Here is a 55,918-nt window from a genome sequence, read left to right on the forward strand (position 1 = left end):
GGTCAGCGGCCCCCAGGACGTCTCAGCAACCGCCACCCGCCGGTACGCGACCACCCCGTCCGGGCCACCGGTGTCGATGCGCAGCTCACCGCTGGCCGACCGCAGGGGCGCCTCGACCACGGCCTCGGGGTTGGGCGGGAAGTAGCGCACCCCGGCGAAGTCGGACCGCTCCGCCACGGGGATCGGGCTCTGCGGGTGGGTGGCGAAGAGTTCGTCGCGGCCGGCGCGGAAGCCGGCCAGGTCGACGTCGGACAGGTACAGCCGGGCCACCCGCTCCCGCCAGTCGGCCAACTCCAGATCATCCACACCACCGAGCCTATGCCGTGGCTCTGCGGCAGCTCAGCGCGACGGCCAGTTGGTGAGGACGGCGTCGAGGGCGTCCAGGGCGCGCGACCAGGAGTCGTCGGTGGGGCGCGGGGTGTGCCGGAAGCCGCCGGTCTTCTCCAGGCTCACGAACCCGTGGAACGTGCTGTGCATCATCCGCACCGCGTCGGTCTGGTCAGGCTCGGAGAGCCGGTAGCCGCGCAGGATCGCCCGGGTCATCTCGGCGTGCCGGACGCCCGCGCTCGCGGCGGCGGTTTCCGGGTCGAGGTCGATCTGCATGGCCGCGTAGCGGCCGGGGTGCTCTCGCGCGTAGTCGCGGTACGCGTTGGCGAACGCCACCAGCGCGTCCTTGCCGGCCCGGCCGGCGAGCGCGGCGGCGACCCGGTCGGCCAGCTCCGCCAGTGCCAGCAGGGCGATCCGGACCCGCAGTTCGTGCGCGTTCTTGAGGTGGAAGTACAGGCTGGCGTCCTTCACCCCGAACTGGCGCGCGAGCGCGGCGACTGTGACGTTCTCGACCCCCACCTCGTCGGCCAGCTCGGCCGCGGCCAGCGTCAGGCGCTCGACGGTCACCCCGGCACGTGCCATGCAGCACACTCCCAACCTAGCCGTAATAATCGCTTGCCTAAGAGGGCTAGGCTACTACCTATGTTGGTCCTGACCGAATCCGTCATCCGCGCGTCCTTCGTCAACTGCAGCAAGGGCGAGGCGAAGCGGCTGGCCGTACCGAATGATCTTGAAATGCGCCAGTGGGACGACCTCGACTTTCTCGGCTGGCGGGATCCCTCCGCCCCGCAGCGGGCCTACCTGGTCGCCGAGACCGACGGCAAGCTGGCCGGGGTGGTGCTGCGGGCCGCGAAGCACCAGATGGGGCGCGTGCGGCACAGCATGTGCTCGTTCTGCCTGACCACCCACCTCGGCGGTGGCGTCTCGTTGATGACCGCACCCAAGGCCGGCCCGAGCGGACGGCAGGGCGACTCCGTGGGCACGTACCTGTGCTCCGACCTGGCCTGCTCGCTGTACCTGCGCGGGAAGAAGCACGCCGGGCCCCCCGCGCCCGAGCCACTGCCCCTACCGGAGCGGATCGAGCGCGTCAGGACCGCCCTCGCGACATTCCTCCGCAAGGTCACCGAGTGACGGTTCGAGACGACCTGCGCGGCCGGGGCCGGAGCCCGTTCGGGCCCCGGTCCGCCTCCGGCTAACGGTCGGTGGCCAGGCGAGCGTGCAGGTGCTCGTCGTAGCGGCGGCCGTCGCCGTACCGGTACGACTCCCGCAGGGTCCCCTCGGCCAGGTAGCCGGCGCGGTCGGCGACCCGACAGGACGCCGGGTTGGCCACCGCGTGACACAACTCCACCCGGTGCAGCCCGAGATCCGCGAACGCCCAGTCGGTGAGCCGGACGACGGCGCGCACCGCCACCTGACGCCCCCTCGCCGCGGGCACCGTCCAGTAGCCGATGGACGCGTCGCCGTCGTGGATGCGGTGCAGCGACACCGAGCCGAGCAGTTCGCCGTCGGCCGCCGCGGTGACCGCCAGCGAGGCGTGGCCGCCGGTGGACCAGTCGGCCCGGCGACGCACCCAGAGCAGCGCCACCTCGTCGTCGATCGGGTCGCCGCCCTGCGGGTTCCACTGGGCGATCGCCGGGTCCCGGAGGGCGTCGCGCACCGCCGGAGCGTCCGCGTCTCGCCAGGGGCGCAGCAACAGGTCGGCGGCGGAGAGTTCCACGTGTTCCACGAGGCCGGAGTCTGGCACAACCTGCGGCCTGCGCGCCGCCGGATTAACGCGGGTTTCCTTCAAAGCTGCACGATCCAACCGCCAGCGGGTGAGGAAGTGACGCAGGCGACGCTTAACGACATTACTTAAATTTTGAAAGAGTGCTATCGTCGTGGACATGACCGAGAGCCTGGACAGCACCCGAGAGGCCGCCTGGCGCGCCTACATCGAGGCCAGCCAGCGTCTCTACACGCAGTTGGAAGAGGATCTGCGGGTCGACAGCGACCTCAGCTTCGCCGACTACCACGTGCTGGTCCTGCTCTCCGAGGCGCCGGGGCAGCGGCTACGGATGGGCGAGTTGGCCAGCCGGTTGATCTTCTCGCCCAGCCGCCTCACCTACCAGGTCTCCTCCATGCAGCGTCGTGGCCTGGTCAGCAAGGAGCCCTGCCCGGACGACCGGCGTGGCAGCGAGGCGGTGCTCACCGCCGCCGGGCTGCTCGCCCTGCGGGAAGCCGCACCCCACCATCTGGCGTCGGTGCGCACGCATCTCATGGACGACCTCGACGATGCCGAGGTCGCCTGCCTCACCCGGGTCTTCGACCGGCTCGGCGAGCGCCTGCGGGCATCGCGGGTCAGCTCGACCACCCCCGCCTCACGCTAGGAGCCTCGACATGCCCGCGATCACCGTCGACAACGTTCTCGTCCTGCCCCGCCTGCCCCGCCTCGACGAGGCCGCCACGATCCGCCCGGTCCGCACGGTGACCACGGCGCCCAGCGGCTTCGAGGGTGAGGGCTTCCCGGTCCGTCGCGCCTTCGCCGGGGTGTCGACCACCGACCTGGACCCGTTCATTCACCTCGACCAGATGGGCGAGGTCGACTACGCGCCGGGCGAGCCCAAGGGCACCCCGTGGCACCCGCACCGCGGCTTCGAGACCGTCACCTACATCATCGACGGCGTCTTCGACCACCAGGACTCCAACGGTGGTGGCGGCACCATCACCGACGGCGACACCCAGTGGATGACGGCGGGCAGCGGCCTGCTGCACATCGAGGCGCCGCCGGAGCACCTGGTGATGAGCGGCGGGCTCTTCCACGGCACGCAACTGTGGGTCAACCTGCCCCGCTCAGCCAAGATGAACCCGCCCCGCTACCAGGACATCCGGGGTCGGGAGTCGGCGCTGCTCACCACGCCCGACGGCGGCGCGCTGATCCGGGTCATCGCCGGCGAGGTCGCCGGGCACCGCGGCCCGGGTTCGACCTTCACCCCGATCACCATCACGCACGTCACAGTGCAGCCGGGCGCGCAGGTCGACCTGCCCTGGCGGCCCGACTTCAACGCCCTGGTGTACGTGCTGGGCGGTCGCGGCACGGTCGGCACCGACCGGCGGCCGGTGCGTACCGGCCAGCTCGCGGTGCACGGCCCGGGTGACGCGCTGCGGTTCAGCGCCGACACCGCGCAGGACAGCAACACCCCGGCACTGGACCTCTACATCATGGGTGGTCAGCCGATCCGGGAGCCGGTGGCACAGTACGGCCCGTTCGTGATGAACACCCGGGATGAGCTGCTCAAGGCATTCGAGGACTTCCAGGCCGGCCGCCTCGGCGTGATCCCCACCGAGCGGCTCCCGCACACCGGCGGCCAGGGCACCCGGCCCTGACCACTGTCGACCGCTGAGTTCGGCGCCGACGCCTCCGGTTCACCCCGGGGGCGTCGGCGCCGCCTCAGGAGACCGCAAAAATCCCGGCGACGCCCAGAATCACCATCACCAACACCGCTACCAGCGCACCCCGTTCGCTCTCCACCGCTGGCTCGCGGTTCTCGGTCACGGGATTCGTCGTGTCGCGGGGCATGGTGTGGCCTCCTCGGCTGTTGTCGCGTCGCTTTTGATGGCGTTGGCCAGGTCACCGGTCGGGGGCCTGGCGTGCGGACCCGCGTCGGGGGTCCTACCGTGAGGACGTTGCCGACCTCCAGGGGGGCTGGACGGTGCCGTTGCAGGACTGGTTCCTCACCGCTGAGGAACGCGCCAACCCGGTCTCTGGCATACCCGTATGGACCACGGGAAACCTCGCCGAGCCGTTGATTCACGGTGCCGCTTACTTCGACCGGCTGGTCGGCGAGGTCGAGGCCCTGGGCCCCGGCGACCACTTGTTCTTCACCGACTGGCGGGGTGACCCGGATCAGCGGTTGCGCCCGGACGGCCCGACAGTGGCCCAGCTCTTCGCGCAGGCCGCGCAGCGCGGTGTGGTGGTCAAGGGGTTGATCTGGCGCTCGCACCTCGACGTCCTGGCGTACAGCGAGGCCGAGAACCGCGACCTCAGCGAGACGATCTCGGCCGCCGGTGGCGAGGTGCTGCTGGACCAACGGGTCCGGCGCGGCGGCTCGCACCATCAGAAGCTCGTGGTGCTGCGGCACCAGGGCGCGCCCGAGCGGGACGTCGCCTTCGCCGGCGGGATCGACCTGTGCCACAGCCGCCGCGACGACGCCGCGCACCACGGCGACCCGCAACCGGTGCAGATGTCCCCCCGGTACGGACCCAATCCGCCCTGGCACGACGTGCAGCTCGCGGTGCGCGGTCCGGTGGTCGGCGCGTTGGACACCCTGTTCCGGGAACGCTGGACCGACCCGATGCCGCTGGACTCGGAGAACCCGGTGGCCTACCTGCGGGACCGGCTGCGCGGCTCGGACCTGCGCCCCGACCCGCTGCCCGAACAGCCGGCCGATCCGCCGCCCTGCGGTCCGCACCAGATCCAGGTGCTGCGCACCTACCCCGCCGTCCGCCCGCGCTACTCGTTCGCACCGCACGGGGAGCGGACCGTGGCCCGGGGTTACACCAAGGCGGTACGCCGGGCCCGCCGGCTGATCTACCTGGAGGATCAGTACCTCTGGTCGGCCGAGGTCGCGGACCTGTTCGCGCACGCGCTGCGGGACAACCCGGACCTGCACCTGATCGCCGTCGTCCCCCGCCACCCGGACGTGGACGGCAGGCTGGCGTTGCCGCCGAACATGGTCGGGCGCGAGCAGGCGCTGTCACTGTGTGAGCAGGCCGCACCGGACCGGGTGCACGTGTTCGACGTGGAGAACCACGCCGGCGGCCCGGTCTACGTACACGCGAAGGTCTGCGTGATCGACGACGTCTGGGCCAGCGTGGGCAGCGACAACTTCAACCGGCGGTCCTGGACGCACGACAGCGAGTTGTCCTGCGCGGTGCTCGACGACACCCCCGACCAGCGGGAGCCCACCGACCCCGCTGGGCGGGGCGACGGCGCGCGGAGCTTCGCCCGGGACCTGCGACTTCGGCTGTGGCGCGAGCACCTGGACCGCGACCCGGACGGCGCGGACGACGCCGACCTGCTGGACCCGGCGGACGCCGTCGCGGCCGTAACGGCCGCCGCCGACGCGCTACAGCAGTGGTACGACGACGGCCAGGTGGGAGAACGGCCGCCCGGGCGGCTGCGCCCGCACCGCCCCGAACGGCTGCCGTGGTACACCCGGGCCTGGGCGCTGCCGATGTACCGGCTGGTCTACGACCCGGACGGCAGGCCACTGCGGGCGAGGCTGGCCGGCACCTGGTGACGCGGTCGGGACGGCTCCGGCGCGGCGACCGCGTGCACGTTCAGCCCGCCGGGGTAGGCGAACGACGAACGCGGTGAGTAGTAGCCGAAGCCGATGGTCAGCGGATTGGCCGGGCGCAGCGCGTACATCGGGTGACCGGGCTGGAGGAACTCCACCGACTCGATCTCGAACGGGGCGACCGGCTCGGCGACGAAGGGGTAGGCCGAGCTGAGCAACTGGCCGTCGCGCCGGGTGAAGTAGCGGTGGTGCCCACTGCTGATCACGTGACCGGTCTCCCCCACCCGACACCGGGCCCGGACCAACGGCGTGCCGTCGATCTCCGTCTCGGAGAGCAGGTCCTCGCCGTTCACGTCGATCCGGGTGCGCCCGGCGAGCACCGGGGCGCCGCGAGCGAGGGCGTACTCACGGACCAGCCGGCTGGAGGCCACGTAGTGGGTCCACCAGCCACCGGCGTTGAGGCCGCCCGGCGCGTCGACGCCCAGCAGCGAGACGCCGAGGTAGGTCAGCGAGTACGCACCGAAGCCGGAGGTCTGCGTCTCGTCGTCGACGATGTACTGGTTGAGGAAGACCTGCCGGTCGGGGCGGGGGCAGAGCCCCGGCGGGACCAGCGCGGCGACCGCGTCGGGATCCGCCGGCAGCCAGCTGAAGTAGAGGGTGCGGCTGTTCACGACAAGCTGGGGAGCGGCTGGATCGAGCACGGTGCCTCCGAACCGGGTGTGTACACGCGACGCTACGGCCGGTCCCACCAGCGGGACAAGGACGGATAGTCGACACTCCTGGCGACTTGTCGGATTTCATGTTGACCAGTCGACGCGACCCGTGGGCCGATCGGCCGAGCCGGCCGACCGACCGGGCGGTGGACCGGGCGGCGGACCGCAGCGACAACAACGGGTAAGGATCCTCACAACCACCCTAACTTCCGCAGCATTTGCCCCTTTTGTTGCTCAACACACCTTAAGTACATCAACCTTTCGGCTAGATTTCCGGGAGACGATCAGGTTAAGGTGACTCCCGAACGGCCCATTGGAAGCTAAACCAAAGCGTCACGTCTTTTTCGTCAGCGGACGAGGTGCAGGGAGGACCACCCATGACCGCGCCAACGATCACCGAGCAGCCGAGCGCCGCCGTCAAGGCCACCACCAAGCTCGACCCGCGCGCTCTCACCGACAGCGCCGCCGATCTGCTCAACGCGATGGCGGCGCTGCCCGCCAACCACCCGTCGCGCGCCGCTCTGCGGGACCGGGCGATCGAGGCCTGGCTGCCGCTCGCCAACCACCTGGCCCACCGCTACAGCGGGCGCGGCGAGCCGAACGACGACCTGGCGCAGACCGCCGCGATCGGCCTGATCAAGGCCATCGACAAGTTCGACCCCGAGCGCGGTGTCGACTTCGCCGGTTACGCGATCCCCACCATCATCGGCGAGCTCAAGCGGCACTTCCGGGACCGCACCTGGGACATCCGGGTGCCCCGCCGGCTCCAGGAGCTGCGGCTGGCCATCTCCGACGCCAACAGCTCGCTCCTGCAGACCCTCGGCCGCTCGCCGACGGTCGCCGACATCGCCGCGCACCTCAAGCTCACCGAGGAAGAGGTGCTGGAGGGCCTGGAGGGCGCCCGCGCGTACAACGCGGTGTCGCTGTCCACCCCGACCGGCGACGGCGAGCGCGCCACCGAGCTGGGCGACATGCTCGGCGGCGAGGACAGCGAGTTCGAGCTGGCTGAGCTGCGGGTCGCCCTCGGCCCGGCGCTGGCCACCCTCGACGAGCGCGAGCAGAAGATCCTCACGCTGCGCTTCTACGGCAACCTGACCCAGTCGCAGATCGCCGACCAGATCGGTGTCTCGCAGATGCACGTCTCGCGGCTGCTGACCCGCGCGCTGACCAAGCTGCGCGGCCAGCTCGACGGCACGTACTGACCGGTTGACGCACGGAGGGCCGGGTCCATGGACCCGGCCCTCCGTGCTGTCACGTGAGCGTTACAGTGCGACCACGGGGTGGCTGGTCGCGTCAACCGACCGGTTCAGTGCCCGACCGGCTCGCGCCACATCGGCCAGAACGGCGTTCCGTCGGGCACCCGGAACGGCTCGCCGGCCAGGTAGCCGTGCTTCGCGTACAGGTCCCGGCTGCGCGGGCTGCTCGCCTCCAGGTACGCCGGCATCCCGTTGGCGTCCAGCCAGGCGTGGTGGTGGCGCATCAGCGCGCTCCCCAAGCCCTGCCCCTGCCGGTCTGGCCGGGTCGCCAGAAACGCGAGGTGGTGGTGGTCCGGGTGCGGATGGTTCGCCGCGAACAGCTCGTCGAGGTGCTGGAACCGGTCGGTCCACTCGCCGCAGGCGGCGGCCAGTCGGGCGTCGTAGTCCGCCGGCGGCGGCGCCGGCTTGCCGACCGACGGAAACCAGACCGCGACCGAGGCCCGGTCCGCTGTGGCGTGGACGATGCCGTGCCGCATCGCGTGCCCGACCAGGATCTCGAAGTCGCCGGCCAGTACCGCCTCCCGCTTGCTCGGGTCGGGGACCAGCCAGTACGTCACCTCCAGGATGGTGAACGCCTCGGCGATCCGACCCGCCACGAGGGTGGTCTCCTCCGGCCCTAGTTGCTCGATGACCACGCTCATCGGGTCACCTCCACGGCGGCTGGTGACTCCGGCTTGACGGCCGCCGCGGCGCTCGCAGCCCCCAGGCCGATCCGGGCGTACGTGTCCGGGCGGTTGCTACGCAGCAGCAGGGCCCAGCCGATGCCCAGCAGGGCGGCCACCGGGTACGCGGCGGGCAGCGCCCAGCGCAGCGTCGAGTCCGGCGCGACACCGAGCAGGTTGGCGAAGTTCGACACGGCCAACCAGATGATCACGAAGAGCGCGATGGTGGCCAGGCCGGGCGCGATGGCCCGTCGCCAGAGGTTCTCGCCCCCGGCGGAGCGGGCGAAGTAGGCGATCACCGCCACCGAGGTGGTGGCGATCAGCAGCAGGACACCGAAGCCGCCGGTGGTGCCGACCCAGAAGAAGAGCTGAACCACCGGATCCCAGCCGTTGACGGCGTACAGCAGGATGACCAGCAGTCCGAGGACGCTCTGCGCCACCGAGGCGGCCCGCGGCGCCCCGGTACGGGCCGAGGTCTGCCCGAACACCGCCGGCAGCACGCGTTCCCGACCGAGCGCGAAGGTGTAGCGGGCCGTGGTGTTGTGGAACGAGATCATCGCGGCGAGCACCGAGGTCAGGAAGAGCACCTGCCCGATGGTGACCGCGGTGTCGCCGAGGTGCGCGGCGGCCAGGTTGAAGATGAGCCCGACGCTCTGCTCGCCGGCCTCGGCGACGATCTGGTCCTGCCCGACCGCGACGGTCATGGTCCAGGACGACAGCGCGTACAGCCCGGCGATGATCGCCACTGAGAGGTAGGTGGCCAGCGGCACCGTCCGCTTCGGGTCCTTGCTCTCCTCGCTGAAGACCACCGCCGACTCGAAGCCGACGAAGCCGAGGACGGCGAGCACCAGCACCGCGCCGACCCCCGGCACGAAGAGGTTGTCCGGTGAGAACGGGGCGAAGCTGACCCCACCCTCGGCCGGGTTGCCGAGTTGTCCCAGGTCGAAGACGAGGACCACCACGATCTCGGCGACCAGCAGCGCGGCCAGGACCATGCCGTTGAGGTCGACCCGGAGCAGGCCGAGCAGGCCAACCAACGCCCACGCCACCAGGGCCACGACGGCCCAGTGCGGGTGCCCGCCGAAGAGCCGGTCGAGCACCGGCTCGGCCGCCACGCCGATGGTGCCGTACAGCCCGACCTGCAACGCGTTGTACGCGATCAGCGCGACCCAGGCGGCGCCCACGCCGGCCGGTCGACCGAGACCACGGGAGACGTAGGCGTAGAAGGCGCCGGCGTTCTCCACCCGGCGGGACATCGCCACGTAACCCACCGAGAAGAGCGCGAGCACCGCGGCGATCAGCAGGAAGGCCAGCGGGATGCCGGTCACCCCGATGACGCCGTAGCCGGTGGTGACGACGCCGGCCACCACTGTCAGCGGCGCGGCGGCGGAGAGGACGAAGAAGATCACCGAGGGGATGCCGAGACGGCCTCGGGCCAGGGCTTCGGAGACGTTGCTGGGTCGGTCGACTGTCGATGTCGGGGGCATACGACTACTCCGATTGTCGAGGGGAGGGTTGGGGGTTACCGGGGGATCAGGGGATGCCGCGCAGCACGGCGGCGCCGACGGCGGCCTCGGTGTGCCCGACGAGTTCCTTGAGTGGTGCCGGCAGCGCGGGGATGAGGACGTTCAACCGGTGGTGCGCGCGGGGGCCGGCGCTCCACAGCACCTCGCGGGTCAGCCCCGCGGCCACGACCAGGCCGAGCAGCAGGGCGTCCGGCACGCCCGGTGGGTCCGGCCGGTCCAGCAGGGCCCGTAGCCGGGTGGCCGGCCAGGCCACCGCGTTGAGGTCGATCGGCAGGTAGCTGACCGTGGTACGCAGCAGCCGGCGGCTCTCCTGGCGGCGCAGCACCCCGGCGCGGGCCAACCGCTCCCCCACCGAGGTCGTGGCGCTCTGCGCCAGGAAGCTCAGCCAGGTGCGCAGCTCCCGGTGCTGGGACTCACCGACCAACTGGTCCAGCACTGTGTGCGCCAGGGCATCGGCCGGCGGACGTCGGTCGATGACGGTGATCTGCCCGGCCGTGACGGTGATGTGTCCATAAAGGATCAACTCGCCGAGGAGCCCGCCGGCCAGCCCGAGCCCGGTCGCCGCCGGGTGCAGTTTGGCCTTGCCGCGACTGTCGTTGTGTGCGATGAGGAAGAACTCGTCGGCGATGAGCAACGGTCCTCCCGCACAGGTGTGTCCACAGTGATCGCGACCGGGAAAGGATGCACCGACAGCTACTGCAACGCAACTCCCAGATTTGAAAGTTGCACTCCGTGCATCTGCGACCTGCGGATCTTGTCGTGGCAGACTCGGACGGTGACCGCCACTCCCGCCATCCGACCCGCCGCCAGCCCGACAGTGCGGCGACGCCGTATCGCCCGGGAACTCCGCCAACTTCGGGAACGCGCGGGCATGACCCTCGATGTGGCCGCCCGTCAGCTCGACATGTCGAAGAGCAACCTCTCCCGGATCGAGACCGCACAGATCGGCATCAAACCGCGCGACGTCCGGGCCGCTCTCGCGCTGTACGAGGTGACCGGTTCGGATGCCGAGGCGCTGATCGAGATCGCCCGGGGGGCACAGCAGCGCGGATGGTGGCAGAACTACAGCGACGTGCTTCCCGAGTGGTTCGAGTTCTACGTCGGGCTGGAGGCCGAGGCGGCGGCGCTGCGCACGTACGAGGCCGAGTCGGTGCCCGGGCTGCTGCAGACCGAGGCGTACGCCCGGGAGATCTTCCGGCGCACCGCCGGCGAGGACGGCCTGGAGCGCAAGGTCGCCGCCCGACTGCGCCGACAGGAGGTGCTGCGCCGCGAGGACCCTGTCGACCTGTCGGTGATCCTCAACGAGGCGGTGCTCCTGCGCCCGGTCGGCGGCACCGCGGTGATGGCCGAACAACTGGTCCACATGAGTCGGATCGCGCAACTACCCAACGTGACAATCCAGGTACTTCCATTCGCGGCTGGCGGGCATCCGGCCATGAGCACCCCGTACGTGATCCTCAACTTCGCCGACGCCGCCGACGCGTCCGTGGTTTACCTGGATAACCTCACGATGGGACTGGCTCTGGAGGAAGCCGATCATGTGCTCGGGTATAGCCTTCTGCACGAGGAGCTGTGCCGGATGGCGCTCGATCCGACGGCGTCGTTGACCCGTCTTGAGCATGCTTCTCGTAACTTTGCGTGACCGCTTCTGCGGCACGCCGACGCAGACGAGAGGTACCGCGGATGACGGCGTACGACCTGACCCGAGCGGACTGGCGCACCAGCACGCGCAGCAGCGGCAACGGCAACTGCGTGGAGGTCGCGACAGTCGACGGTCAGGTCGCCGTCCGGGACAGCAAGGACCGCTCCGGCCCGGTGCTCGCCTTCGGTGCGCCGGCCTGGCGGGCCTTCGTGCTCGGCGTCGGCGAGGTCCGTCGCTCCTGACGCACCCGTCCCGGTGCGAGACTGGGCCGTGCTCTCCGACGTAACAGTTGACCTGCCGGTCCGTCCGGTGCTGCCGGCGCTGGTCGCGGCACTCGACGCGGCCGGCGCCGGTGTGCTGGTGGCCCCGCCGGGCACCGGCAAGACCACCCTCGCGCCGCTGGCCGTGGCCGACCGGGTGACCGGTCGGGTGGTGATCGCCCAACCCCGCCGGGTGGCGGCCCGTGCCGCTGCCCGGCGCATGGCCGAGTTGCTCGGCGAACGGGTCGGTGAGCGGATCGGCTATGCGGTACGCGGCGAGCGCCGGGTCGGCCCGGCCACCCGGATCGAGGTGGTCACCACCGGCCTGCTGGTCCGCCGGCTGCACCACGACCCGGAACTGCCCGGCACGGGTGCCGTGCTGCTCGACGAGTGCCACGAACGCCAACTCGACGCCGACCTCGCGCTGGCCTTCACCGTGGAGGCGCGCGCCACCCTCCGGCCGGACCTGTGGCTGCTGGCGATGTCGGCGACCCCGGACACCGACCGGTTCGCCGCGCTGCTGGGCGGGCCCACCCCGGCCCCGGTGGTACGGGCCGACTCGGCGTTGCACCCGGTGGGGCGGATCTGGGTGCCCCCGGCGCGCCCGATCGCCCCGCCCGGGGCCGGGCCGGTGGACCGGGCCCTGCTCGACCACGTGGCCGCCACCGTCCGACGGGCGCTGCGCGAGCACGACGGCGACGTGCTCGTCTTCCTGCCCGGGGCCGGCGAGATCGCCGCGGTCACCGGCAGGCTGGCCGACCTGCGGGACGCGGTCGCGCTGCTGCCGCTGCACGGCCGTCAACGCGGCACCGAGCAGGATGCCGCGCTGCGTCGCGCGGACCGACGGCGGGTGGTGCTGGCCACCGCGCTGGCCGAGACCAGTCTGACCGTCCCGGGCGTGCGGATCGTGGTGGACGCCGGGCTGTCCCGGGTGCCCCGGATCGATTTGGCCCGTGGGCTGGGCGCGCTGGTCACCGTGCCGGTCTCCCGCGCCGCCGCCACCCAGCGGGCCGGCCGGGCCGGCCGGGAGGCCCCCGGGTACGTCTACCGCTGCTGGTCGGCGGCGACCCACGAGCGGCTGCCCGCCCGTGCCGAGCCGGAGATCGCCACCGCCGACCTGACCGGCTTCGCGTTGGAGCTGGCCGCCTGGGGCCGACCGGACGGCGTCGGGCTCGCGTTGCCCGACGCGCCGCCGGCAGCCGCGATGACGGTGGCCCGGGACACCCTGGAGACCCTGGGCGCTGTCGACGCCGACGGTCGAATCACGGCGCGGGGGCGCTCGATCGCCGCCGCCGGGGCGCACCCACGGCTGGCCCGGGCGCTGCTCGACGGCGCCGGCCGGGTCGGCGCCGACCGGGCCGCCGAGGTGGTCGCCCTGCTCGCCGAGGAGAGCGCGGCCGGCCCCGGTGATGATCTGGTCGCCGGTTGGCGTCGGCTGCGCACCGGCGTGGACGCGGGCGCAACCGCCCGTTGGCGCACCGAGGTACGCCGGCTACGCGCCGCGCTGCCTGCCGGCGCCCCGCCGAAGGGCCGCGCCGACGCCGCCGGCCGCGCCGGCTCGGGTGGACTGAGCGACGATCTCGCCGCCGGGCTGCTCGTCGGTCTGGCGTACCCGGAACGGTTGGCACGGGTGCGGCGGCCGGGCGGTTCGGCGTACCTGATGACCGGCGGGACCGCCGCGGAGCTGGCGGCCGGCTCGGGGCTGACCGGGTCCGACTGGCTGGCGGTGGCGGTCGCGGACCGCACCCCCGGCGCGCCGTCGGCCCGCATCCGCCGGGCCTCCCCGGTGGATGAGGCGACGGCCCGGGAGGCGGCCGGCCCGTTGCTGCGCACCGGCCGCGAGGTCGGCTGGTCGGACGGGGACGTGGTGGCCCGGGAGGTGACTCGGCTGGGCGCGATCGAGCTGGTCCAGCGGCGGCTGGACCGGCCGGACCGGGCGGAGGTGGCCGCCGCGCTGCTGACCGGCCTGCGCCAGGACGGGCTGGGGCTGTTGCCGTGGACGCCAGCGGCTCGGGCGCTGCGCGATCGGCTCGCGTTCCTCCGGCACCACCTGGGCGAGCCGTGGCCGGAGGTCGGCGACGACTCGTTGCTCGACGCCGCGCCGACCTGGCTGGGCCCGGAGCTGGCCGCCGCACGACGCCGGGCCGACCTGGCGCGAGTGGACGTGCCGTTGGCGCTGCGTCGGCTGCTGCCCTGGGCGCAGGCCGCCCGCCTCGACGAGCTGGCCCCGGAGCGGATCGAGGTGCCGAGTGGTTCCCGGATCCGGCTGGACTACGGCGACCCGGCCGCGCCGGTGCTCGCCGTGAAGCTCCAGGAGACGTTCGGTTGGCCGGCGGCCCCCCGCATCGCCGACGGTCGGGTGCCGGTGCTGCTGCACCTGCTCTCCCCCGCCGGCCGCCCGGTGGCGGTCACCGCCGATTTGGCGTCGTTCTGGCGTACCGGCTATCCGCAGGTCCGCTCCGAGCTGCGCGGGCGCTATCCCCGGCACCCGTGGCCGGAGGATCCGGGAACGGCGACACCCACCCGGCACGCCACGCCACGTCGGCGCTGAGCGCCGGCCTACTCCTCGACGACGTCGGCCACCACGACTGTGACGTTGTCCGGCGCGCCGGCGTGCAGGGCCAGGTCGATGAGCTTGGCGGCGCAGGCGTCCCGGTCCGGATAGCCGCTGAGCACCTCGGTGAGGGTGTCCGGACGCACCACGTTGGAGAGGCCGTCGCTGCACAGCAGCCACCGGTCGCCGGCCCGGGGCACCATGGTCGCGTACGACGGGGAGACCTCGTCACCCTGCAACGCCTGGGTGACCACGGCCCGGCGCGGGTGGCTGCTGGCCTGGTCCGCGGTGATCACGCCCTGATCCACCAGCATCTGGACGAACGTGTCGTCCCGGGTGACCTGCTTGAGCACGCCCTCGCGGAACAGGTAGGCCCGGGAGTCGCCGACGTGCGCGAGTGCCAGGCAGCTGCCGGTACGGGCGAAGAGCAGGGCGGTCAGCGTGGTGCCCATGCCCTGGCGCTCGGGATCCTCGGCGACCGCCTGTCGGATCCGGGAGGTGGCCAGCGCGATGCCACCTTCGAGCGCGGCCACCAGGGCGTCCTCGGGTGTCTCCACGTCCAGCGGGGCGACCGCGTCGATGGTGAGGGCGCTGGCCAGGTCGCCGGCGGCCATTCCGCCCATGCCGTCGGCGACGGCGACGAGCCAGGTGCCGGCGTGCAGGGCGTCCTGGTTTCCGCTGCGGATCAGCCCACGGTCGCTCGTTCCCACGGAACGCAGCTTCAGGGTCATGGGAGGCAGCCTGCCAGGCGAAGGGCGCAGTTGTCTCTAGGAGATCAGGACGACGGCGCGTGGCGCGGCCAATCTCACGTTCGGGTGGCGGCGCGTCGGGAGGCGCCGCTCGGGCTGACCGCCCTCGTCGGATGCTGAAACCCATCCAACCAGATCAATTGACATGGCGTACCGGCACTGGAAACATCGAGCCGATACCTGGGAGCGCTCCCAGCTTCCCTTTGCATCACCGTGCCACCACCAACGTCCCACTTTCCGTCCCGGAAGGACTCCCCGTGACGCCATCCCGACGCCGCCTCCTGTTGGCTGCGGCGACCACTCTGGCCCTCACCGGCGCGGGCGCCGGCGCGGCCCACGCCGACCCACCACCGGACGCCCCCGAGCAGATCGACAACGGCGACTTCAGCGCCGGGGTCAGCCCCTGGTTCTCCTTCGGCACCGGCGCGCTGGCGGTCACCGACGGCCAGCTCTGCACCACCGTCGCGGGCGGGCTGGCCAACCCGTGGGACGCCGGCATCGGCCAGGACGGCGTACCGCTGATCGCCGGCGCCGAATACACCCTCGGCTTCGCGGTCTCCGCCACCCCCGGCGCCGCGGTCAAGGCCGTGCTGCAGCTCGGCAGCGCCCCGTACACCACGTACGCGGCAGTGGACGCCACCGCGACGGGCACCCTCCAGCGGGTCGAGCAGACCTTCACCGTCCCGGACGACGACCCCAGCGCCCAACTGATCTTCCAGGTCGGCGGTTCCGCCCAGGCGCAGACCATCTGCCTGGACGACGTCTCGCTGCGCGGCGGCGAGCCACCCGAGCCGTACGAGCCGGACACCGGGCCACGCGTGCGCGTCAACCAGGTCGGCTACCTCCCCGGCGGCCCGAAGAACGCCACTGTCGTCACCGAGGCCACCGAAGCGCTGCCCTGGCAGCTGCGCAACGCCGCCGGCGCCGTCGTGGCCAGTGGCACCACCACCGCTCGCGGTGTCGACGCCGCCTCCGGGCAGAACGTGCAGACGGTCGACTTCTCCAGCTACCGCACCCCCGGCACCGGGCTCACGCTCACCGTGGACGGCGAGACCAGCCACCCGTTCGACATCTCCGGCGCCCTCTACGACCAGCTGCGCTCCGACTCGTTGCAGTTCTTCTACGCCCAGCGCAGCGGCATCGCCATCGACGGTGACCTGATCGGCGACGAGTACGCCCGACCCGCCGGCCACCTCGGCCTCGCACCCAACCAGGGCGACACCAACGTGCCCTGCCAGCCGGGTGTCTGCGACTACTCCCTCGACGTGCGCGGCGGTTGGTACGACGCCGGCGACCACGGCAAGTACGTGGTCAACGGCGGCATCGCCACCTACCAGCTGCTGAACACCTTCGAGCGGACCAAGACGGCGGCCACCGCCAACGGCGGCGCAGAACTCGCCGACAGCACGCTGCGGGTGCCCGAGCGCGACAACGGGGTGCCGGACATCCTCGACGAGGCCCGCTGGGAGCTGGAGTTCCTGCTGCGCATGCAGGTGCCCGCCGGCAAGCCGCTCGCCGGCATGGTCCACCACAAGATCCACGATCAGAACTGGACCGGACTGCCCCTCTCGCCGCAGGACGACCCGCAGCCGCGCGAGCTGCACCCGCCGTCGACCGCGGCCACCCTCAACCTGGCCGCCACCGCCGCCCAGTGCGCCCGGCTCTTCGCCCCCTACGACGCGGCGTTCGCGACCCGCTGCGGCACCGCCGCGAAGACCGCCTACGCCGCGGCCAAGGCCCACCCGGCGGTGTACGCCAGCCCAACCGACGGCACCGGCGGCGGCGCGTACGACGACAGCAACGTCACCGACGAGTTCTACTGGGCGGCGGCCGAGCTGTACCTGACCACCGGAGCGCAGAACTACCTGGCCGACCTGACCGCCTCGCCGCACCACACCGGGAACGTGTTCGACGCACGGGGCTTCGGCTGGCAGAGCGTTGCCGCGCTGGGCCGCCTCGACCTGGCCACCGTGCCGAACGGGCTACCCGCCGCCGACCTGGCCCGGGTCCGTGCCTCGGTCACCGCCGCCGCCGACACGTACCTCGCCGAGCTGCGCCGGCAGGCGTACGGACTGCCGATGCCCGGTGACGCGAACAGCTACTTCTGGGGCGGCAACAGCAACGTCATCAACAACGCGGTGGTGCTGGCCACCGCGTTCGACCTGACCCGCAACCCCGTCTACCGCGACGGCGCCGTGCAGGCAATGGACTACATCCTCGGCCGCAACGCCCTGAACATCTCCTACGTCACCGGGTGGGGTGAGCACGCCGCGCAGAACCAGCACAGCCGGATCTTCGGCCACCAGCTCGACCCGAACCTGCCCCGACCGCCCGCCGGCTCCCTCGCCGGCGGCCCGAACGCGGCCCTCCAGGACCCGTTCGTGGCACAACTGCTCGCCGGCTGCGAGCCGATGTTCTGCTACGTCGACGACATCAACTCGTACTCGACCAACGAGGTGGCGATCAACTGGAACTCGGCGCTGGCCTGGATCTCCTCGTTCCTGGCCGACCAGGGTGACGCCGGGGCGGTGCCGGCCACCACCTGCACGGCGCGCTACTCCAACTACGGCGCCTGGCAGGGCGGCACCGGGTTCACCGGGCAGCTGACCATCCAGAACACGGGCGCCACCGCCGTCAACGGCTGGAGCGTGCGCTTCGCGTTCACCGGTGACCAGCGGGTGCGCGAGGCGTGGCTGGCGAAGGTCACCCAGTCCGGCGCGACGGTGACCGCGCGCAACGAGTCGTACAACGCCAAGATCGCACCCGGCGGCACTGTGACGTTCGGCTTCAACGCGACGACAGGCGGCGGCGCCAACCCGAGGCCCGGCCTGGTCACTGTCAACGGAGCGGCCTGCTCGCTGACCTGACCGACGTCCTGGTGGCCGCCCTTCCCGGGCGGTCACCGGGACCGCACGATCAGCGCGGCCGGCGGGTCAACCGCCGGTCGCGTTGTGCTTCGCCACCAGGCTCGGGAGTTCGTCCAGCGAGTCGATCCGGAACAGGCACCGCTCTGCCACTGTGGAGGGGTCGAGGATGTGCCCCCACGGACCGCGTCGGATCAGGCACGTCTTCATGCCCGCCTCCAGGGCCGGGCGCACGTCGTTGTCCGGCCGGTCGCCGACGTACAGGATCGACGACGCGACACCACCGCCCGCGGCGACGACCCGCTCGAAGAACGCCGGTGACGGCTTCGCCACGCCCCACCCGTGCGACGTGCCGATCACGTCCACCGGAAGCTCGAGATCGCGCAGGGTCGCCTCCGCATGAGCTGGCTGGTTACCGGCCAGGCCCACGAACAGGCCCTGGTCCTTCAAGGACTCCAGGCACCCCCGCGCGTCCGGGTAGAGATCCGCCTCGGCGAACGACTCCGGCTGGCCGGCAGCGGCGCGGCGCTCCAACTCCACGGTGAGATCGAAGTCGGGCCGGAAGACCCGGAACGTCTCCTGATAGTCCAGACCCCGGGCAATCACCGCACCGAAGACCGCCGAGAAGGTGTGCCGGGGCACGCCGAGCCAGTCGGCCCAGGCAGCGAACTCGTGGGACTCGTCGAGAATGGTCCCACCAACATCGAAGATCACCGTGTCGATCATGTCCGTCCCCCGTTGACGCTCGCACCGTCGGTGAAGCATAGATGGGGGTACACGCGGCCAGCAGGCTTCCATGATCACTTGATGGTGGGTAGCTGGAACGCCGGGGCTTCCGCTACTGCCCATCAAGTGATCGAGGGCATGCCGCTCGCCGCCAGGAGGCCGCTCGGAGCGGTCGGGCCGCGTGTCTGCGGCCGACGCTGTCGAGCTGATGACGTGGACGAATCATCGGGCCCGCCGCAAACCGATGGATCGGTCGCGCCGAGTGAGCCATGGTAATGCCATGGGTGGTGGTGATCTGGTTGGCGACGAACTGCCTGGCGCGGAGCGTCGAGTGTGGGCGGCGATGCCGGCGGGGACCCGCAGCGCACTGTCCGGGCTGTCCAGCGCAGACCTGCGCAGTCTGCTGTTGAGCGTGGCCCGCGACCGGGCGGCGACCGCGCGCCCGTCCGAGGTGGTGCGACGGTGGCGCGAGGACCGCTTCGTCCGACCAGCCCGCGCCGACCCGCGCGTGCTCGCACGGGTGGAGGCCCGGATGTGGCAACTGCTGCCCGCCGACGTCGCCGGAGTGGAGCTGTCGCCGGTCGTACCGGTCGGCACCTGCTCGGCGGTCGCGCCGGTCAGCCAGAACAGGATCGTCACCACGATGCGCGCCAGCGAGGTGCTGAGCGACCCCACCAACGCCCTCGCCATCGAGGCGGCCGTACGTCGCCGCCGACAGAGCGAGGTGCACCTGGCCGCTGCCCACCGGGTGCTGCGGGCGCAGGACTTCGGCGGCGACGCGTCGGCGCACTTCCGGCTCTTCGCCCTCGTGTCCAGCGCCCGGGACACCGGCTCGGGAGGCACCCAGGCCCGGCTGCTGGTCCGGCACCTCACCTACTGGCGGACCGTCCTCGCCGAGCTGGCACCGGCCGCCGCGCCTCAGCTGCACGTCACCATCTTCGACGATCAGGCCGTCCGGGAGCGGCTGGCCGACACCGTCCGACCAGCACTGGACAAAGGTGTGGTGTCACTCGTGGACGAACCGGAGCGGTCTCGCGGTCGCGGCTACTACACGGGCTGCGCCCTGCGGATCACCGTCCTGGGCGGCAGCCTGGAGATTGGCGACGGCGGCCTCACCGACTGGACCGCCCGGCTGAGCGGTGACGCAAAGGAACGCTGCCTCGTCTCCTGCCTCGCCACCGAACGTCTCGTCGACGGCACCAGCCGCTGAGCCCGGCACGCCGGCGCCTCCGAAGATCAGCTGTCGCTCCCGGGCGGGCCGCCCACCGTCATCGCCCACCCTCGCCGCTCATCGTCACCGCCCACCCTCGCCGCTCATCGTCACCGCCCACCCTCGCCGCTCATCGTCACCGCCCACCCTCGCCGCTCATCGTCACCGCCCACCCTCGCCGCTCATCGTCACCGCCCACCCTCGCCGCTCATCGTCGTCGCCCGGAGCCGCCAAACCTCGCCCACCGCGGGCCGGAACATCGTCGTACGCCTGTTCTATTGTTGGTCCATGTTGGAGGAGTTGGCGCAGGCGGAGGCGGCAGTAGCCGGCTGCGTTGGCGCGTCGGCGTGGGCTCTTCCGGAGCACGACCTCGTCGCGGCACTCGACGCCACGCACCGACTCGAACAACGCCTGGCCATGGTCAAGCTGGCCCTCGTGCGGGAGCTGGAGGGTCGAGGCATCGCGACCGCGCAGGGCGCGTCCTCGACGGCCGTGTGGCTACGGGACCGGCTGCGCCTCGGGGTTGGTGCCGCCCGCCGTCTGGTCGAGCTGGCCGCGACGCTCGATGCCGCCCCGGCCGGTGTGCGGGACGCGCTGGCCGGCGGAGCGGTCGACGTGGAGCAGGTCCGGGTCATCGCCGACACGGTCAGCGCAGTGCACACGGCCGCTGGCGCCGAGGCTGCCGAGAAGGCTGTGGGCGTCCTGGTCGAGTGGGCCGGGCAGTTCGAGCCGACCCTGCTTCGCAAGCTGGGCACCCGGATCCTCGACCACGTCGCCCCAGAGATCGCCGATGCCGCCGCCGAGGCGGCGATGGAGGCCGAGGCCCGCCGAGCCTACCGAGACCGCCATGTAACGCTGTCCGAGCTACGGGACGGCCGACTGCGACTGTCCGGCATCCTCGACGGCGAGGCGGCCGGTCTGCTGCGCGCCGCGATCGACCCAATGACCGCACCGTCCGGCCCAGACGATCCGCGTTCTCCCGGGCAACGCCGGCACGATGCTTTCGCCGACCTCTGCCGGCTTGCCCTGCGCACGGGTGAGCTGCCCGAGCACGGCGGCGAACCCGCCCAGGTCGTCGTCACCACGAGCTTCGAAACGTTGGCCCGGCGGCTCGGCGCCGGCACTCTCGACACGGGCCCGCAACTCACCCCGGAGACGGTCCGCCGCCTCGCCTGCGACGCCGCGATCCTGCCCGCCGTCCTTGGCGGCAGCGGCCAGACGCTCGACGTGGGCAGGCAACGCCGGCTCATCACCGGTCCCCTGCGACGCGCTCTGGTCCTGCGCGACCGCGGCTGCGCCTTCCCGGGCTGCGACCGCCCACCGCGCTGGTGCGACGCCCACCACATCCGGCACTGGGCCGACGGCGGCGACACCAGCCTGGCCAACGCCGTGCTGCTCTGCGGCCACCATCACCGACACGTCCGCCGCGGTGAGTGGACCGTCCGGCTCGGCGGCGACGGCCACCCCGAATTCGTCCCACCGGCCTGGCTCGATTCCGACCGGCTCCCCCGCCGCAACCAGTACCACCGACGAACGTGACCTCCCCAAGACCGTGTGTCCTGCCGACCAGGAGGTGACGGGCCGCCGTGGCTAGAGCGGCACCGTGATGGTCTACCTGGTGGAGAAGATTTTTGTGCTGAGCCCACCCGACATCGGCCTGGACACGGAATGTGACGGGCATACAGCACTACGCGGGGCATCGACGAGCAGGCGGCGGTTCTAGGGTCGGTGAATGGGTACCACGGCGGAGGTTGACGACCGCTGGCGGTCGCTGTCGCCGCTGCCGCCGCCCGGTCGGCTACGCACCCTGTCGCTGGCCACCCTCGCCAACACGATTGGCACGGGGCTGTGGGTAACGGGTGCGGCGCTCTTCCTCACCCGCGCCGTGGGCCTGACCCCGACGGAGGTGGGGGTCGGGCTCACTCTCGCCGGCCTGGTCGGGCTCACTGCCAGCGTGCCGCTCGGCGGGCTCGCCGACCAGTGTGACCCACGGAGCCTCCGCGCCGTCCTGCAACTAGCGCAGGCCGCCGTCGCCGCCGCGTACCTGCTGGTCGACTCTTTCCCGGTCTTTCTGCTGGTGGCCACACTGGACGCTCTGCTGATCTCCGGCAACCTCGCCGTCCGCGCCGCGCTGGTCGCCGCGGTGGGCGGCCCGCAGGGCCGGGTGCACGCCTTTGCCACCCTGCGCGCGGTGGCCAACCTGGGCGTGGCGCTCGGTGCAGGGCTGGCCGCGTTCGCGCTGGTGGTGGACACCGGGTGGGCGTACCGACTGCTGGTGCTCGGCAACGTCGCCACCTATCTGGTCTCGGCGGCGCTGATCATGCGACTCCCGGCGTACCCGCCGGCCCGGCGGCCCCTGCGTCAGAGAGCCGGCCGGGCGCTGCGCGACGGGCCGTTCCTCGCGGTCGCCGGGGCTTCGGCGGTGCTCTCCGTACACCACGTGGCGTTGACGCTGGTGCTGCCGCTGTGGGTGGTGGCGCACACCGATGCGCCCCTGGCGACAGTCTCGGCCCTCCTACTGGTCAACACACTGCTCACCGTGCTGCTCGCCGTACGGCTCAGCGGGAGCGCCCGGCACGCGGTGCCGGCGGCGACGACGATGCGCCGGGCGGGGTTGGTGCTCGCGGCCGGGATGCTGCTCTGGGCCGCGAGCGCCGTCGTGCCCACCACGGTGGCGGTCGGCCTGCTGCTGGGCGCGACGGTGATCTACACCTTGGGCGACCTGTGGCACGCCGGGGCCGGGGCGACGCTGGCCTACGACCTCGCCGCACCGGACGCTCTCGGCGCCTACCAGGGGGTCGACGGACTGCTCGCCGGGCTGGTCCGTGCGGCGGGCCCGGCCCTGCTGACCTGGTTGATCATCGACGGCGGCCCAGTCGGCTGGCTGGCGCTGGCGGGGTTGCTCGCGCTCACCGGCTTCGCCGTGCCACCGCTCACCCGACGCGCCCTGGCCGACCGCGCCGACCGGTCACCGCACCCGGGCTGACCGTCAGCCGATCTCCTCGTCGACGAAGCACCAGCGCCAGGCCTCGCCCGGCTGCGCCGAGCGGATCACCGGGTGGCCGGTGGACGCGAAGTGCTTGCTCGCGTGCTGGTTCGGCGACGAGTCACAGCAGCCGACCTGCCCGCAGCTCAGGCAGGTACGCAGGTGCACCCAGTAGGTGTCACCGATGGCGACGCAGTCCGCGCACTCGTCGGGGGTACGCGGCTCGGCGGCACCGGCCTCGGTCAGGTGCTGACAGCTCACTTCTCAACCTCTCGCAGCAACGACTCTTCCAGGTCCAGGTCACGGTAGGCCTGCACCAACACTTCCTCAGGGATCCGGCCGGAGTCCCGGGCCGCCCGGAACACATCCCGCTCGGCGTCGATCATCTCCTGCCGCAGCCGACCGTACGCCTGCGACGGGGTCTCCCGCTCGTCGCCGCCGAGTCGTTCCCACGCCATGTTGGTGCGGTCCTCCACCGCTCGGCGCAGCCGGTCCACCACCGCATCCGGTGCGCTGGCGGCCAACTCGTCGAGACGGTCCTGGGCGGCCCTGCTGGCCTGCTGCTGCACGGCGGCCGCGGAAAGCGCGTCCTGCACCGGGTCGTCCGGTGGCAGTTTCAACCTACGGGCGACCAGCGGCAGGGTGGCGCCCTGGCCGACCAGGGTGAAAACGATCACGGCGAAGGCCAGCCAGATCAGCAACGCCCTGGGGTACGGCTCGTCATCGGCCAGGGTCAGCGGCAGGGCCAGCGCGGCGGCCAGGGTCACCACGCCCCGCATTCCGGCCCAGCCGATGATGATCGGGAACTTCGGTGACGGCCGGGCGTCACGGCGGCGGACCCGGGGCACCAACCGGGCCAGGTAGGTGGCCGGGAAGAGCCAGACGAACCGGGTCAGGAAGACGGTGCCGAGCACCGCGAAGGTGATCAGGATGAGCGAGCCGATCGGCTCGTCGAGATCGCGCAGCACCTCCCGCAGTTGCAGCCCGACCAGCAGGAAGACCAGGCCCTCCAGCAGGAAACGGACCAGCCGCCAGAACGCGCCGATCTGCAACCGGGACGCCGCGGACAGCAGCTGGGGCAGCTTGTGCCCGAGCACCAGGCCGGTGACGACAACGGCGACCACACCGGAGGCGTGCAGGTGTTCGGCGGTGAACACCACAGCGAACGGGATGATCAGCGACAGCGCGTTGTCCAGCAGCGGGTCGGTGATCCGCCGATGCAGGAAACCGAACACCAGCGCCCCGAGCGCCCCGATCAGGATGCCGCCGCCGGTGGACCGCAGCACCTCGATGGCGATCTTGTCGGCGCCGACGGCCGAGCCGACGGTGGCCATCGTCGCGACCCGCAGCAGCACCAGCGCGGTCGCGTCGTTGACCAGGCTCTCGCCCTCCAGGATGGTGACGACCCGGCGGGGCAGCCCGACCCGACGGGCGACGGCCGTGGCGGCCACGGCGTCCGGTGGGGCGACCACCGCGCCGAGGGCCAGGCAGATCGCGAACGGCAGCTGCGGCAACAGCAGGTGCAACACCAACCCGACCACGAACGCGGTGAACAACACCAGGCCGACCGCGAGCAGCAGGATCGGCCGGATGTTGTTCTTGAACGCCGGCACCGAGGTCTCCAGCGCGGCCACGTAGAGCAGCGGCGGCAGGATGCCGACCAGCACCAACTCCGGGTCGAGTTCGATCTGCGGGAAGCCTGGCACGAACGAGAGCGCCAGGCCGAAGACGACCAGCACGATCGGCGCGAGCAGACCGAGCCGGCGGGCCAACGCGGCGCCCAGGGTGGCGATCGCCAGGAAGACGACGACCGGAAACAGGCTTTCCATGGGGTACGAGCCTAGGGGTACGCCTGTTCGATCAGCCGCCCGGGCGCAGCTTCGGCAGCACCTCCGCCCCGAACGCGTCGATGAAGCCGCGCTGCTCCTGCCCGACGTGGTGCAGGGCGATCTGGTCGAAGCCGAGTTCCACGTACTCCTCCAGCCAGCCGACGTGCCGACCGAGGTCCGCCGACACGTTCACCACCTCGGCGACGCGCTGCGCCGGCACGTCGGCGGAGACCGCGTCGAAGTGTTCGACGGTCTCCAGGTCCCAGCAGACCGGCGGGGCGAAGACGTTGCTGCGCCACTGGTCGTGGGCGATGGCCTCGGCCTGGGCCTGCTCCGGCGCCCAGGAGACGTGCACCTGGAGGTGCAGCGGCCCACGTCCGCCGGCGTCCCGGTACGCGTCGATCATCTCGCGCAGGTGCGCCACCGGGGCGTTCACGGTGATCAGCCCGTCCGCCCATTCGGCGCACCAGCGGGCGGTGGCCACGCTGACGGCGGCACCGACCAGCGCGGGCGGCTGCTCTGGGCGGGTCCACAGCCGGGCCCGATCCACCCGGACCAGGCCGTCGTGGCTGACCTCCTCGCCGGCCAGCAGGGCCCGGATCACGTCCACGCACTCGCGCAGCCGGGCGCTGCGTACGTCCTTGCGCGGCCACGGGTCGCCGGTGATGTGCTCGTTGCTGGCCTCGCCGGTGCCCAGGGCCGCCCAGAACCGGCCCGGGTACATCGCGCCGAGGGTGCCGATCGCCTGCGCGATGATCGCCGGGTGGTACCGCTGGCCGGGCGCGTTGACCACGCCGAACGGCATGCCGGTGGCCTGCAACGCCGACCCCAGCCAGGACCAGGCGAAGCCGGACTCGCCCTGCCGGGCGCTCCACGGGGAGAAGTGGTCGGAGCACATGGCGGCGTCGAAGCCGGCCCGCTCGGCGTGGATCACCGCCTCCAACAGGGCGCGTGGACCGATCTGCTCATGCGAGGCGTGAAACCCGAACGACGTCATGGGCACACTTCCTACCCACGACGGCACCGGCTGACGCGTGCCGCGCCCCGAACTACTCGGCGTGCGCGCCGGCGCCGGCCGAGGCGGCGCCCTCGCCCACCCAGACCGTCTTGGTGTTGCAGAACTCCCGCATGCCCAGCGCCGACAGCTCCCGCCCGTACCCGGAGTTCTTCACACCGCCGAACGGCAACTCGGGGTACGAGGTGGTCATTCCGTTGATGAAGACGTTTCCGGCGTCCAGGTCGGTGGCGAAGCGCTCCTGCTCGGCCAGGTCCCGGGTCCAGGCGTTCGAGCCGAGCCCGAAGCTGGTGCCGTTGGCGACCTCGATCGCCTCCTCGTACGACGAGACCCGGAACAGGCCGGCCACCGGGCCGAAGACCTCCTCGGACCACATCCGCATCTGCGGGGTGAGGTCGGTGACCACTGTGGGCGGGTAGAACCAGCCGTCGCCGCTCGGCGGCTCGCCGCCGCAGAGCACTGTCGCGCCGTTGTCCACCGCGTCGCGGACCTGGGCGTGCACCTCGTCGCGGCCACGCTCGCTGGCCAGCGGCCCGACGTCGGTGTTCGGGTCCATCGGGTCGCCGACGCGCAGCGCGGCCATGTTGGCGGCGAACTTCTCGGCGAAGGCGTCGAACACGTCGGTGTGCACGATGAACCGCTTCGCGGCGATGCAGGACTGGCCGTTGTTCTGGCAGCGGGCGGTGGTGGCGACCTCGGCGGCCCGGTCCACGTCGGCCGAGGGCATCACCACGAAGGGGTCGCTGCCGCCGAGTTCGAGGACTGTCTTCTTCAGCTCCCGCCCGGCGATCTGCGCGATGGACCGGCCGGCGGGCTCGCTGCCGGTGAGCGTTGCGGCGCGTACCCGGGGGTCGCTGAGGATGTGGTCGACGGCCTCCGAGTCGACCAGCACCGTGGTGAAGGCCCCCTCGGGAAAGCCAGCTCGCCGGAACACGTCCTCCAGCAGCAGCGCGGTCTGCGGCACGTTCGAGGCGTGCTTGAGCAGGCCGGTGTTGCCGGCCATCAGCGCCGGGGCGGCGAAACGCATCACCTGCCAGAGCGGGAAGTTCCACGGCATCACCGCGAGCACCACGCCGATCGGCTGGTAGCGGATGAAGGCCCGGGTGGCCTTCACGGCGTCGGCGTCGGCGGGCTCGTCGGCGAGGAACGCGGGGGCCTTGTCGGCGTAGAAGCGGGCGGCGGAGGCGCACTTGGTCACCTCGGCCTGCGCCGCGACGTACGTCTTGCCCATCTCCGTGGTCATGATCCGGGCGATCTCGTCGCGCTCGGCGTCGAGCAGGTCGGCCGCAGCGTTCATCCACTGGGCGCGCTGGTCGACGGTCGTCGCCCGCAGCTGGTGGAACGCGAGGTCGGTGCGCTCGATGGCGTCGTCGAGTTGCTCGGTGGACATCGCCTCATAGGTCTTGAGCACCTGTCCGGTGGCGGGGTTGGTGGTGGCGATGTGGGGCATTCCGTCCTCCTGTCACTCGAACAACGAGTGTCGTACGCCCGGCTCCTCGCGGCGGCGGGCGGCGCGGCGGCGCTGGATCACGACCAGGTCGACCACGGCGACCACGGCGAAGATCGCGCAGAGTACGCCGAGCCAGGCGATACCGGCCCAGAACGCCAGCACCGCGAAGAGCACCATGATCACCAGCCCGAAGCTGGCGAGGGTGAGCCGAAGGTTCAACGCGCTGTTCGCGTGGCCGACCGTGCCACGGGCGCGCCGGGGCTGCGATCTCGTCATACCCACCGATCTACCCCCGATCGGCCGGATTAACCGGTACCGCGCGCCCGCACACCCGCACCTGCCGGTGTGCTCCGGCACATCCGTTCGCGCCGCGGCCTCGTCGACCGCAGGATGGGCGCATGTCAATGACCCTCGCCGTGCCGGTGACCGTCTCCATCGCCCGCCGCGTCGATCCCGGCCGGGCCAGCGAGATGGTGGCCTGGATGCGGGCCGGCACGGCGCTGGCCGAGGCGTTCCCCGGTTTCCTCGGCGCCGGCTGGGTGCAGAGCGGCCCCGGTTCGCCGGAGTGGCACATGCTCTACCGCTTCGCCGACGCCGAGACGCTGCGCCGGTGGGAGGAGTCGCCGCAGCGGCACTGGTGGCTCAGCTCGGCGCAGGGCATCGTCGAGCACACCCGTGTCGAACGGCGTACCGGAATCGAGGGCTGGTTCGACAGGCCGCTGGAGCACTCGGTGGACCCGGTGGAGCCGGCCCCGCCCGCGTCGCCGCCCCGCTGGAAGCAGGCGGTGACCATCTGGCTGGCGTTCTTCCCCCTGAGCCTGACCGCCACCCTGCTGACGAGCCGCTTTCTCGACGCGGTGCCGCTGGCGGCCCGGGTGCTGCTGATGACGCTCTGCCTGACCCCGCTGATGACCTATCTGGTGCTGCCCCGGATCACCCGGGCGTTGCACTGGTGGCTGCACGGTCAGCGGGCACCGTGGCGGGACGCATAGCACCCCCACGGCTTCCGCGTCGGCACTCTGCCGCATACCCGACAGCAACTTCCCGGCAAACCACATCCTGCGCATAGAGTTACCGCGCTGTCGCTCTGTGCTGCGGGAACGGGAGACGTCATGCCTCGACGCTGGGTCGCCGCGCTGGCCTGTCTCGCGGCGCTGGTCGCGCTGGCGTGCGAGGGCGGCAACTCCGCGGAACCCCGCCCCACCACGAGCGCCCCGCCGTCGAGCGGGCCGGGCGGCATCGCCGCCCTCGGCGACTCGATCAGCACCGGCTTCGCCTCCTGCCTGGTGCTCACCTCCTGCGAGCGCAACTCCTGGTCGACCGGGGACGGGCTGCGGGTGCAGAGCCACTACCGGCGGCTGCTCGAACAGAATGCGGCGATCCGCGACCGGACGTACAACCATGCCCGTCCCGGCGCCCGCGCGGACGCCCTGGCGGGTCAGGCCCAGGCGGCGGTACGCGACCGCGCCGACTACGTCACAGTGCTGATCGGCGCCAACGACGTCTGTCGGGGTGGGGTGGACGCGATGACGCCGGTGGCCCAGTTCCGGGCCGACGTCGACCGGGGGCTGCGGGTCCTGCGGACCGGCCGGCCGAAAGCCCGGGTGCTGGTGGTGAGCATCCCCGACCTGTACCGGCTCTGGGAGGTCGGGCACGACGACGCCCGGGCGACCCGCGCGTGGCGGCGGGGCATCTGCCCGGCCCTGCTGGCCGACGCGACCTCGACCGCACCCGCCGACCGGGCCCGCCGGGCCGCCGTCCGGGACCGGATCGACGCGTACAACGCCGAGTTGAAGGCGGCCTGCCGGGCGTACGGATCACGGTGCCGGCACGACGGCGGCGCGTTGCACAAGGTCCGGTTCACCCTGGACCTGCTCAACCCGCTGGACTGGTTCCACCCCAACGCCACCGGTCAGGGCCGCATCGCCGAGGTGACCTGGCGCTCCTCCGGCCTGGCCAGCTGAACGAGCCCGGACGGGCCGTCAGGGTTGGCGCGGCTCGGGGACGGCGTTGCCGCGGGAGCCGTAGAGGGCCCGGGATCGCTGGGCGAGATCCTTTGTAGCCGACGAGTTGGCCCAGGTGCCGAGCACGATGGCCGCACCGGGGACGATCTTGGCGACCATCCGCTTCGCGGCCCGGACGCCGGCCATCTGGGCCAGCCGGATGCCGAGCTGCAGCATGACCCGACCGAGCGGACGCTGGCCGCCCAGGCCGAAGAGCGCGTCGGCGCGTTCCCGGCCGGCGGCCACGCCGAGCGCCAGCCGGGCGCTCTCGGCGACCTTGTGCACCCGCTGGAGCACCAGCAGGTCGGTGGCCCGGTCATTGTGCAGGGGGTCGACGTCGTACGCGGCGGCGATGTGCAGCACCATCCGCGCCTGGGTCCAGGCCAGCACGCCCACGTCGATCACGGCGCCGGGCAGCCCGGCGGCGCCGGAGACCGCGCCGGACAGCCGGGCCAGGTTGACGAACTTGCGGGCCGCCTGGTCGGCCAGGACATCGGCGGAAGCCCCGGGCTGCTCGGCCCGGGCACGGGCGGCCCACTGCACGGCTTCCGGCCCGAGGCGGCGAACCGCCTCCAGGGCAAGGTGCTCCGGCGCGTACTGCGGGTCGTCACGCATCCGGTCCCAGAGTCGGGCCGGCGGACCCTCGGGGGCGTCCACCGACCCGGCCGGCAGGTCGACGGACGGCTGCGGAGTAGGGGCGGCGGGCTGACCGCCGACGGGCGGAGTGTCGGTCACCAGGTCTCCCCAGGGGTGGAAACGGTGGACAGGGCGGCCGATGGAGCGGTCAGCGGCGGCGGTTGGACAGCCGAGCCGCCAACCCCTTCAGCTTCTGCTGGTTGCCCGGCTTGGCCATCTCTCGACGACCTCGCTCGACCAACTGCTGCCCCTTCGGCGATCTCAGGAACGTGGTGATCCGCTGCATCAGTGACATGACGTCCTCCTGTCGATGGTCCCGTAGTCATGTGTACCCCGAACCCGCAACACATGTACCCGGGATGCGACAGCCTCAACCCTGACCGTCCATAGTGGGCGGTAGGTTACCGCCCCGCCGGCACGATGGCGTCAACGACCCGGGTGGCCCTCCACTCGTGCTGCTGGTAGTGCTCGGGGTACGCGGAGACCTGCACCGCCTGGGCGGCGTCGGTGAGCCGCATCCGCTGCCAGCCGGGCACCTGCTCCAGCGCGCTGAGGAACTGCCGGGCGGCGAACTCGGGGTCCATCAGCCGCTCCACCGGGCCCCAGCCGCTGCTGGAACGCTGTTGGAACAACCCGACCGAGTCGTGGTCCCAGCCGACGCCCTGGTGCGGATAGTCCTGCGACTCGGGCAACACGCCGCTGGCCACGTTGTAGAGGTTGCTCTCCTGCATGGCGGTGGCCACCGCGATCACCAGACCCCGGCGCGGCACACCCATCTTGCGGCCGGTACGGACGATCGCCTCGGCGTTCTCCATCTGGTCCTCGTCCAGCCCGGCGACGGGCGCCGGGTCGGTCGGGCGAGCGGGGGCGACCTTGCGGGCCGGCGCGCTGGTGTCCGGGTCGGCGGGGCTCGCCGCGGCGGACTGGGCGGCGGCGGAGGCGCTCGGGGCAGCCGTGCGGTCGAGGGAACGGGAGGCGCGCTGCTGCTCGGCGCGCTGCGCCAGCTCGGAGCTGGAGAGCGATCCACTCCGGGTCGCCGCGTCGGCGTTCTCGTCACGAACCTGGACGACGGCGGTCAGACCGAGGCAGCACACCACACCGGTGGCCAGCGCCATCTGTGCCCGGCGTCGACCGGTCAGGTCCCGGGCGTACGCCCGGAGCCGGCTCGCGGTGGTTGTCCGTTCGGTTGAGGTGCCATCCTCCGTATCGGCAGTGGGCCTACTCGGGGCGTACGGGTCGTCGAGGGTGCCGTCGTCACGCATCAACCGAGGCTAGGCAGGTGAAAACCCTGATCACGCACGGTGATCACGTGGCGCTCGACACAGATCGGAGCCGCACTGGTGGACGACCCGGGCGGGGTGACCCGCCCGGGGAACTAACCTCGCGTACCGGATGAAGCTGGCGCCGCACGCGGACCGGCACGGGCCCGGACAAGGCCGGCCATTCCACCGCCGAGCCTGACATGATCGACAAACTCGGCCTTTGGGCCGAACCGCCCCTCGGCCGATCGGCCTGGTGGCGTAAACAGCCGATTGGTCCGGTCACGCCCACCACCCGGCCAACGGATCGCCCGACGCAGGAATGCACCAGGATGGCGGGTACGTTGCCCGAACGGGTGCCCTCCGTCGCGACGGCGCCCCGCAGGCACATTTCAGGGAGGTCCGCACCGGTGCTCGACCCACACGAGCTCTACCAGCTCACCGACGATCTGCCCGACCTCGGGCAGCCGGTCCTGATCCAGGCCCTCACCGGGTTCGTGGACGCCGGAAACGCCAGCCGACTGGCGCGTGAGCAGCTACTCACCTCGCTGGAGGGTCGGCCGATCGCCACGTTCGACGTCGACCAGCTCTTCGACTACCGATCGCGACGACCGGTGATGACCTTCGTCGAGGACCACTGGGAGAGCGTCGACGCGCCCAAGCTGGAGCTGCACCTGCTGCAGGACGACGACGAGACCCCGTTCCTGCTGCTCACCGGCCCCGAACCGGACCTGCAGTGGGAGCGTTTCGTGGCCGCCGTCGCCGGGCTCGCCGCCCGGCTGGACGTCCGGCTCACCGTGGGGCTCAACTCGATCCCGATGGCGGTCCCGCACACCCGGCCGACCGGGGTGACCGCGCACGCCACCCGCCCCGAACTGATCGCCGGCTACGAGCCCTGGTTGCAACGCGTCCAGGTGCCCGGCAGCGTCGGTCACCTGCTGGAGTTCCGCCTCGGCGAGCAGGGCCGCGACGCGCTGGGCTTCGCCGCCCACGTGCCGCACTACGTGGCGCAGACCGAGTACCCGGCAGCCGCCGAGGTGCTGCTCACCTCGGTGTCGCGCAGCACCGGGCTGCTGCTGCCCGGCGACGGGCTGCGCTCGGCCGCCGAGGTGGTCCGGGTGGAGATCGACCGGCAGGTCGCGCAGACCGAGGACGCCGCGGCGCTGGTCCAGGCCCTGGAGGAGCAGTACGACGCGTTCGCCCGAGGTCGGGGCGAGAAGAGCCTGCTCGCCCCGGATGCCGGCCCGCTGCCCACAGCCGACGAACTCGGCGCCGAACTGGAACGGTTCCTGGCCGAACAGACCCGTCCCGGCGACACCCCGGGCAGCTGACAGGGCGTCACGGCGGCGGATGCGGCAGGCTGGGGGCATGCGCCTGGCGACCTGGAACGTCAACTCGGTGAAGGCCCGCCTACCCCGGCTGCTGGAGTGGCTGGCCGACACCGGGCCGGACGTCGTCTGCCTGCAGGAGACGAAATGCCCGGACGGCGCCTTCCCGGCGACCGAGGTGGGCGCGCTGGGCTACACCGTGGCCAGCCACAGTGACGGCCGGTGGAACGGGGTGGCCATCCTGTCCCGGGTGGGGCTGGGCGACGTCCGGGTCGGGTTCGCCGGTGAACCCGGCTTCCCCGAGCCGGAGGCCCGAGCCATCTCCGCCACCTGCGACGGGGTGCGGGTCTGGTCGGTGTACGTGCCCAACGGCCGGACGCCGGACGACCCGCACTACGCGTACAAGTTGGCCTGGTTCGCGGCGCTGCGTGACGCGCTGGACGCGGAGCTGGCCGGCGGGGTGCCGCTGGCGGTCTGCGGCGACTTCAACGTCGCCCCGACCGACGCCGACGTCTGGGACCCGGCGGTCTTCACCCACTCCACGCACGTCACCCCGGCCGAGCGGGCAGCCCTCGCGGCGCTGCGCGACCTGGGCCTCAGCGACGTCGTGCCCACCCCGATGAAGGGCCCGCACCCCTTCACCTACTGGGACTACCGGGCCGGCATGTTCCACCAGAACAAGGGCATGAGAATCGACCTGGTGTACGCGTCCGCGCCGTTCGCCCGAGCGGTCCGCTCCGCGTACGTGGACCGCGAGGCCCGCAAGGGCAAGGGCCCCTCCGACCACGCGCCGATCGTGGTCGACGTGGACCTGGTCCCGGCGGTCGAGACGTTCTGAGTGGCTAGGGTGGGCAGATGGCAGTCGTGAAGATCAACGCAATCGACGTCCCGCCCGGTGGCGGCGCGGAGCTGGAGAAGCGGTTCGCCGCCCGGGCCGGCACCGTGGAGAACTCCCCCGGTTTCCTCGGCTTCGAACTCCTCCGCCCGGTGGCCGGCGAGACCCGCTACTTCGTCTACACGAAGTGGGAGAGCGAGGAAGCGTTCCAGGCGTGGGCCGCCGGCCCCTCACGCGCCGCCCACGCCACCGCTCCCGGCGACAAGCCCCGTCCCCCGGTCTCCACCGGCGCCAGCCTGCTGGAGTTCGAGGTGGCGCTGCACGTCCCCCAGCCCTGACCATCCACGCGGCCTGATCCACTCCGGTTCAGTGAAACCGGGGTGTCCGAGTCCGTGGGACACCGCGACATCAAGGATCCCTTGTCGATCACCACCGCGGGGCTGGGCCGCGCCTCAGCCAAAGGACGCCGGGCCGGACGTTTCCGTTGCTAGCGTCGAAGCGGCCCGAGCGGTAGCCGGGCACCAGTCGCCCTGCCCGCCGGCACAGGCCGTTCACGCTGGGCGGTCCCAGGAAGGTGCGGGGTCGGCCATGTTCGACGGCTTCGAAGAGTTCGACATCGACACGCCCGGCGCGACGATCCACGAACGCCGCGGCGGGAGTGGGCCGCCCGTTCTGCTGCTGCACGGCATCCCCGAGACGCACCTCATGTGGCATCAGGTCGCACCACGGCTCGCCGAGCACTACACGGTCGTCGCCACCGACCTGCGGGGCTGGGGCGACAGTGGCAAGCCTCCGAGCAGTCTGGATCACGAGCCGTACAGCATGCGAGCCATCGCCCGCGACCAGGTCGCGGTGATGCGGAGCCTGGGCCACGAGCGGTTCGGACTCGTCGGCCACGATCGCGGGGCGCGCTGCGCGTACCGTCTCGCACTCGACGAGCCGGACGTCGTCACTCGGCTGGCCGTGATGGACGTGGTGCCCATCGGGGACGTCTACGACCGCGCCAACCGGACGTTCAGCCTCTCCTACTGGGTCTGGTCCTTCCTGGCGGCGCCCGCGCCGGTGCCCGAGCAGTTCATCGACGCGGCGCCCGCGGTGCTCGTCGACTTCATGCTCGACACCTGGCCCGAGGTGCAGGACGCCTTCCCCGCCGAGGTCCGGACGGCGTAGGTCAAGCAGTTCAGCGACCCCGCTACCGTGCACGCGATCTGCGAGGAGTTCCGCGCCGCCGCGACGCTGGACTACCAGCAGGACGAGGCGGATCGCGGGAACCGGAAGATCACCTGTCCGGTGCTGTTTCTCTGGAGCCAACGCGGCCAGGTCGCGAAGCTCTACGACGACCCGCTCGCGATCTGGCGGGAGTGGGCCGACGACGTACGCGGCGAGCCGGTCGGGGCCGGGCACTTCATTCCGGAGGAAGCCCCCGACGAGACCACCCGCCAACTCCTGGCCTTCCTGAGCTGACGCCGGGCCGAGGGTCGGCTCAGGACTTGCGGGAGGACTGGAGGGTGGCGAACGCGATGACGTTGTCGGCGTAGCCGGTGCGGCCCCCGATGAACTGCCCACCGCAGGTGATCAACCGCAGCCCGGGTGGCCCGTCATGGCCGTAGATCCGCTCGGCGGGCAACTGGTCCTTCGGGAAGTGCTCGACGGTGTCGACCCGGAACACCACCACCGACTCGTCCGCCCGGGCCACCTCGATCAGGTCGCCGGGGTGCAGCTTGCCCAGGTCGTAGAAGACCGACGGGCCGGCCTTCGTGTCCACGTGCCCGACGATCACCGCAGGGCCAGCCTCACCGGGGGTGGGCCCCCGGTCGTACCAGCCGGTTTCGTTGTGCCGTTCCAGCGGCGGTACGGCGATCGAGCCGTCCCGTGCCTGCCCGACGGGCGCCACCGGCGCGGTCACCTTGATCGCCGGCACCGAGAGGCGTACCGGGCGACTGGCCGACAACCCGACCGACTCACTGCGGGCCGGCCGGTCACCGCCGGTCGGGGCCAGGTCGAACGGGCCTACCGAACGGCCCAGCCCGGCCCCCGTCGCGAAGACCCCCGCCAACACCAACACCACGGCCAACGGTACGGACCAGGGGCTGCGACCTGAGGGACGACTACGCCGGGGGGCAACGGCGGTCGGCGGACGCGCAGCCACCGACGGGCGGTCGGGATCCGGCGGGCGGTCGGGATCCGGCGGACGCTGGCGATTTGGCGGGCGCTGGGGACCTGGCGGGCCGTCGGAGTCCGCCCAATCGTCGTCCAGCGGCAGCCGAACGTCATCGGGCGGCAAGGCAGGGCGGCCGGCGAACGGCTGGCGGGCAGCGTCCGGAGGCGAGGCGGGGCGGCCGGCGAACGGCTGGCGGGCAGCGGCCGGCGGCGAGGCGGGACGACCGGGCGACGGCGGGCGTGAACGGGCCGGCGGCGGCGTGGGGCGGAAGATCTCCATGGCGGGCCTCAGCGACGCGCGGCGGCTCGGGGGCGGCGCAGCGCCATCACGGCGAGGACCAGCCCGGTGATGATCAGTGCCGCACCGCCGGGCAGCAGCAGCTTGCCGGTGATCCCGCCGCTGCTCCCACCGAAGCCGGTCGCCGGACCCCGACTCGGCTGGTTGGGGATCTTCTTGACCACCTGGAGCATTGTCGAGGCGGTCTCGCCGTCGCGACACTCCAGCTTGACCCGGTAGTTGCCGGGACGGGTGCGCTCGCGGACCATCGGCGCGGCGGTGAGCACCCCGCGCTGCGGCTGCACGCCGACCGCCCCGAAAGCGTCGGAGACCACTGTGGCGCCCACCGAGTTGTCCCGACAACTGGCCCGGATGCCGACCAGGTAACCGGGCTGCACAGTGCTGGGGCTCACCTCGACGAAGATGTCCACCGCCGGAGACGGTTGGGGCGCTCCCCCGGGCAGCCCTCCGGGCTGCGGCGCGGGCGCGACAGCAACGGCCTGCTCGGGCACGGGCGCGACGGCAACGGCCTGCACCGGCGCGACGGCAACGGCCTGCACGGGCGCGACGGCAACAGCGTGCTCGGGCACGGCAAGAACGGCACCAGGCCGCTCGGGCACGGGAAAGACGGCGACGGCAGGCTCGGATGCGGCAAGGGCAACGGCGGCAGGCTCAGGCACCGCGAGGGCGGGCGTGGCGAGGGCGGGCGTGGCGGCCAGCAGGGGGCCGGCCAGCACGGTCACCAGCGACAGGGTCACGACGCCGCGGGTCACTGTCACGATGCCCCCTCTCGACGCCGTGCGGCCGGGTCGGGCGGTGGAGCACCCGACCTGCCGTACCAGTTGGATCCTCTCATTTCCGGTCGCACATCACATCCGATCCGCCGGCGACGTCGCGTACGCTCGGGTCGCTGTGACCGCCACCGACCATGACCCCGCCGTCCCGCCCGCGAGCCGGACGATCCGCACGTTCCACCCCCGCCGGGGTCGGATGAGCGACCGGCAGACCGACGCGCTGAGCCGGCTCTGGCCCGCGTACGGCCTGGATGTGCCGGACGGACCTGTCGTGCCCGTCGACCTGGCCGCCCTGTTCGGTCGCCGGGCGCCCGTGGTGCTGGAGATCGGCTCGGGCATGGGCGACAGCACCGCTGCGATGGCTACTGCCGACCCGGATCGAGATTATCTGGCGGTCGAGGTGCACACGCCGGGAATCGCCAACCTGCTCGACCTGGTGGAGCGCGGTGGCCTGCGCAACGTGCGGGTAGCGCAGGGTGACGCGTTGTCCCTGGTCAGCGGCTTGCCCGAGGGCGTGCTGGACGCCGTGCACGTCTTCTTCCCGGACCCGTGGCCGAAGTCCCGCCACCACAAGCGGCGGCTCATCCAGCCGGCGCACGTGACGCTGCTGCGGTCCCGGCTGCGCTCCGGCGGCATGCTGCACTGCGCGACCGACTGGGCCGAGTACGCCGACGTGATGCGGGAGACCCTCGACGCGGACCCGGAGCTGGTGGACGCGTACGGCGGCTTCGCACCGCGGCCGGCGCACCGACCGGTGACGAAGTTCGAGCGGCGAGCGATCAGGGCCGGTCGGCCGGTCGCCGACCTGCTGTACCGCCGACGGTGACCGGCGAAACGCCCCAACCGCGACGCGGCGGAGCATTCGGGACGCCCGGACGGGGGTCCGGTGCAGGCCGGGTTGGCGTACCGGGGCATGATCCAGGCACCATGGACAGGCTATGACGCTCACCGCCGCGCTGCCGACAAGCGCCGACCCCGACACCCTCTTCGACGCGTTCGCCGGCTGGGCGAAGGAGCGCGGCCTCGACCTCTACCCCCATCAGGAAGAGGCGGTCATCGAGATCGTCTCCGGCGCCAACCTGATCATGAACACGCCCACCGGCTCGGGTAAGAGCCTGGTGGCGATCGCCGCGCACTTCGCGGCCCTCGCCGACAGCCGGACCACCTTCTACACCGCGCCGATCAAGGCGTTGGTGTCGGAGAAGTTCTTCGCGCTCTGCGAGGTCTTCGGCGCCGAGAACGTCGGCATGCTCACCGGCGACGCCAGCGTCAACGCCGACGCCCCGATCATCTGCTGCACCGCGGAGATCCTGGCGAACCTGGCGCTGCGAGAGGGCACGAAGGCCGACGTCGGCCAGGTGATCATGGACGAGTTCCACTTCTACGCCGAGCCCGACCGGGGCTGGGCGTGGCAGGTGCCGATCATCGAGCTGCCGCAGGCCCAGTTCATCCTGATGTCCGCCACTCTGGGGGACACCACCCGCTTCGTCGACGACCTGACCCGGCGCACAGGGCGGCCCACCGCCGTCGTGCGCACGGCGGAGCGGCCGGTCCCGCTCATCTTCTCGTACGCGATGACGCCGCTGCACGAGACGCTTGAGGAGCTGCTGGAGACCAAGCAGGCCCCGGTGTACGTGGTGCACTTCACACAGGCCGCCGCGCTGGAACGCGCCCAGGCGCTGACCAGCGTCAACGTCTGCACCCGCGCCGAGAAGGACATGATCGCCGAGGCGATCGGCGGTTTCCGGTTCACCGCCGGCTTCGGCAAGACGCTGTCCCGGCTGGTCCGGCACGGCATCGGCGTGCACCACGCCGGCATGCTGCCCAAGTACCGCCGCCTGGTGGAGACCCTCGCCCAGGCCGGCCTGCTCAAGGTCATCTGCGGCACCGACACCCTCGGCGTCGGCATCAACGTGCCGATCCGCACCGTGCTGTTCACCGGCCTGTCCAAGTACGACGGGGTCCGCACCCGGCTGCTGAAGAACCGGGAGTTCCACCAGATCGCCGGGCGGGCCGGCCGGGCCGGCTACGACACCATCGGCCGGGTCGTGGTGCAGGCCCCGGAGCACGTCATCGACAACGAGAAGGCCCTCGCCAAGGCCGGCGACGACCCGAAGAAGCGGCGCAAGGTGGTCCGCAAGAAGCCACCGGAGGGCTCGATCGGCTGGGGCCAGCCCACCTTCGACCGACTTGTCGACGCCGAGCCGGAGCCGTTGACCTCCAGCTTCCAGGTCAGCCACTCGATGCTGCTCAACGTCATCGGCCGGCCCGGGGACGCGTTCACCGCGATGCGGCACCTACTCACGGACAACCACGAGGAGCCCGCCGCGCAGCGCCGGCACATCCGCCGCGCAATCGCCATCTACCGGGCTCTGCGTGCCGGCGGGGTCGTCGAAGAGCTGCCCGAGCCGGACGAGACCGGCCGGCGGATCCGGCTCACCGTCGACCTCCAGCTCGACTTCGCCCTCAACCAGCCGCTCTCCCCCCTCGCGCTGGCCACCATCGAGCTGCTCGACGCCGAGTCCCCGTCGTACGCGCTCGACGTGTTGAGCGTGATCGAGTCGATCCTCGATGACCCGCGGCAGATCCTCTCCGCGCAGCAGTTCAAGGCGCGCGGCGAGGCGGTCGCCGCCATGAAGGCCGAGGGCATCGAGTACGAGGCGCGCCTCGAACTGCTCGACGAGGTGACCCACCCGAAGCCCCTGGCCGAGCTGCTGGAAGCCGCGTACGAGATGTACCGGCAGGGGCACCCCTGGGTCGCCGACCACCAGCTCTCCCCCAAGGCCGTCGTCCGCGACATGTACGAGCGGGCCATGACCTTCACCGAGTACGTGCAGTTCTACGGGCTGACCCGCTCGGAAGGTCTCGTCCTGCGCTACCTGGCCGACGCGTACAAGACGCTGCGCCAGACCGTGCCCGAGGACGCCAAGACCGAGGAACTGATCGACCTCATCGAGTGGTTGGGCGAGCTGGTCCGCCAGGTCGACTCCAGTCTCATCGACGAGTGGGAGCGGCTGCGCAACCCGTCCGACGTGGCCGAGGTGGCCCAGGCGCACGCCGCCCTGACCGATCGGCCACCGGCGGTGACCCGCAACGCGCGGGCGTTCCGGGTGCTGGTGCGCAACGCGCTGTTCCGACGCGTCGAGCTGGCCGCTCTACGCCGCTGGGACCTGCTCGCCGAGTTGGACGCCGAGGACGGCTGGGACTACGACGCGTGGGCCGACGCCCTGGCGCCGTACTTCGAGGCGTACGACTCGATCGGGGTCGGGCCGGACGCCCGCGGTCCGGCGCTGCTCATGATCGAGCAGGGCCGGGAGCGGTGGACCGTACGGCAGATCTTCGACGACCCGGACGGCGACCACGACTGGGGCATCAGCGCCGAGATCGACCTGGTGGCCTCGGACGAGGTCGGCGCGGCGGTCGTGCGGATCACCGACGTCGGCCAGCTCTAGCGAGCGCCTCGACAGGGGGTCGTCCGTACGCCGGACGGCCCCCTTTGTCGCGTCTTCCGCACCCCTTCTTTGGCTGGGCGATGTCAGACCTGTCGATTAGAATGTATGTACTAATCGAGTTCCTGACCTGCAGGATTACGATCCGGGAGGACGCCCGTGACCGCGCCCGCCTCCACGCCCCTCACCCCCTACGCGACACTGCTCGGTTTCACCCGCTACGTCGACCGCACCGGCCCCACCAAGGCGACCTTCGTCGGCGGGCTGCGCAAGCAGCGCGCCAGCCGGTCCGGCTTCAACCCGCACGGCCAGTTCGTCAAGGCGCTCAAGGCCGACATCGCCTTCCACACCGGCGGCACCCACCTGGCCGGGGTGGCCGACATCGTCAAGCCACGATGGCGCCCGCTCTACCAGGCGCTCGTCCCCGGTGCCACGACCTGGCTGCACTCGCTCGGCGAGCCGACCGCCGTCGATCTCGCCCAGACCCGTGACGCCCTGGCCATGCTCGGCGACCTGCCCGTCAAGATCAACCCTCACTTCGGGGTACGCCACGCCGACGGCCGCGCCGAAGCGGTCCGCCTGCACTTCGACGAGGCCCCACCGAGCGAGGAGTCGGTGCTCGCCACCCTGCACCTGATGGCCCGACACATGGACGCGGTGCTCCCGCACGCCGAGCCGGTCCTGGTCGACGTCCGCCGCGGCCTGGCCCACCGCATGCCCACCGATGCCAAGCCCGACCAGATCGAACGATGGCTCTCCGGCGAGGCCGCCGCCTTCCGCGCCATCTGGTCCACCGCCGCCTAACCCCACCTCCACGCCCCACGCCCCACGCCCTCCACGCGCCTGCCCGGCAAGATCGCTCTCCATCCGCCCAAGATCCGCGCAACTTCAGGGATGCTGCTGTCTCGCGTCGCGAGAAGGCAGCAAGAACAGCGAAGTTGCGCGGATCTTGGCGTTCCGGCCCTGGTTCAGGGTTATCCACAGGGGCTGCGGGCGAATGCGAACGCCGGTCATGGTGTCTGTCATGCCTGTTCCCCCACGACGGCCGGCGAGCCTGCAGGGACGCGTCTTTCGCGGCTCCCGCGTCGTTGCCCAAGGCCTGTTGACCCGGACGGAGCTGCGCAGCAGGGCGTGGCGTCCGCTGTTCCGGGATGTCTACGCCGATGCCCGGCTGGCGGTCACCCACCGCACTCGTTGTGCCGCCGCGGCACGGTGGGTTCTGCCACCGGGTGCAGCGATCGCTGGTCGCAGTGCGGCGGCGCTGTACGGCGCGGCGTCGGTCGCCGACCATGAGCCCATCGATGTGCTCGTGCCCGCTGGCACGCGGTTCGGTCCGGTCTCAGGGCTCGTCGTGCACACCGGTGCGATCGCCGCGACCGACGTAGCGGTACGTCAGGGCATCCCGGTGACCACGCCGACGCGCACCTGTTGGGACCTGGCCCAGTGGCTACCAACGGAGGACGCCGTCGCCGTCGTGGATCGCCTTGCCAACCAACGGCTGGTGGCGCTACCTCAACTGCGCGCGGACTCCCGAACATGGATCGGCAACCGGGGTTGGAAGCGGATGGCGCGCGTGGCTGAGCTGGCCGACGCGGGCGCGGAGTCGATCCCAGAGTCCCGGCTCCGCGTGCGGATAGTGCTCGCCGGGGTGCCGACGCCTGTGACGCAGTTCGTGGTGGAGCGCGATGGGAGGTTCTTGGCCCGTCTCGATCTGGCGTGGCCACACCTCAAGGTCGCCGTCGAGTACGACGGGTTGTGGCATGACGATCCCGACCAGTTCCATCGAGACCGACGCCGCCTCAACCGACTGCTCGGTGAGGACTGGATCGTCCTGCACGTCACCGCGAAGCGGTTCCGCGAGGACTTCGACGGCTTCCTCGCCGAACTTCGTCAAGCCCTCCGGTCCCGCTCCCGCTGACTCTGCCTCGGGACCCAGACACACCAAGATCCGCGCAACTTCGGGGATCCTGTTGCCTGAACAGCTCGCGAGGCAGCAGTTTCACCGAACTTGCGCGGATCTTGGAAGGAACGGCGCGGGTGCGCGGGCGGTGTGTCAGGCGGCGGGGAGGTACTTGGCCAGGTCGTCGAGGATCTTGTTGGCGGCGCCGACGCCGATGCCGGTCATCCAGACCTCGTCGGAGACGGGGTACGCCTTGCCGGCCTTGACCGCGCCGAGGCCCTTCCACAGCGTCCCGCCCGCGACCTTGGTCTGCTCGGCGGCGGCCTTGTCGCCGTACGCGGTCACGAAGATGACGTCACCGTCGACCTCGTTGATCCGCTCGGGGCTGACCAGGTCGAAGCGCTTGTCCTCCTTGTTGGCGAGCAGCTGCCGCTCGGGGCGGCCCAGGCCGGTGTCGCCGATGACGATGCCGGAGAACGAGTCCGGGCCGTACACCCGGATGTTGCCGGGCAGGAACCGCACGATGGAGACCTTGCGCGCGGCGGCGTCGCCGAGCGTCGCACCGAAGTCCTTGGCCCGCTTCTCGTACGTGGCGAGCAGATCCTTGGCCTGCTGCTCGCGGCCGAGCGCCTTGCCGTCGAGGAGGAGGTTGTCCTTCCAGGTGATGCCCACCTTTTCGGTGAACACGGTCGGCGCGATGGCGGCCAGCTCGTCGTAGAACTTCTCCTGGCGGAACTTGCTGCCGAGGATGAGGTCCGGCTTCAGCGCGTTGATCGCCTCCAGGTCGGGCTCGGTGAGCACCCCGACCTCCTTGATGCCGGCGAGCTTGTCCGCGCCGAAGTAGGTGGGCCAGCTCTTCGCCTCACCGGCGGTGGCCGCACCGACGGGCGTGATGCCCAGCGAGAGCGCCGTGTCGATCTTGTCGGTGTCGAGCACGACGACGCGCTTGGGCTCGGCCGGGACCTTGGTGGTGCCCATGGCGTGGGTGATCTCCCGGGTGTCCCCGGTGGTGGAGCCGGCGACCGGGTCGCTCTCACCGCAGGCGGTGAGGCCGGCGCCGAGGGCGACGGCCGCGGCGAGAGCTGCGACGAGACGACGCATCAGAGTCCTTTCGAGGGGTGCGAGCCGGCGAGCGGGTTGGCCGCGTCGCCGGTGGAGGGTCGGGCGTCCGGCACGGACGCCGTCGACGAATCGGGGTCTTTCACAGCCGGAGCGTTGCCACCGGTGTACGCGGGCACCACCAGCGGCGCGCCGGTCACCGGGCAGGGCACGACCACGCAGGCCAGCCCGAAGACGTCGCGGACCAGGTCGGCGGTGAGGATCTCCCGGGGCGGGCCGGCCGCGACCACCGCGCCGGCGCGCATGGCGACCAGGTGGTCGGCGTAGCGGGCGGCCTGGTTCAGGTCGTGCAGGACGGCGACCACGGTGCGGCCCCGCTCGGAGCGCAGCCGGTGCAGGAGGTCCAGCACCTCCACCTGGTGGGCCAGGTCGAGGAAGGTGGTCGGCTCGTCCAGCAGCAGGGCGTCGGTGTCCTGGGCGAGGGTCATGGCGATCCACACTCGTTGCCGCTGACCGCCGGAGAGGCTGTCCACCGGTCGGTCGGCCAGGTCGGTGACGTCGGCGAGCGCCATCGCCTGGTCCACCGCGGCGCCGTCCTCCGACGACCACTGCCGCCACCACCGCTGGTAGGGCTGTCGGCCGCGCCCGACCAGGTCCGCCACAGTGACGCCCTCGGGCACCAGCGGGCTCTGCGGCAGGACGCCGAGGCGGCGGGCGACCTCCCGGGTCGGCAGGTCGCGGATGGCGGTGCCGTCCAGCAGCACCGTGCCGCGGCGGGGGGTGAGCAGCCGGGCCATCGTGCGCAGCAGGGTGGACTTGCCGCACGCGTTGGGTCCGACGATCACGGTGAACGCGTCGGTGGGCAGGTCGAGGTCGAGCCCGTCGAGCACGGTTCGCTCGTCGTAGCCGGCGACCAGGTCGCGGGTGGAGAGCATCACACGACTCCTTGAGGCGTCACGACGACCGCCGCCGGCCACGCAGCAGCAGGAAGATCAGGTACGGGCCGCCGATCGCGGCGGTCAGCACACCGGCGGGTAGTTGGGTGGGTGCGAACAGGCGCCGGCCGGCCAGGTCGGCCAGCACCAGCAGGAGGGCGCCGAGCAGCGCCGCGCAGACCAGCGGCGGTCGTTCGGCGCGTACCAGGCGACGGGCCACCTGCGGGGCGACCAGCGCCACGAAGTCGACGGCGCCGACCTGGGCGGTGACCATCGCGGCGACGAGTACGCCGGTGCCGGCGAGGCCGATCCGACGGGCCACCGGGCGCAGCCCGACGCCCCGGGCGGTGTCGTCGTCCAGGGCGGTGCTGTTCAGCGCCCAGCCGGCCCAGGCCAGCACCGGCAGTAGCACCAGCAGCGTGCCGGCGATCCAGGCGGCTTCGGTCCAGCCCTTGCCGGCCAGGGTGCCGATCAGCCAGATCTGCGCGCGCAGTCCGTCGATCGGATCGGCGGTGAGCATCACCACCTCGGTGAGCGCCCGGAAGCCGAACGCGACCGCCACCCCGGCGAGCACGAACCGCTGCGCGGCCAGCCCGTGCCGGGCACCGAGGGCGAACAGCAGCACCGCCGCGAGCAGCCCGCCCACCAGTGCGGTGGGCGCCACCAGCACCGCGGCCATTCCGCTGGTCAGGGCCACGGTCGCGGCGAGGCCGGCGCCCTGGGTGATGCCGATGACGTCCGGGCTGGCCAGTGGGTTGCGGGCCACGCTCTGGATCAGCGTGCCGGCCACGCCGAAGGCGGCGCCGGCCACGGCCGCCAGCACGACCCGCGGCAGCCGAAGATCAAAGACCACGAGGTCGTACGGGGTGCCAGCTCCGGACAGGGCGCGCAGCACGTCCGCCGGGGCGACGTACGGGGTGCCCAGCGAGAGGCTGAGCACGACGGCCAGCAGGAGCAGCACGGTCAGCACGGCGGCCACCAGTACCGCGCGACGGCGGATCAGCAGGCTGACCGGGCCGACCCGCAGCAGCGACCGCCCGGACAGCCGAGCACCGTCGGCACCAGGCGGGCCGGCGGCCGCGACGGTCGACAGGCCAGCGGACCCAGCCGGCCTGGTCGGGTCAGCGGGGCCGGAGGGACGGCGGGTGGTGGTCACGCGGTCACCACCTTGGCGCGGCGGACCAGCACGGCCAGCAGTGGCGCGCCGATCAGCGCGGTGACGATTCCGGCCGGGATCTCGCCGGGCGGGGCGACGAGCCGACCGACGATGTCGGCGGCGAGCAGCAGCGCCGGCCCGAGCAGGGCGGAGACGGCGAGGGTCCAGCGGTGGTCCGCGCCGACCAGGGCGCGGGCCAGGTGCGGCACGGCCAGCCCGACGAACGCGACAGGTCCGGCGGCGGCCACCGCGGCACCTGTCAGCAGCACGGCGGCGAGGCCACCACCGAGGCGGACCAGGCCGATCCGGTGGCCGAGACCACGGGCCACGTCATCGCCGAGGGCCAGCGCGTCCAGGCCCCGGGCCACCAGGGCGGCCAGCACCAACCCGACGAGGACGAACGGCAGCACCTGTGCGGCGACCGACAGGTCCCGTCCGGCCAGCCCGCCGACCACCCAGAAGCGGTACTCCTCGAAGGTGCGGGCGTCGATGCTGAGCAGCGCGTACACCCCGGAGGCCAGGCTGGCGTCGAGCGCCGCGCCGACCAGCGCGAGGGTGACCGGGCTGGCGCCCTCGCGGGCGCGGGTGGCGATGGCGAAGACCAGCAGCCCGGCGATCAGGGCCCCGGCGATGCCGAACCAGACGTACCCGGCGAGCGTGCCGACGCCGAAGACGGAGATCGCGAGCACCACCCCGAACGACGCGCCCGCGCTGATGCCGAGGATGCGCGGCTCGGCGAGGGGGTTGCGGGTGAGCGCCTGGAACAGCACCCCGGCCACGGCGAGCGCGAGCCCGACCGCGAGGCCGAGCGCGGTCCGGGGCATCCGCAGCTCACGGACGATGGTGCTGGCGTCGCCGCCGTCCGGCGCGACGAGCGCGTGCCAGACCTGGTCGACGCCGAGTTGTCGGCTGCCGAGCGCGAAGCTGGCCAGCACGGTGAGCAGCAGCACCAGCGCGGCCCCGACGGTGACTGCCACCCGGCGGCCGGTGCGGGTGCCGGACCGGTTGCGGGCCGGGGTCGGCCGGGTGGTGAGGGTGGTCACGAGTCTCCTGCATGTTCACGCTTAGGTTCGCCTAACCTTAGCCGCTCAGTTGAGGGGCACCTAACTGGCACTTATCGATCCGCGACAGGCTGAGCAGGGCAGACGCCCGCGCGAAGAGGGCGGCGCACCTAGGGTTGGCTCATGCGATTCGACCAGCACACGGTCGTCCTGCTGACCCGGCCGTCGGACCCGCCGGACCTGCCGCAGGACGCGATCGACCGGTTGCGGGACGCGCACCTGGCCCACCAGGCGGGCCTCGTGCAGCAGGGGCTGGTGCTCGCGGCCGGCCCGTTCCTGCACCCCGACGACGAGCAGCTGAGGGGTTTCGTGGTGCTGTCCATCGCCCCGGACGAGGCACGCGCGCTGTTCGCCAACGACCCCGCCGTGCGGGCCGGTCGACTGGTCGCGCGGGTCACGTCGTGGCTGCTTCCGGAGGGCACCCTGCGGTTCGAGAGCGTGCCGGTGCCGCAGTCGATGCTGGAGGCGGCCTCCGGGGACTGATCCGGGCCCGGTCAGCCGGCCGAGCCGCTGCCGGCCTCCGCCGGCAGTTCACCGAGCGGGACCACCCGCAGGGCGTCCATCGGGCCGACGACGACCCGCAGTTCCGGGAAGTAGTCCCGTAGCACCTGCTGGCACCGGTCACAGGGCGCGACGATCTCGCGGCCACGGTCGGCGACCGTGACGATCGTCTCCAGCGCGGTGACGCCCTGGGTGGCGGCCGTGCCGATCACGACAAGTTCGGCGCAGGCCCCTCCGGTGGCGTGCTGGACGTTCACGCCGGTGAAGACCCGCCCGTCCGCGGTCCGGGCCGCCGACGCGACAGTGTGGTGCTGGCTGCGGCAGCGCAGCTTGGAGACCGCCGTGGCGGCCTGCACCAACGCACGGTCGGTGTCGCGCATCTCCATCCGGCTCCCCCAGCGCTCGATGTCGGCCGCCAACTCTAGGGCCCGCTCGTGGCCGTCAAGGGACCGGAGGTGGCCGTCGGGGAGCCGGTCGCTCGGTAACCCAGGGGCGGTGCGCCGCCCGGCTGCCTATCCTTGGGCACGACATGCAGAATCCAACCGCCTCCGTCGCGTCCGACCCCGTTCGCGAGCTGCACCGCCGCCTCACACCTCTGATGTTCCGCGACCAGCGCCGGCTCCAGCGGCGACTGGACGGTGCCCGCAAGCTGCGCGACCCGCAGCGTCGGGAAGCGGCGCTGACCGAGATCACCGCCGACCTGGTCCGGGCCGAGCAACGGCTTGCCGCCCGGCAGGCGGCGGTGCCCGTGATCACGTACCCGGCGGGCTTGCCGGTCAGTGAGCGCAAGGACGACATCGCCGCTGCCATCCGCGATCACCAGGTGGTGATCGTGGCGGGCGAGACCGGCTCCGGCAAGACCACCCAGATCCCCAAGATCTGTCTGGAGTTGGGGCGCGGGGTGCACGGCCTGATCGGGCACACCCAGCCCCGGCGGTTGGCCGCCCGGACGGTGGCCGACCGGATCGCCGACGAGCTGGGCACCGAGTTGGGCGACGTGGTCGGCTACAAGGTGCGCTTCACCGACCAGGTCAGCGAGCGCAGTCTGGTGAAGCTGATGACCGACGGCATCCTGCTGGCCGAGTTGCAGACCGACCGGATGCTGCGCCAGTACGACACGCTGATCATCGACGAGGCGCACGAGCGCAGCCTCAACATCGACTTCATCCTCGGGTACCTGCGGGAGCTGTTGCCCCGACGACCCGACCTCAAGGTGATCATCACCTCGGCGACCATCGAGACCGACCGGTTCGCCCGGCACTTCGCCGGGCCACCCACTGCCGACGAGCCGGAGGGCGTGCCCGCGCCGGTGGTCGAGGTCTCGGGGCGTACCTACCCGGTGGAGGTGCGCTACCGGCCCCTCGTCGAGCTCGCCGAGGGCGAGGAGGACGGCGACGGCGACGGCGACGAGGAAACCGTCCGCGACCAGATCCAGGCGATCGGCGACGCCGTCGAGGAGTTGGCCGCCGAGGGCCCCGGCGACATCCTGGTCTTCCTCAGCGGTGAGCGGGAGATCCGGGACACCGCCGACGCGCTGGGCAAGCTGGTGCAGAAGAAGCGCTCGCTGCTCGGCACCGAGATCCTGCCGTTGTACGCCCGGCTGTCCTCCGCCGAGCAGCACCGGGTCTTCGCCGCGCACTCCTCGCGCCGGGTGGTGCTCGCCACCAACGTCGCGGAGACCTCGCTGACAGTGCCCGGCATCAAGTACGTGGTGGACCCGGGCACCGCCCGCATCTCCCGCTACTCCAGCCGGCTCAAGGTGCAGCGGCTGCCGATCGAGCCGATCTCCCAGGCGTCGGCCAACCAGCGCAAGGGCCGCTGCGGTCGTACGTCGGACGGCATCTGCATCCGCCTCTACGACGAGCAGGACTTCCTCTCCCGGCCCGAGTTCACCGACCCGGAGATCCTGCGGACCAACCTGGCGTCGGTCATCCTCCAGATGACCGCGATCGGGCTCGGCGACCTCGCCGCGTTCCCGTTCATCGACCCACCGGACAAGCGCAACATCACCGACGGCGTGAACCTGCTGCACGAGCTGGGCGCGTTGGACCCGACCGAGGCCGACCCGGCGAAGCGGCTCACCGCGCTCGGCCGGCGGCTGGCCCAGTTGCCTGTTGACCCGCGCCTGGCCCGGATGGTGGTCGAGGGCGAACGCAACGGCTGCGCCACCGAGGTGCTGGTGATCGCCGCCGCGCTCTCCATCCAGGACCCGCGGGAGCGGCCCGCGGAGAAGCAGGCCCAGGCGGACCAGGCGCACGCCCGGTTCGCCGACAAGGAGTCGGACTTCGTCGCCTTCCTCAACCTGTGGCGCTACCTGCGCGAGCAGCAGCGGGAGCTGTCCTCCAGCGCGTTCCGCCGGATGTGCAAGGCGGAGTACCTGAACTACCTGCGCATCCGCGAGTGGCAGGACATCGTCAGCCAGCTGCGCCAGGTGCTGCGTACCCCGCAGGAGGGTGACCGGCGTGGCGGGCGGCCGGCGCGCGACAGCTCGGACGACGCGGACGCCGGCCGAGGCCGCCGGGGTGGCGCGGACCTGCCGGAGGAGATCGACACCCCGAAGGTGCACCAGTCTCTGTTGCCCGGCCTGTTGTCGCACATCGGCCTGAAGGACGCCCAGAAACACGAGTACCTGGGGGCGCGGGGCGCGAAGTTCGGGATCTTCCCCGGGTCGGCGTTGTTCAAGAAGCCGCCGCGTTGGGTGATGGCCGCCGAGTTGGTGGAGACCTCCCGGCTGTGGGGGCGCATCGCCGGCCGGGTCGAGCCGGAGTGGGTCGAGCCGCTGGCGCAGCACCTGGTCAAGCGCAGCTACAGCGAACCGCACTGGGAGAAGAAGCAGGCCGCGGTGATGGCCTACGAGAAGGTCACCCTGTACGGCGTCCCGCTGGTCAGCTCCCGCAAAGTCAACTTTGGGCGGATCGACCCGACGCTGAGCCGGGAGCTGTTCATCCGGCACGCCCTCGTCGAGGGCGACTGGCAGACCCACCACCAGTTCTGGGCGGACAACAAACGGTTGCTCGCCGAGATCGAGGAGTTGGAGAGCCGGGCCCGACGCCGGGACATCCTGGTCGACGACGAGACCATCTTCGGCTTCTACGACCAGCGGATCCCGGCCGACGTGTCCTCCGGCCGGCACTTCGACAGCTGGTGGAAGAAGACCCGCCGCGAGCAACCCGACCTGCTCACCTTCACCCGTGACCTGCTGATCAACGACGGTCGGCCGGGGGTGGACGAGGACGACTACCCGGACGAGTGGCAGGCCGACGGGGTGCGCCTGCCGCTGACCTACCGGTTCGAGCCGGGCACGCCGGACGACGGCGTCACAGTGGACATCCCGCTGCCGCTGCTCAACCAGGTGCCGGCGGAGACCTTCGACTGGCAGGTGCCGGGGCTGCGCGAGGAGACGGTGATCGCGCTGATCCGCTCGCTGCCCAAGGCGATCCGCCGCAACTTCGTCCCGGTGCCGGACTACGCCCGGGCCGCCCTGGCGGCGATCACTCCCGGCGAGGAGTCGCTGCTGGACGCGCTCACCCGGCAGCTGCGCCGGATGACCGGGGTGACAGTGCCCCGCGACGCCTGGGAGCCGGGCAAGCTCCCGGCGCACCTGCGGGTGACCTTCCGGGTCCTCGGCGACGACGAGAAGCCGGTCGCCGAGGGCAAGGATCTGCCGGCCCTGCAACGCCAACTCCGCCAGGAGGTACGCCAGGTGGTGGCGGCCGCCGCACCGGAGGTCGCCCGTACCGGGCTGCGCGAGTGGAGCATCGGCACGCTGCCCCGGACCATCGAGCAGGTCCGCGCCGGTTACGCGGTCACCGCGTACCCGGCGCTGGTCGACGAGGGCGCCACGGTCGGGGTGAAGGTGTTCGACTCCCCCGCCGAGGCGGAGGCGGCGCACTGGGCCGGCACCCGCCGGCTGCTGCGGCTCACCGTGCCGTCCCCGGCGCGGTTCCTGCAGGGTCGGCTGGACAACGAGGCGAAGCTGGCGTTGAGCCGCAACCCGCACGGCGGTGTGCAGGAGCTGATCGAGGACGCGGCGGGCGCCGCCATCGACCGGCTGATCGGTGTGGCGGGCGGGCCGGCGTGGGACGCCGACGGTTTCGCGGCCCTGCGCGAGAAGGTTCGCGCCGACCTGGTCGACACCGTCGTCGAGGTGATGGACCGGGTCCGCAAGGTCCTCGCCGCCGCGTACGCCGTCGAGCAGCGGCTCGGTGCGACCCGCAACCTCGCCGTGGTGGCGGCGCTGGCCGACATCCGCAGCCAGCTCGCCGGGCTGGTGCACGCCGGTTTCATCACCGAGACCGGGTACGCGCGCCTGCCCGACCTGCTGCGCTACCTCACCGCCATTGAGCGTCGGCTGGAGCGGCTGGGCGGCAACCCACAGCGGGACCGCCAGCAGCAGGACCGGATCGCTGTGGTGCAGAAGGAGTACGCCGACCTGCTCGCCAACCTGTCGCCGGCCCGCCGCCAGGAGACGGCCGTCCGGCAGATCCGTTGGATGATCGAAGAGCTACGGGTGAACGTCTTCGCCCAGGCGCTGGGCACTCCGTACCCCGTCTCCGAGCAGCGGATCTACCGGGCGATGGACGACGCCGAGGGCCGCTGACCCGGCCCGGCCACGTCGGCCGGGCCGGGTCGCGGGCCAGTCAGCGTGCCTGAACGGACAGCGCCCGGCTGGCCGGAACGCCGCGTACCGAGCTGGTCAGCGCCGCGCTGCGGGGCTCCGTGGCGGTGGGCGCCCACCAGGCCCGGTTCTCCCGGTACCAGTGGAAGACCTCGGTCAGCCCGTCCTCGAACCGGATCTGCGGCTCGAAGCCGAGTTCCTCGGAGATCTTGCGGAAGTCCAGCGAGTAACGCTGGTCCTGCACCTTGCGGTCGGGCACGTGCCGGACCCGGTCCCAGCCCGCGCCGGACAGCCGCAGGATCCGCTCGGTGAGAGCACGGTTGGTCAGCTCAAGGTCGCCGCCGATGTTGTAGACCTCGCCGGCGCGGCCCTTGGCCAGCACCAGCGCGATGGCCCGACAGTGGTCGTCGACGTGCAGCCACTCGCGCACCGCGCTGCCGTCGCCGTGCAGGGTGATGTCCTGACCGTTGAGCAGGCTGGTGACGAAGCGCGGGATGACCTTCTCCACGTGCTGATACGGCCCGTAGTTGTTGGCACAGCGGGTGATCGAGACGTCCACGTCGTACGTGCGCCAGTAGGAGCGGACCACATGGTCGCTGGCCGCCTTGGATGCCGCGTACGGGGAGTTGGGTTCCAGCACGCAGGACTCGTTCCAGGAGCCCTCGTTGATCGAGCCGTACACCTCGTCGGTGGAGACGTGCACGACCCGGCTGACCCCGCCACGCGCGCAGGCGGACATCAGGTGGTGCGACCCCATCACGTTGGTCTCGAAGAACGGCGCCGGATCGTCGATGGACCGGTCGACGTGCGACTCGGCGGCGAAGTGCACGACCGCGTCATGCCCTGGCACGAGGTCGGCGAGCAACTGCCGGTCGCAGATGTCCCCACGGACGAACGTCAGGCGGGGGTGCGCGGCCGGCAGGTTAGCCCGATCACTGGCGTAGGTCAGCTTGTCGATCACCGTGACGTCGCAGTGTTCGAACCCGACGTAGCGTCCGCCGAGCAGACTGCGCGCGAAATGCGACCCGATGAAGCCAGCGCCGCCGGTAACCAGGATCCTCATGTCTAGCCTCCCTGCCGGCGAAATGCCCGCCGGTGAGCTGTTACGAGATGAATGAGTAATTTGACCCGTGCAAGGCTCCACTTTAGGTGACGTGATCGGACATCGAGTCCTATATCCCGAGCTTAAGGTTGATTTAACCCAGCAAGGACGAACGGGATGATCAACGCCGAACGGTCGGCTGGGCGATACGAACCATTCAGCCGACGGTCGCCGGGGCACATCGGTGCGTGAGCCCAGCCCGACACCCACCCCCTCAACGAGGCTCGACCCCGGGGGGCAGCTTTGCTTCGTCGATCGCGGACTGCACGTAGTCGAGCAGGATGCGCCGAAGCTCCCGACCGGCGTGGGTGGGTACGACGTCGCGCCGGCGGGCCACCGCGATGGTCCGGCGCACCCCGGGCGGGGCGAGGGGGGTGATCCGCACGCCCGGCCGGCGAGCCAGCACGATGCCGGGCACGAGAGCGATGCCGAGCCCTGCCTCGACGAAGCTGAGCACCGCGTCCATCTCGCCGCCGTCCACCGCGAAGGTGGGTTCGAAGCCCGCCTCCCGACACGCCTGGATGGTCGCGTCGCGCAGGTCGTACCCCTCCCGGAACATCACCATCGGCTGGTCCCGCAGGTCGGTGATGCGCAGCTCCCCGGTCAGCGACGCGGTGGCGACCTCCCCCACGGAGGCCACCACCAGGCTCTCGCGCAGGATCGGGTCGACCTGCAGCCCCGGGTCGGCCCCCTGCGCCGGCATGATGATGAGGGCCAGGTCGAGGTCGCCGCGGAGCAGGTCGCGGACCAGGTCCTGCGAACCGCCCTCTTCGACGCGCAGGTCGACTGTGGGGTGCGCGTCGCGGAAGCGGCGCAGCACGGGCGGGGCGAGCGAGGTGGCCAGACTGGGGGTGGCCCCGAGCCGGACACGGCCCCGGCGCAGCCCGACCAACTCCTGGACCTCCCGGGTCGCGGTCTCCACGTCGGCGAGGATCCGGGTGGCCAACGGCAGCAGCACCTCACCCGCCGCGGTGAGTGCGATGTTGCCCCTTACCCGCTCGAACAGTGGTGCTCCGAGGTCGGCCTCCAGAGCGTGAATTTGCTTACTGAGAGAAGGCTGAGTGATGCCCACGAGGTCGGCGGCTTGGGTGAAATGTCGTACTTCGGCCACCGCGACGAAGTACCGGAGCTGATGGAGCTGCATCTACATAGCCTACGGCTATCAACACTGCGAGTTTGATGCATTGGACGACTGATCAAAGTGCTCCTAGCGTCGGTCCTGTGGTAATCACGAAGACTCGGTCGCCCATCCGCTCGAACGTCGGCCTCAAGGCCGTCATGGCGGTGACGGGCATCCTGCTGGCGCTGTTCCTCATCGCCCACATGCTCGGCAACCTGAAGGTGTTCACGGGGGAGACCTCGTTCGACCACTACGCGCACTGGCTGCGCGACATCGGCAAGCCACTGCTGCCCGGCGTCTGGTTCCTCTGGATCCTGCGCACCGTGCTGGTCGTGGCGGTCGTCGCCCACATCGTGGCCGCCACCGTGCTGGCCCGACGGGCCCGCGCCGCCCGCCCGGTCAAGTACGCCCACCGCAAGAAGGTCAACGGCAGCTACGCGGCCCGCACGATGCGCTGGGGTGGGGTGATCATCCTGCTCTTCGTGATCTACCACCTGCTGGACCTGACCACCGGCGCGCTGAACCCGGTCGGTGACGCCAGCAAGCCCTACGGCAACGTCGTCGCCGACTTCGCCCCGGAGCGCTGGTACGTCACGCTCTTCTACACGCTGGCCATCCTCGCGGTGGGCTTCCACCTGCGCCACGGCGCGTTCAGCGCGTTCCGCAGCCTCGGCCAGCAGACGCCCCGGGGCGAGCGCAGGGCGCGTACCGCGGCTCTGATCTTCGCCGTGCTGCTCTGCGCCGGGTACCTGGTGGTCCCGTTCGCCGTACTCACCGGATTGGTGTCCTGACATGGAACTCTTCACCGAGGGCGACCCGATCGCCGACACCAAGGCTCCCGCCGGCCCGGTCGAGAAGCGTTGGGAGACCCGGCGCTTCGAGGCCAAGCTGGTCAACCCCGCCAACCGCCGCAAGATGACGGTGATCGTGGTCGGCACCGGCCTGGCCGGCGGCTCGGCCGCCGCGACCCTGGCCGAGCAGGGCTACCACGTCAAGTCCTACTGCTACCAGGACAGCCCGCGGCGGGCGCACTCCATCGCGGCACAGGGCGGCATCAACGCGGCGAAGAACTACCGCAACGACGGCGACTCCGTGCACCGGCTCTTCTACGACACCGTCAAGGGCGGCGACTTCCGCTCCCGGGAGTCGAACGTGCACCGGCTCGCCGAGGTGTCGGTCAACATCATCGACCAGTGCGTCGCCCAGGGGGTGCCGTTCGCCCGCGAGTACGGCGGCCTGCTCGACACCCGCTCCTTCGGTGGCGCCCAGGTGCAGCGCACCTTCTACGCCCGGGGCCAGACGGGCCAGCAGCTGCTGCTCGGCGCGTACCAGGCCCTTGAGCGGCAGATCGGCCTGGGCAACGTGGAGATGAACGCCCGGCACGAGATGCTGGAGCTGGTCCTGGTGGACGGCAAGGCCCGGGGCATCGTGGTCCGGGACCTGGTCACCGGCGAGATCAGCACCGAGATGGCCGACGCCGTGGTGCTCGCCTCCGGCGGCTACGGAAACGTCTTCTACCTCTCTACCAACGCCAAGGGTTGCAACGTCACCGCCACCTGGCGCGCGCACCGCAAGGGCGCGTACTTCGCCAACCCCTGCTACACGCAGATTCACCCGACCTGCATCCCGGTCTCCGGCGACCACCAGTCGAAGCTGACCCTGATGAGCGAGTCGCTGCGCAACGACGGCCGGGTCTGGGTGCCGAAGACCAAGGGTGACGACCGCAGCCCGAAGGACATTCCGGAGGACGAGCGGGACTACTACCTGGAGCGGATCTACCCCTCCTTCGGCAACCTGGTCCCCCGCGACATCGCCTCCCGCGCCGCGAAGAACGTGTGCGACGAGGGTCGGGGCGTCGGGCCGACGAAGCTCGGGGTCTACCTCGACTTCGCCGACGCGATCGGCCGGCTGGGCCGCAAGGCCATCGAGGCCAAGTACGGCAACCTCTTCGAGATGTACGAGCGGATCACCGGCGAGGACCCGTACGAGGTGCCGATGCGCATCTACCCCGCCGTGCACTACACGATGGGCGGCCTGTGGGTCGACTACGACCTCCAGTCGAACATCCCCGGCCTGTTCGTGATCGGCGAGGCGAACTTCTCCGACCACGGCGCGAACCGGCTCGGCGCCTCGGCGCTGATGCAGGGCCTCGCCGACGGCTACTTCGTGCTGCCCACCACCATCGCCAACTACCTGGCCTCCGGTCCGCTGGAGAAGGTCGACGCCAGCCACCCGGCGGCCGTCGAGGCGCGCACCGACGTCGAGGACCGCGTCCAGCGGCTGCTCGCTGTCGACGGCGACCGGACCGTGGACTCGTTCCACCGGGAACTGGGCCAGATCATGTGGGAACACTGCGGCATGGAGCGCAGCGAGGCCGGGCTGCGCAAGGCGATCGACGAGATCCGTGCCCTGCGCGAGCAGTTCTGGCAGCGGGTCAAGGTGTCCGGCACCGGCGAGGAACTCAACCAGTCGCTGGAGAAGGCCGGCCGGGTGGCCGACTTCTTCGAGCTGGCCGAGCTGATGTGCATCGACGCCCTGCACCGCGAGGAGTCCTGCGGCGGCCACTTCCGGGCCGAGCACCAGACCCCAGACGGTGAGGCGCAGCGCGACGACGACCGGTTCGCGTACGTGGCGGCCTGGGAGTTCACCGCCGACGGCGAGCCCTCGGTGCTGCACAAGG

Annotated in this window: 54 protein-coding genes (2 of these 54 only partly in view); 27 read left to right on the top strand and 27 right to left on the bottom strand. The window is 71.7% G+C overall.

The features are described 5' to 3' along the window. A protein-coding gene (locus tag MED15_RS24920; protein ID WP_112602183.1) for a DUF1684 domain-containing protein crosses the window boundary here: on the bottom strand, positions 1–306 show its 5' portion. It extends 282 nt beyond the left edge of the window; only the first 306 of its 588 coding nucleotides appear in the window; the start codon lies at positions 304–306; its stop codon lies off the left edge, out of view. Between the two features lie 33 nt (positions 307–339). Further along, positions 340–909, bottom strand: coding sequence for a TetR/AcrR family transcriptional regulator (locus MED15_RS24925; protein WP_112583427.1), 570 nt, complete (start codon positions 907–909; stop codon positions 340–342). A 60-nt stretch (positions 910–969) separates the two neighbouring features. On the opposite strand from MED15_RS24925, the gene MED15_RS24930 reads away from it, so the two are divergent. Further along, the gene (locus MED15_RS24930) at positions 970–1,458 is read left to right on the top strand and encodes an FBP domain-containing protein (RefSeq protein WP_112583428.1); all 489 of its coding nucleotides are present in this window, start codon (positions 970–972) and stop codon (positions 1,456–1,458) included. A 61-nt stretch (positions 1,459–1,519) separates the two neighbouring features. On the opposite strand, the gene MED15_RS24935 is transcribed toward MED15_RS24930, so the two are convergent. Beyond that, positions 1,520–2,053: a GNAT family N-acetyltransferase gene (locus MED15_RS24935; protein ID WP_112583429.1), complete on the bottom strand. Its 534-nt coding sequence runs from the start codon at positions 2,051–2,053 to the stop codon at positions 1,520–1,522. 157 nt (positions 2,054–2,210) lie between these two features. Here MED15_RS24935 and MED15_RS24940 point away from each other — a divergent pair, with 157 nt between their 5' ends. Both MED15_RS24940 and MED15_RS24945 read left to right on the top strand, forming a co-directional pair. Further along, complete coding sequence (locus MED15_RS24940; RefSeq protein WP_112583452.1) at positions 2,211–2,693, top strand: MarR family winged helix-turn-helix transcriptional regulator; 483 nt, start codon at positions 2,211–2,213, stop codon at positions 2,691–2,693. A gap of 10 nt (positions 2,694–2,703) precedes the next feature. Next, positions 2,704–3,690 carry a pirin family protein gene (locus MED15_RS24945; RefSeq protein WP_112583430.1) on the top strand — a complete coding sequence of 329 codons (987 nt, stop codon included), beginning with the start codon at positions 2,704–2,706 and terminating at the stop codon, positions 3,688–3,690. Between the two features lie 64 nt (positions 3,691–3,754). On the opposite strand, the gene MED15_RS34575 is transcribed toward MED15_RS24945, so the two are convergent. Continuing rightward, positions 3,755–3,883: a hypothetical protein gene (locus tag MED15_RS34575; protein WP_256441970.1), complete on the bottom strand. Its 129-nt coding sequence runs from the start codon at positions 3,881–3,883 to the stop codon at positions 3,755–3,757. A 133-nt stretch (positions 3,884–4,016) separates the two neighbouring features. Between MED15_RS34575 and MED15_RS24950 the strand changes: the two genes are divergently transcribed. Further along, entirely contained in the window at positions 4,017–5,606 is a 1,590-nt protein-coding gene (locus tag MED15_RS24950) for a phospholipase D family protein (protein ID WP_112602181.1), read from the top strand. Here the strand turns inward: MED15_RS24950 and MED15_RS24955 are convergent. Next, the gene (locus MED15_RS24955) at positions 5,555–6,304 is read right to left on the bottom strand and encodes a hypothetical protein (protein ID WP_112602202.1); all 750 of its coding nucleotides are present in this window, start codon (positions 6,302–6,304) and stop codon (positions 5,555–5,557) included. The two genes, MED15_RS24950 and MED15_RS24955, sit on opposite strands and share 52 nt — an antisense overlap. Positions 6,305–6,693: 389 nt before the next feature. Between MED15_RS24955 and MED15_RS24960 the strand changes: the two genes are divergently transcribed. Beyond that, on the top strand, positions 6,694–7,518 hold the full coding sequence (locus MED15_RS24960) for a SigB/SigF/SigG family RNA polymerase sigma factor (protein ID WP_091401616.1): 825 nt from the start codon (positions 6,694–6,696) through the stop codon (positions 7,516–7,518). Between the two features lie 104 nt (positions 7,519–7,622). Here MED15_RS24960 and MED15_RS24965 read toward each other — a convergent pair whose 3' ends face one another. The 3 genes from MED15_RS24965 to MED15_RS24975 are packed head-to-tail and all read right to left on the bottom strand — an operon-like array spanning position 7,623 to position 10,394. Continuing rightward, entirely contained in the window at positions 7,623–8,213 is a 591-nt protein-coding gene (locus tag MED15_RS24965; protein WP_112602180.1) for a GNAT family N-acetyltransferase, read from the bottom strand. Next, the gene (locus MED15_RS24970) at positions 8,210–9,721 is read right to left on the bottom strand and encodes an APC family permease (RefSeq protein WP_112583433.1); all 1,512 of its coding nucleotides are present in this window, start codon (positions 9,719–9,721) and stop codon (positions 8,210–8,212) included. Before MED15_RS24970 ends, MED15_RS24965 begins: the two co-directional genes overlap by 4 nt. Positions 9,722–9,767: 46 nt before the next feature. Then, positions 9,768–10,394 (bottom strand): GOLPH3/VPS74 family protein, encoded by a 627-nt coding sequence (locus MED15_RS24975; protein WP_112602179.1) that lies wholly within the window; start codon positions 10,392–10,394, stop codon positions 9,768–9,770. Positions 10,395–10,577: 183 nt separating this feature from the next. Between MED15_RS24975 and MED15_RS24980 the strand changes: the two genes are divergently transcribed. From MED15_RS24980 to hrpB, 3 genes are read left to right on the top strand one after another with little or no spacing between them, the layout of a single operon-like run. Then, a complete protein-coding gene (locus MED15_RS24980; protein WP_258397738.1) occupies positions 10,578–11,402 on the top strand; it encodes a helix-turn-helix domain-containing protein in 825 nt (274 codons plus the stop codon). A 41-nt stretch (positions 11,403–11,443) separates the two neighbouring features. Continuing rightward, the gene (locus MED15_RS24985) at positions 11,444–11,644 is read left to right on the top strand and encodes a DUF397 domain-containing protein (RefSeq protein ID WP_112583435.1); all 201 of its coding nucleotides are present in this window, start codon (positions 11,444–11,446) and stop codon (positions 11,642–11,644) included. Between the two features lie 28 nt (positions 11,645–11,672). Then, entirely contained in the window at positions 11,673–14,213 is a 2,541-nt protein-coding gene (gene hrpB / locus MED15_RS24990) for an ATP-dependent helicase HrpB (RefSeq protein WP_112737209.1), read from the top strand. Positions 14,214–14,221: 8 nt separating this feature from the next. Here hrpB and MED15_RS24995 read toward each other — a convergent pair whose 3' ends face one another. Next, positions 14,222–14,947 (bottom strand): PP2C family protein-serine/threonine phosphatase, encoded by a 726-nt coding sequence (locus MED15_RS24995; RefSeq protein ID WP_112583436.1) that lies wholly within the window; start codon positions 14,945–14,947, stop codon positions 14,222–14,224. A 275-nt stretch (positions 14,948–15,222) separates the two neighbouring features. On the opposite strand from MED15_RS24995, the gene MED15_RS25000 reads away from it, so the two are divergent. Beyond that, the gene (locus MED15_RS25000; RefSeq protein WP_112737103.1) at positions 15,223–17,832 is read left to right on the top strand and encodes a glycoside hydrolase family 9 protein; all 2,610 of its coding nucleotides are present in this window, start codon (positions 15,223–15,225) and stop codon (positions 17,830–17,832) included. A 66-nt stretch (positions 17,833–17,898) separates the two neighbouring features. Here MED15_RS25000 and MED15_RS25005 read toward each other — a convergent pair whose 3' ends face one another. Then, a complete protein-coding gene (locus MED15_RS25005; RefSeq protein ID WP_112583438.1) occupies positions 17,899–18,555 on the bottom strand; it encodes an HAD family hydrolase in 657 nt (218 codons plus the stop codon). Positions 18,556–18,835: 280 nt separating this feature from the next. On the opposite strand from MED15_RS25005, the gene MED15_RS25010 reads away from it, so the two are divergent. From MED15_RS25010 to MED15_RS25020, 3 genes are all read left to right on the top strand, one after another. Next, positions 18,836–19,765: a hypothetical protein gene (locus MED15_RS25010; protein WP_112583439.1), complete on the top strand. Its 930-nt coding sequence runs from the start codon at positions 18,836–18,838 to the stop codon at positions 19,763–19,765. 288 nt (positions 19,766–20,053) lie between these two features. After that, positions 20,054–21,304, top strand: coding sequence for an HNH endonuclease signature motif containing protein (locus tag MED15_RS25015; RefSeq protein WP_112584647.1), 1,251 nt, complete (start codon positions 20,054–20,056; stop codon positions 21,302–21,304). Positions 21,305–21,497: 193 nt separating this feature from the next. Beyond that, a complete protein-coding gene (locus MED15_RS25020; protein ID WP_112584648.1) occupies positions 21,498–22,751 on the top strand; it encodes an MFS transporter in 1,254 nt (417 codons plus the stop codon). Positions 22,752–22,754: 3 nt separating this feature from the next. On the opposite strand, the gene MED15_RS25025 is transcribed toward MED15_RS25020, so the two are convergent. The 5 genes from MED15_RS25025 to MED15_RS25045 are packed head-to-tail and all read right to left on the bottom strand — an operon-like array spanning position 22,755 to position 27,321. Next, complete coding sequence (locus tag MED15_RS25025) at positions 22,755–23,012, bottom strand: UBP-type zinc finger domain-containing protein (protein ID WP_091401591.1); 258 nt, start codon at positions 23,010–23,012, stop codon at positions 22,755–22,757. After that, positions 23,009–24,580, bottom strand: coding sequence for a Na+/H+ antiporter (locus tag MED15_RS25030; RefSeq protein WP_112584649.1), 1,572 nt, complete (start codon positions 24,578–24,580; stop codon positions 23,009–23,011). Before MED15_RS25030 ends, MED15_RS25025 begins: the two co-directional genes overlap by 4 nt. A 31-nt stretch (positions 24,581–24,611) precedes the next feature. After that, positions 24,612–25,577: a TIGR03885 family FMN-dependent LLM class oxidoreductase gene (locus MED15_RS25035; RefSeq protein WP_112584650.1), complete on the bottom strand. Its 966-nt coding sequence runs from the start codon at positions 25,575–25,577 to the stop codon at positions 24,612–24,614. A gap of 52 nt (positions 25,578–25,629) precedes the next feature. Further along, entirely contained in the window at positions 25,630–27,045 is a 1,416-nt protein-coding gene (locus MED15_RS25040) for an NADP-dependent succinic semialdehyde dehydrogenase (RefSeq protein ID WP_112584651.1), read from the bottom strand. Between the two features lie 12 nt (positions 27,046–27,057). Further along, the gene (locus MED15_RS25045; protein WP_091401582.1) at positions 27,058–27,321 is read right to left on the bottom strand and encodes a DUF6343 family protein; all 264 of its coding nucleotides are present in this window, start codon (positions 27,319–27,321) and stop codon (positions 27,058–27,060) included. 122 nt (positions 27,322–27,443) lie between these two features. On the opposite strand from MED15_RS25045, the gene MED15_RS25050 reads away from it, so the two are divergent. Together MED15_RS25050 and MED15_RS25055 are read left to right on the top strand one after the other, a co-directional pair. Next, the gene (locus MED15_RS25050; protein WP_112584652.1) at positions 27,444–28,037 is read left to right on the top strand and encodes an antibiotic biosynthesis monooxygenase; all 594 of its coding nucleotides are present in this window, start codon (positions 27,444–27,446) and stop codon (positions 28,035–28,037) included. A 120-nt stretch (positions 28,038–28,157) separates the two neighbouring features. Then, the gene (locus MED15_RS25055) at positions 28,158–29,009 is read left to right on the top strand and encodes a GDSL-type esterase/lipase family protein (protein WP_112584653.1); all 852 of its coding nucleotides are present in this window, start codon (positions 28,158–28,160) and stop codon (positions 29,007–29,009) included. Positions 29,010–29,027: 18 nt separating this feature from the next. On the opposite strand, the gene MED15_RS25060 is transcribed toward MED15_RS25055, so the two are convergent. The 3 genes from MED15_RS25060 to MED15_RS25065 form a co-directional block, all read right to left on the bottom strand. Continuing rightward, the gene (locus MED15_RS25060) at positions 29,028–29,783 is read right to left on the bottom strand and encodes an EcsC family protein (protein WP_112584654.1); all 756 of its coding nucleotides are present in this window, start codon (positions 29,781–29,783) and stop codon (positions 29,028–29,030) included. Positions 29,784–29,832: 49 nt separating this feature from the next. Next, positions 29,833–29,979: a hypothetical protein gene (locus tag MED15_RS33620; protein ID WP_167457721.1), complete on the bottom strand. Its 147-nt coding sequence runs from the start codon at positions 29,977–29,979 to the stop codon at positions 29,833–29,835. Between the two features lie 106 nt (positions 29,980–30,085). After that, positions 30,086–30,946 (bottom strand): peptidase M23, encoded by an 861-nt coding sequence (locus MED15_RS25065; protein ID WP_112603784.1) that lies wholly within the window; start codon positions 30,944–30,946, stop codon positions 30,086–30,088. 407 nt (positions 30,947–31,353) lie between these two features. Here MED15_RS25065 and MED15_RS25070 point away from each other — a divergent pair, with 407 nt between their 5' ends. From MED15_RS25070 to MED15_RS34340, 5 genes are all read left to right on the top strand, one after another. After that, positions 31,354–32,274, top strand: coding sequence for a proteasome assembly chaperone family protein (locus tag MED15_RS25070; protein ID WP_091401570.1), 921 nt, complete (start codon positions 31,354–31,356; stop codon positions 32,272–32,274). 37 nt (positions 32,275–32,311) lie between these two features. Next, a complete protein-coding gene (locus MED15_RS25075; protein WP_112584656.1) occupies positions 32,312–33,109 on the top strand; it encodes an exodeoxyribonuclease III in 798 nt (265 codons plus the stop codon). Between the two features lie 17 nt (positions 33,110–33,126). Next, positions 33,127–33,444, top strand: a complete 318-nt coding sequence (locus tag MED15_RS25080; protein WP_112584657.1) for an antibiotic biosynthesis monooxygenase family protein — start codon at positions 33,127–33,129, stop codon at positions 33,442–33,444. A 250-nt stretch (positions 33,445–33,694) separates the two neighbouring features. Then, positions 33,695–34,276 carry an alpha/beta fold hydrolase gene (locus MED15_RS25085; RefSeq protein WP_244220570.1) on the top strand — a complete coding sequence of 194 codons (582 nt, stop codon included), beginning with the start codon at positions 33,695–33,697 and terminating at the stop codon, positions 34,274–34,276. A gap of 27 nt (positions 34,277–34,303) precedes the next feature. Beyond that, positions 34,304–34,570, top strand: a complete 267-nt coding sequence (locus tag MED15_RS34340) for an alpha/beta fold hydrolase (protein ID WP_244220571.1) — start codon at positions 34,304–34,306, stop codon at positions 34,568–34,570. Positions 34,571–34,589: 19 nt separating this feature from the next. On the opposite strand, the gene MED15_RS25090 is transcribed toward MED15_RS34340, so the two are convergent. Then, a complete protein-coding gene (locus MED15_RS25090; protein WP_244220572.1) occupies positions 34,590–35,255 on the bottom strand; it encodes a class F sortase in 666 nt (221 codons plus the stop codon). Positions 35,256–35,554: 299 nt separating this feature from the next. Beyond that, positions 35,555–36,325 (bottom strand): hypothetical protein, encoded by a 771-nt coding sequence (locus MED15_RS25095; RefSeq protein ID WP_373861068.1) that lies wholly within the window; start codon positions 36,323–36,325, stop codon positions 35,555–35,557. Positions 36,326–36,455: 130 nt separating this feature from the next. Here MED15_RS25095 and trmB point away from each other — a divergent pair, with 130 nt between their 5' ends. The 4 genes from trmB (at position 36,456) to MED15_RS25115 (ending at position 41,704) form a co-directional block, all read left to right on the top strand. Beyond that, on the top strand, positions 36,456–37,163 hold the full coding sequence (gene trmB / locus MED15_RS25100; RefSeq protein ID WP_373861202.1) for a tRNA (guanosine(46)-N7)-methyltransferase TrmB: 708 nt from the start codon (positions 36,456–36,458) through the stop codon (positions 37,161–37,163). A gap of 112 nt (positions 37,164–37,275) precedes the next feature. Then, positions 37,276–39,789 (top strand): DEAD/DEAH box helicase, encoded by a 2,514-nt coding sequence (locus MED15_RS25105; protein ID WP_112584661.1) that lies wholly within the window; start codon positions 37,276–37,278, stop codon positions 39,787–39,789. Positions 39,790–39,945: 156 nt separating this feature from the next. Further along, entirely contained in the window at positions 39,946–40,590 is a 645-nt protein-coding gene (locus MED15_RS25110; RefSeq protein WP_112584662.1) for a hypothetical protein, read from the top strand. 220 nt (positions 40,591–40,810) lie between these two features. Continuing rightward, positions 40,811–41,704, top strand: a complete 894-nt coding sequence (locus tag MED15_RS25115) for a type IV toxin-antitoxin system AbiEi family antitoxin (protein WP_146766746.1) — start codon at positions 40,811–40,813, stop codon at positions 41,702–41,704. Between the two features lie 135 nt (positions 41,705–41,839). On the opposite strand, the gene MED15_RS25120 is transcribed toward MED15_RS25115, so the two are convergent. From MED15_RS25120 to MED15_RS25135, 4 genes are read right to left on the bottom strand one after another with little or no spacing between them, the layout of a single operon-like run. Beyond that, on the bottom strand, positions 41,840–42,787 hold the full coding sequence (locus MED15_RS25120) for an ABC transporter substrate-binding protein (RefSeq protein ID WP_112584664.1): 948 nt from the start codon (positions 42,785–42,787) through the stop codon (positions 41,840–41,842). Next, positions 42,787–43,680 carry an ABC transporter ATP-binding protein gene (locus tag MED15_RS25125; RefSeq protein ID WP_112584665.1) on the bottom strand — a complete coding sequence of 298 codons (894 nt, stop codon included), beginning with the start codon at positions 43,678–43,680 and terminating at the stop codon, positions 42,787–42,789. The genes MED15_RS25120 and MED15_RS25125 overlap by 1 nt, the downstream gene beginning before the upstream one ends. Positions 43,681–43,699: 19 nt before the next feature. Continuing rightward, the gene (locus tag MED15_RS25130) at positions 43,700–44,836 is read right to left on the bottom strand and encodes a FecCD family ABC transporter permease (protein WP_244220573.1); all 1,137 of its coding nucleotides are present in this window, start codon (positions 44,834–44,836) and stop codon (positions 43,700–43,702) included. Then, positions 44,833–45,879 (bottom strand): FecCD family ABC transporter permease, encoded by a 1,047-nt coding sequence (locus tag MED15_RS25135; RefSeq protein ID WP_112584666.1) that lies wholly within the window; start codon positions 45,877–45,879, stop codon positions 44,833–44,835. The genes MED15_RS25130 and MED15_RS25135 overlap by 4 nt, the downstream gene beginning before the upstream one ends. 141 nt (positions 45,880–46,020) lie before the next feature. On the opposite strand from MED15_RS25135, the gene MED15_RS25140 reads away from it, so the two are divergent. Further along, positions 46,021–46,380, top strand: coding sequence for a YciI family protein (locus MED15_RS25140; RefSeq protein WP_112584667.1), 360 nt, complete (start codon positions 46,021–46,023; stop codon positions 46,378–46,380). Between the two features lie 11 nt (positions 46,381–46,391). On the opposite strand, the gene MED15_RS25145 is transcribed toward MED15_RS25140, so the two are convergent. Further along, the gene (locus MED15_RS25145) at positions 46,392–46,784 is read right to left on the bottom strand and encodes a cytidine deaminase family protein (protein WP_112584668.1); all 393 of its coding nucleotides are present in this window, start codon (positions 46,782–46,784) and stop codon (positions 46,392–46,394) included. A gap of 143 nt (positions 46,785–46,927) precedes the next feature. On the opposite strand from MED15_RS25145, the gene hrpA reads away from it, so the two are divergent. Beyond that, on the top strand, positions 46,928–50,998 hold the full coding sequence (gene hrpA / locus MED15_RS25150; protein ID WP_112584669.1) for an ATP-dependent RNA helicase HrpA: 4,071 nt from the start codon (positions 46,928–46,930) through the stop codon (positions 50,996–50,998). Between the two features lie 40 nt (positions 50,999–51,038). Here hrpA and rfbB read toward each other — a convergent pair whose 3' ends face one another. Both rfbB and MED15_RS25160 read right to left on the bottom strand, forming a co-directional pair. Continuing rightward, positions 51,039–52,079 (bottom strand): dTDP-glucose 4,6-dehydratase, encoded by a 1,041-nt coding sequence (gene rfbB, locus MED15_RS25155; RefSeq protein WP_112584670.1) that lies wholly within the window; start codon positions 52,077–52,079, stop codon positions 51,039–51,041. 253 nt (positions 52,080–52,332) lie between these two features. Beyond that, a complete protein-coding gene (locus MED15_RS25160; RefSeq protein ID WP_112737109.1) occupies positions 52,333–53,262 on the bottom strand; it encodes a LysR family transcriptional regulator in 930 nt (309 codons plus the stop codon). Between the two features lie 35 nt (positions 53,263–53,297). On the opposite strand from MED15_RS25160, the gene MED15_RS25165 reads away from it, so the two are divergent. Then, positions 53,298–54,029, top strand: a complete 732-nt coding sequence (locus tag MED15_RS25165) for a succinate dehydrogenase cytochrome b subunit (protein WP_208646722.1) — start codon at positions 53,298–53,300, stop codon at positions 54,027–54,029. Between the two features lies 1 nt (position 54,030). Then, positions 54,031–55,918: the 5' portion of a fumarate reductase/succinate dehydrogenase flavoprotein subunit gene (locus MED15_RS25170; protein WP_112584672.1), read on the top strand. Its footprint extends 50 nt past the window's final position; only the first 1,888 of its 1,938 coding nucleotides appear in the window; the start codon lies at positions 54,031–54,033; its stop codon lies off the right edge, out of view.

Origin of the sequence: Micromonospora noduli (assembly GCF_003264475.1) — a bacterium.
Lineage (GTDB): Bacteria > Actinomycetota > Actinomycetes > Mycobacteriales > Micromonosporaceae > Micromonospora > Micromonospora noduli.

What these genes read in the sequence shown, in the direction of transcription:
- MED15_RS25035 (WP_112584650.1), bottom strand. Translation starts at nt 25,577, where the DNA reads ATGACGTCGTTCGGGTTTCACGCCTCGCATGAGCAGATCGGTCCACGC.
- rfbB (WP_112584670.1), bottom strand. Translation starts at nt 52,079, where the DNA reads ATGAGGATCCTGGTTACCGGCGGCGCTGGCTTCATCGGGTCGCATTTC.
- MED15_RS24945 (WP_112583430.1), top strand. Translation starts at nt 2,704, where the DNA reads ATGCCCGCGATCACCGTCGACAACGTTCTCGTCCTGCCCCGCCTGCCC.
- MED15_RS25065 (WP_112603784.1), bottom strand. Translation starts at nt 30,946, where the DNA reads ATGCGTGACGACGGCACCCTCGACGACCCGTACGCCCCGAGTAGGCCC.
- MED15_RS25165 (WP_208646722.1), top strand. Translation starts at nt 53,298, where the DNA reads ATGCATTGGACGACTGATCAAAGTGCTCCTAGCGTCGGTCCTGTGGTA.
- MED15_RS25125 (WP_112584665.1), bottom strand. Translation starts at nt 43,680, where the DNA reads ATGCTCTCCACCCGCGACCTGGTCGCCGGCTACGACGAGCGAACCGTG.
- MED15_RS33620 (WP_167457721.1), bottom strand. Translation starts at nt 29,979, where the DNA reads ATGTCACTGATGCAGCGGATCACCACGTTCCTGAGATCGCCGAAGGGG.
- MED15_RS25055 (WP_112584653.1), top strand. Translation starts at nt 28,158, where the DNA reads ATGCCTCGACGCTGGGTCGCCGCGCTGGCCTGTCTCGCGGCGCTGGTC.
- MED15_RS25105 (WP_112584661.1), top strand. Translation starts at nt 37,276, where the DNA reads ATGACGCTCACCGCCGCGCTGCCGACAAGCGCCGACCCCGACACCCTC.
- MED15_RS25120 (WP_112584664.1), bottom strand. Translation starts at nt 42,787, where the DNA reads ATGCGTCGTCTCGTCGCAGCTCTCGCCGCGGCCGTCGCCCTCGGCGCC.
- MED15_RS24970 (WP_112583433.1), bottom strand. Translation starts at nt 9,721, where the DNA reads ATGCCCCCGACATCGACAGTCGACCGACCCAGCAACGTCTCCGAAGCC.
- MED15_RS24985 (WP_112583435.1), top strand. Translation starts at nt 11,444, where the DNA reads ATGACGGCGTACGACCTGACCCGAGCGGACTGGCGCACCAGCACGCGC.
- MED15_RS25140 (WP_112584667.1), top strand. Translation starts at nt 46,021, where the DNA reads ATGCGATTCGACCAGCACACGGTCGTCCTGCTGACCCGGCCGTCGGAC.
- MED15_RS24995 (WP_112583436.1), bottom strand. Translation starts at nt 14,947, where the DNA reads ATGACCCTGAAGCTGCGTTCCGTGGGAACGAGCGACCGTGGGCTGATC.
- MED15_RS24925 (WP_112583427.1), bottom strand. Translation starts at nt 909, where the DNA reads ATGGCACGTGCCGGGGTGACCGTCGAGCGCCTGACGCTGGCCGCGGCC.
- MED15_RS25145 (WP_112584668.1), bottom strand. Translation starts at nt 46,784, where the DNA reads ATGGAGATGCGCGACACCGACCGTGCGTTGGTGCAGGCCGCCACGGCG.
- MED15_RS25030 (WP_112584649.1), bottom strand. Translation starts at nt 24,580, where the DNA reads ATGGAAAGCCTGTTTCCGGTCGTCGTCTTCCTGGCGATCGCCACCCTG.
- MED15_RS25015 (WP_112584647.1), top strand. Translation starts at nt 20,054, where the DNA reads ATGTTGGAGGAGTTGGCGCAGGCGGAGGCGGCAGTAGCCGGCTGCGTT.
- MED15_RS25050 (WP_112584652.1), top strand. Translation starts at nt 27,444, where the DNA reads ATGTCAATGACCCTCGCCGTGCCGGTGACCGTCTCCATCGCCCGCCGC.
- MED15_RS24930 (WP_112583428.1), top strand. Translation starts at nt 970, where the DNA reads ATGTTGGTCCTGACCGAATCCGTCATCCGCGCGTCCTTCGTCAACTGC.
- MED15_RS25075 (WP_112584656.1), top strand. Translation starts at nt 32,312, where the DNA reads ATGCGCCTGGCGACCTGGAACGTCAACTCGGTGAAGGCCCGCCTACCC.
- MED15_RS25160 (WP_112737109.1), bottom strand. Translation starts at nt 53,262, where the DNA reads ATGCAGCTCCATCAGCTCCGGTACTTCGTCGCGGTGGCCGAAGTACGA.
- MED15_RS25010 (WP_112583439.1), top strand. Translation starts at nt 18,836, where the DNA reads ATGGGTGGTGGTGATCTGGTTGGCGACGAACTGCCTGGCGCGGAGCGT.
- MED15_RS25005 (WP_112583438.1), bottom strand. Translation starts at nt 18,555, where the DNA reads ATGATCGACACGGTGATCTTCGATGTTGGTGGGACCATTCTCGACGAG.
- MED15_RS24960 (WP_091401616.1), top strand. Translation starts at nt 6,694, where the DNA reads ATGACCGCGCCAACGATCACCGAGCAGCCGAGCGCCGCCGTCAAGGCC.
- MED15_RS25080 (WP_112584657.1), top strand. Translation starts at nt 33,127, where the DNA reads ATGGCAGTCGTGAAGATCAACGCAATCGACGTCCCGCCCGGTGGCGGC.
- MED15_RS25020 (WP_112584648.1), top strand. Translation starts at nt 21,498, where the DNA reads ATGGGTACCACGGCGGAGGTTGACGACCGCTGGCGGTCGCTGTCGCCG.
- hrpA (WP_112584669.1), top strand. Translation starts at nt 46,928, where the DNA reads ATGCAGAATCCAACCGCCTCCGTCGCGTCCGACCCCGTTCGCGAGCTG.
- MED15_RS25045 (WP_091401582.1), bottom strand. Translation starts at nt 27,321, where the DNA reads ATGACGAGATCGCAGCCCCGGCGCGCCCGTGGCACGGTCGGCCACGCG.
- MED15_RS25040 (WP_112584651.1), bottom strand. Translation starts at nt 27,045, where the DNA reads ATGCCCCACATCGCCACCACCAACCCCGCCACCGGACAGGTGCTCAAG.
- MED15_RS25115 (WP_146766746.1), top strand. Translation starts at nt 40,811, where the DNA reads ATGCCTGTTCCCCCACGACGGCCGGCGAGCCTGCAGGGACGCGTCTTT.
- MED15_RS24965 (WP_112602180.1), bottom strand. Translation starts at nt 8,213, where the DNA reads ATGAGCGTGGTCATCGAGCAACTAGGGCCGGAGGAGACCACCCTCGTG.
- MED15_RS24940 (WP_112583452.1), top strand. Translation starts at nt 2,211, where the DNA reads ATGACCGAGAGCCTGGACAGCACCCGAGAGGCCGCCTGGCGCGCCTAC.
- MED15_RS34575 (WP_256441970.1), bottom strand. Translation starts at nt 3,883, where the DNA reads ATGCCCCGCGACACGACGAATCCCGTGACCGAGAACCGCGAGCCAGCG.
- MED15_RS25085 (WP_244220570.1), top strand. Translation starts at nt 33,695, where the DNA reads ATGTTCGACGGCTTCGAAGAGTTCGACATCGACACGCCCGGCGCGACG.